General features: G+C 64.4%; 50 protein-coding genes, 1 tRNA gene and 2 riboswitches (2 of these 53 cut by a window edge). Of the genes, 33 read left to right on the top strand and 18 right to left on the bottom strand.

What is annotated here, in order from left to right:
- A protein-coding gene (locus tag PCA31118_RS18020; protein WP_150626478.1) for a branched-chain amino acid ABC transporter substrate-binding protein crosses the window boundary here: on the top strand, positions 1–645 show its 3' portion. 498 nt of this gene lie to the left of the window's left edge; the window shows 645 of its 1,143 coding nt (coding positions 499–1,143); its start codon lies off the left edge, out of view; it ends in the stop codon at positions 643–645.
- Positions 646–842: 197 nt separating this feature from the next.
- On the opposite strand, the gene PCA31118_RS18015 is transcribed toward PCA31118_RS18020, so the two are convergent.
- From PCA31118_RS18015 to PCA31118_RS17985, 7 genes are all read right to left on the bottom strand, one after another.
- Entirely contained in the window at positions 843–2,258 is a 1,416-nt protein-coding gene (locus PCA31118_RS18015; RefSeq protein ID WP_150626477.1) for an alanine/glycine:cation symporter family protein, read from the bottom strand.
- A 355-nt stretch (positions 2,259–2,613) separates the two neighbouring features.
- The gene (locus tag PCA31118_RS18010; RefSeq protein ID WP_150626476.1) at positions 2,614–4,665 is read right to left on the bottom strand and encodes a hypothetical protein; all 2,052 of its coding nucleotides are present in this window, start codon (positions 4,663–4,665) and stop codon (positions 2,614–2,616) included.
- Between the two features lie 254 nt (positions 4,666–4,919).
- The gene (locus tag PCA31118_RS18005; protein ID WP_150626475.1) at positions 4,920–6,323 is read right to left on the bottom strand and encodes an L-serine ammonia-lyase; all 1,404 of its coding nucleotides are present in this window, start codon (positions 6,321–6,323) and stop codon (positions 4,920–4,922) included.
- Positions 6,324–6,464: 141 nt separating this feature from the next.
- Complete coding sequence (gene gcvP, locus PCA31118_RS18000) at positions 6,465–9,392, bottom strand: aminomethyl-transferring glycine dehydrogenase (protein ID WP_150626474.1); 2,928 nt, start codon at positions 9,390–9,392, stop codon at positions 6,465–6,467.
- 129 nt (positions 9,393–9,521) lie between these two features.
- Entirely contained in the window at positions 9,522–9,905 is a 384-nt protein-coding gene (gene gcvH / locus PCA31118_RS17995; RefSeq protein ID WP_150626473.1) for a glycine cleavage system protein GcvH, read from the bottom strand.
- A gap of 74 nt (positions 9,906–9,979) precedes the next feature.
- On the bottom strand, positions 9,980–11,086 hold the full coding sequence (gene gcvT, locus PCA31118_RS17990; protein ID WP_150626472.1) for a glycine cleavage system aminomethyltransferase GcvT: 1,107 nt from the start codon (positions 11,084–11,086) through the stop codon (positions 9,980–9,982).
- Positions 11,087–11,248: 162 nt separating this feature from the next.
- A riboswitch (glycine riboswitch) is annotated at positions 11,249–11,362 on the bottom strand.
- Between the two features lie 8 nt (positions 11,363–11,370).
- A riboswitch (glycine riboswitch) is annotated at positions 11,371–11,467 on the bottom strand.
- Between the two features lie 128 nt (positions 11,468–11,595).
- Positions 11,596–12,510: a hypothetical protein gene (locus PCA31118_RS17985; protein WP_150626471.1), complete on the bottom strand. Its 915-nt coding sequence runs from the start codon at positions 12,508–12,510 to the stop codon at positions 11,596–11,598.
- A 429-nt stretch (positions 12,511–12,939) separates the two neighbouring features.
- Here PCA31118_RS17985 and PCA31118_RS17980 point away from each other — a divergent pair, with 429 nt between their 5' ends.
- Entirely contained in the window at positions 12,940–15,048 is a 2,109-nt protein-coding gene (locus PCA31118_RS17980) for a UvrD-helicase domain-containing protein (protein ID WP_150626470.1), read from the top strand.
- Between the two features lie 508 nt (positions 15,049–15,556).
- On the top strand, positions 15,557–16,333 hold the full coding sequence (locus tag PCA31118_RS17975; protein WP_150626469.1) for a metallophosphoesterase: 777 nt from the start codon (positions 15,557–15,559) through the stop codon (positions 16,331–16,333).
- A 129-nt stretch (positions 16,334–16,462) separates the two neighbouring features.
- On the opposite strand, the gene PCA31118_RS17970 is transcribed toward PCA31118_RS17975, so the two are convergent.
- Positions 16,463–17,356 (bottom strand): c-type cytochrome, encoded by an 894-nt coding sequence (locus PCA31118_RS17970; protein ID WP_150626468.1) that lies wholly within the window; start codon positions 17,354–17,356, stop codon positions 16,463–16,465.
- Positions 17,357–17,747: 391 nt separating this feature from the next.
- Here PCA31118_RS17970 and PCA31118_RS17965 point away from each other — a divergent pair.
- Both PCA31118_RS17965 and PCA31118_RS17960 read left to right on the top strand, forming a co-directional pair.
- Positions 17,748–17,823: transfer RNA gene (locus PCA31118_RS17965), tRNA-Arg, on the top strand.
- A 295-nt stretch (positions 17,824–18,118) separates the two neighbouring features.
- Complete coding sequence (locus tag PCA31118_RS17960; RefSeq protein WP_150626467.1) at positions 18,119–19,237, top strand: hypothetical protein; 1,119 nt, start codon at positions 18,119–18,121, stop codon at positions 19,235–19,237.
- Here PCA31118_RS17960 and PCA31118_RS17955 read toward each other — a convergent pair.
- Together PCA31118_RS17955 and PCA31118_RS17950 are read right to left on the bottom strand one after the other, a co-directional pair.
- A complete protein-coding gene (locus PCA31118_RS17955) occupies positions 19,137–19,670 on the bottom strand; it encodes a hypothetical protein (RefSeq protein WP_150626466.1) in 534 nt (177 codons plus the stop codon). The genes PCA31118_RS17960 and PCA31118_RS17955 overlap by 101 nt on opposite strands.
- Positions 19,670–20,383, bottom strand: coding sequence for a flagellar basal body L-ring protein FlgH (locus tag PCA31118_RS17950; protein ID WP_174990517.1), 714 nt, complete (start codon positions 20,381–20,383; stop codon positions 19,670–19,672). Before PCA31118_RS17950 ends, PCA31118_RS17955 begins: the two co-directional genes overlap by 1 nt.
- Before the next feature lie 342 nt (positions 20,384–20,725).
- On the opposite strand from PCA31118_RS17950, the gene PCA31118_RS17945 reads away from it, so the two are divergent.
- The 4 genes from PCA31118_RS17945 (at position 20,726) to PCA31118_RS17930 (ending at position 24,201) form a co-directional block, all read left to right on the top strand.
- Positions 20,726–21,829, top strand: a complete 1,104-nt coding sequence (locus tag PCA31118_RS17945; protein WP_150626464.1) for an ATP-binding protein — start codon at positions 20,726–20,728, stop codon at positions 21,827–21,829.
- Positions 21,830–21,840: 11 nt separating this feature from the next.
- On the top strand, positions 21,841–22,722 hold the full coding sequence (locus PCA31118_RS17940) for a response regulator (protein WP_150626463.1): 882 nt from the start codon (positions 21,841–21,843) through the stop codon (positions 22,720–22,722).
- Positions 22,723–22,763: 41 nt separating this feature from the next.
- A complete protein-coding gene (locus tag PCA31118_RS17935) occupies positions 22,764–23,267 on the top strand; it encodes a hypothetical protein (protein ID WP_150626462.1) in 504 nt (167 codons plus the stop codon).
- 331 nt (positions 23,268–23,598) lie between these two features.
- Positions 23,599–24,201 (top strand): BPSL1445 family SYLF domain-containing lipoprotein, encoded by a 603-nt coding sequence (locus PCA31118_RS17930; protein WP_150626461.1) that lies wholly within the window; start codon positions 23,599–23,601, stop codon positions 24,199–24,201.
- 113 nt (positions 24,202–24,314) lie between these two features.
- Here PCA31118_RS17930 and PCA31118_RS17925 read toward each other — a convergent pair whose 3' ends face one another.
- From PCA31118_RS17925 to PCA31118_RS17915, 3 genes are all read right to left on the bottom strand, one after another.
- Positions 24,315–25,160: an ABC transporter permease gene (locus PCA31118_RS17925; RefSeq protein WP_150626582.1), complete on the bottom strand. Its 846-nt coding sequence runs from the start codon at positions 25,158–25,160 to the stop codon at positions 24,315–24,317.
- A 53-nt stretch (positions 25,161–25,213) separates the two neighbouring features.
- Positions 25,214–26,047 carry an ABC transporter ATP-binding protein gene (locus tag PCA31118_RS17920; protein WP_044457447.1) on the bottom strand — a complete coding sequence of 278 codons (834 nt, stop codon included), beginning with the start codon at positions 26,045–26,047 and terminating at the stop codon, positions 25,214–25,216.
- A gap of 165 nt (positions 26,048–26,212) precedes the next feature.
- Complete coding sequence (locus PCA31118_RS17915) at positions 26,213–27,253, bottom strand: ABC transporter substrate-binding protein (protein ID WP_150626460.1); 1,041 nt, start codon at positions 27,251–27,253, stop codon at positions 26,213–26,215.
- Positions 27,254–27,527: 274 nt separating this feature from the next.
- On the opposite strand from PCA31118_RS17915, the gene PCA31118_RS17910 reads away from it, so the two are divergent.
- The 11 genes from PCA31118_RS17910 to PCA31118_RS17860 all read left to right on the top strand — a co-directional run bounded on the left by PCA31118_RS17910 (position 27,528) and on the right by PCA31118_RS17860 (position 39,823).
- On the top strand, positions 27,528–28,199 hold the full coding sequence (locus PCA31118_RS17910) for a response regulator transcription factor (RefSeq protein WP_150626459.1): 672 nt from the start codon (positions 27,528–27,530) through the stop codon (positions 28,197–28,199).
- On the top strand, positions 28,192–29,586 hold the full coding sequence (locus PCA31118_RS17905; protein ID WP_246190297.1) for a sensor histidine kinase: 1,395 nt from the start codon (positions 28,192–28,194) through the stop codon (positions 29,584–29,586). The genes PCA31118_RS17910 and PCA31118_RS17905 overlap by 8 nt, the downstream gene beginning before the upstream one ends.
- Positions 29,587–29,967: 381 nt before the next feature.
- Complete coding sequence (locus PCA31118_RS17900) at positions 29,968–30,876, top strand: sensor histidine kinase (protein ID WP_150626458.1); 909 nt, start codon at positions 29,968–29,970, stop codon at positions 30,874–30,876.
- Positions 30,873–31,532: a response regulator gene (locus PCA31118_RS17895; RefSeq protein ID WP_010807699.1), complete on the top strand. Its 660-nt coding sequence runs from the start codon at positions 30,873–30,875 to the stop codon at positions 31,530–31,532. Before PCA31118_RS17900 ends, PCA31118_RS17895 begins: the two co-directional genes overlap by 4 nt.
- Positions 31,533–32,039: 507 nt before the next feature.
- Entirely contained in the window at positions 32,040–33,461 is a 1,422-nt protein-coding gene (locus PCA31118_RS17890; protein ID WP_150626457.1) for a flagellin N-terminal helical domain-containing protein, read from the top strand.
- Between the two features lie 157 nt (positions 33,462–33,618).
- A complete protein-coding gene (gene fliD / locus PCA31118_RS17885) occupies positions 33,619–35,667 on the top strand; it encodes a flagellar filament capping protein FliD (protein WP_174990516.1) in 2,049 nt (682 codons plus the stop codon).
- 48 nt (positions 35,668–35,715) lie between these two features.
- Positions 35,716–36,150, top strand: coding sequence for a flagellar export chaperone FliS (fliS, locus tag PCA31118_RS17880; protein ID WP_044457451.1), 435 nt, complete (start codon positions 35,716–35,718; stop codon positions 36,148–36,150).
- Positions 36,143–36,481 carry a flagellar protein FliT gene (locus tag PCA31118_RS17875; protein WP_044457452.1) on the top strand — a complete coding sequence of 113 codons (339 nt, stop codon included), beginning with the start codon at positions 36,143–36,145 and terminating at the stop codon, positions 36,479–36,481. Before fliS ends, PCA31118_RS17875 begins: the two co-directional genes overlap by 8 nt.
- A 41-nt stretch (positions 36,482–36,522) precedes the next feature.
- Positions 36,523–38,004, top strand: coding sequence for a flagellar hook-length control protein FliK (gene fliK, locus PCA31118_RS17870; RefSeq protein ID WP_150626455.1), 1,482 nt, complete (start codon positions 36,523–36,525; stop codon positions 38,002–38,004).
- A complete protein-coding gene (locus tag PCA31118_RS17865; protein ID WP_150626454.1) occupies positions 38,001–38,369 on the top strand; it encodes an EscU/YscU/HrcU family type III secretion system export apparatus switch protein in 369 nt (122 codons plus the stop codon). Before fliK ends, PCA31118_RS17865 begins: the two co-directional genes overlap by 4 nt.
- A 170-nt stretch (positions 38,370–38,539) precedes the next feature.
- Positions 38,540–39,823, top strand: a complete 1,284-nt coding sequence (locus tag PCA31118_RS17860; RefSeq protein WP_343043296.1) for an AAA family ATPase — start codon at positions 38,540–38,542, stop codon at positions 39,821–39,823.
- Between the two features lie 188 nt (positions 39,824–40,011).
- On the opposite strand, the gene fliE is transcribed toward PCA31118_RS17860, so the two are convergent.
- Complete coding sequence (fliE, locus tag PCA31118_RS17855) at positions 40,012–40,347, bottom strand: flagellar hook-basal body complex protein FliE (RefSeq protein WP_150626453.1); 336 nt, start codon at positions 40,345–40,347, stop codon at positions 40,012–40,014.
- Positions 40,348–40,710: 363 nt separating this feature from the next.
- On the opposite strand from fliE, the gene fliF reads away from it, so the two are divergent.
- The 13 genes from fliF to fliR all read left to right on the top strand — a co-directional run bounded on the left by fliF (position 40,711) and on the right by fliR (position 52,426).
- Positions 40,711–42,405 (top strand): flagellar basal-body MS-ring/collar protein FliF, encoded by a 1,695-nt coding sequence (gene fliF, locus PCA31118_RS17850; protein WP_150626452.1) that lies wholly within the window; start codon positions 40,711–40,713, stop codon positions 42,403–42,405.
- The gene (gene fliG, locus PCA31118_RS17845) at positions 42,392–43,390 is read left to right on the top strand and encodes a flagellar motor switch protein FliG (protein WP_072617532.1); all 999 of its coding nucleotides are present in this window, start codon (positions 42,392–42,394) and stop codon (positions 43,388–43,390) included. Before fliF ends, fliG begins: the two co-directional genes overlap by 14 nt.
- Before the next feature lie 19 nt (positions 43,391–43,409).
- The gene (gene fliH, locus PCA31118_RS17840; protein ID WP_150626451.1) at positions 43,410–44,069 is read left to right on the top strand and encodes a flagellar assembly protein FliH; all 660 of its coding nucleotides are present in this window, start codon (positions 43,410–43,412) and stop codon (positions 44,067–44,069) included.
- 371 nt (positions 44,070–44,440) lie between these two features.
- Entirely contained in the window at positions 44,441–45,817 is a 1,377-nt protein-coding gene (gene fliI, locus PCA31118_RS17835; RefSeq protein ID WP_281356278.1) for a flagellar protein export ATPase FliI, read from the top strand.
- A gap of 12 nt (positions 45,818–45,829) precedes the next feature.
- Positions 45,830–46,282, top strand: coding sequence for a flagellar export protein FliJ (fliJ, locus tag PCA31118_RS17830; RefSeq protein WP_150626450.1), 453 nt, complete (start codon positions 45,830–45,832; stop codon positions 46,280–46,282).
- Positions 46,283–46,301: 19 nt separating this feature from the next.
- Positions 46,302–47,780, top strand: coding sequence for a flagellar hook-length control protein FliK (locus PCA31118_RS17825; RefSeq protein ID WP_150626449.1), 1,479 nt, complete (start codon positions 46,302–46,304; stop codon positions 47,778–47,780).
- A 192-nt stretch (positions 47,781–47,972) separates the two neighbouring features.
- Positions 47,973–48,455 carry a flagellar basal body-associated protein FliL gene (fliL, locus tag PCA31118_RS17820; RefSeq protein WP_150626448.1) on the top strand — a complete coding sequence of 161 codons (483 nt, stop codon included), beginning with the start codon at positions 47,973–47,975 and terminating at the stop codon, positions 48,453–48,455.
- A gap of 7 nt (positions 48,456–48,462) precedes the next feature.
- Positions 48,463–49,461 (top strand): flagellar motor switch protein FliM, encoded by a 999-nt coding sequence (gene fliM / locus PCA31118_RS17815; protein WP_044457461.1) that lies wholly within the window; start codon positions 48,463–48,465, stop codon positions 49,459–49,461.
- Positions 49,461–49,916: a flagellar motor switch protein FliN gene (fliN, locus tag PCA31118_RS17810; protein WP_150626447.1), complete on the top strand. Its 456-nt coding sequence runs from the start codon at positions 49,461–49,463 to the stop codon at positions 49,914–49,916. The genes fliM and fliN overlap by 1 nt, the downstream gene beginning before the upstream one ends.
- 20 nt (positions 49,917–49,936) lie before the next feature.
- Positions 49,937–50,530 (top strand): flagellar biosynthetic protein FliO, encoded by a 594-nt coding sequence (gene fliO, locus PCA31118_RS17805; protein WP_246190296.1) that lies wholly within the window; start codon positions 49,937–49,939, stop codon positions 50,528–50,530.
- Positions 50,530–51,336, top strand: a complete 807-nt coding sequence (fliP, locus tag PCA31118_RS17800; protein WP_150626446.1) for a flagellar type III secretion system pore protein FliP — start codon at positions 50,530–50,532, stop codon at positions 51,334–51,336. The genes fliO and fliP overlap by 1 nt, the downstream gene beginning before the upstream one ends.
- 16 nt (positions 51,337–51,352) lie before the next feature.
- Positions 51,353–51,622 (top strand): flagellar biosynthesis protein FliQ, encoded by a 270-nt coding sequence (fliQ, locus tag PCA31118_RS17795; RefSeq protein ID WP_039394013.1) that lies wholly within the window; start codon positions 51,353–51,355, stop codon positions 51,620–51,622.
- Between the two features lie 12 nt (positions 51,623–51,634).
- On the top strand, positions 51,635–52,426 hold the full coding sequence (gene fliR / locus PCA31118_RS17790) for a flagellar biosynthetic protein FliR (protein ID WP_150626445.1): 792 nt from the start codon (positions 51,635–51,637) through the stop codon (positions 52,424–52,426).
- A 160-nt stretch (positions 52,427–52,586) separates the two neighbouring features.
- On the opposite strand, the gene flgL is transcribed toward fliR, so the two are convergent.
- The 4 genes from flgL to PCA31118_RS17770 all read right to left on the bottom strand — a co-directional run.
- The gene (gene flgL / locus PCA31118_RS17785; protein ID WP_150626444.1) at positions 52,587–53,822 is read right to left on the bottom strand and encodes a flagellar hook-associated protein FlgL; all 1,236 of its coding nucleotides are present in this window, start codon (positions 53,820–53,822) and stop codon (positions 52,587–52,589) included.
- An 18-nt stretch (positions 53,823–53,840) separates the two neighbouring features.
- Positions 53,841–55,829 (bottom strand): flagellar hook-associated protein FlgK, encoded by a 1,989-nt coding sequence (gene flgK, locus PCA31118_RS17780; RefSeq protein WP_150626443.1) that lies wholly within the window; start codon positions 55,827–55,829, stop codon positions 53,841–53,843.
- Positions 55,830–56,012: 183 nt separating this feature from the next.
- A complete protein-coding gene (gene flgJ, locus PCA31118_RS17775) occupies positions 56,013–56,900 on the bottom strand; it encodes a flagellar assembly peptidoglycan hydrolase FlgJ (RefSeq protein ID WP_150626442.1) in 888 nt (295 codons plus the stop codon).
- A gap of 1 nt (position 56,901) precedes the next feature.
- Positions 56,902–57,671, bottom strand: partial view of a flagellar basal body P-ring protein FlgI gene (locus PCA31118_RS17770; RefSeq protein WP_425495375.1) — the 3' portion only. 412 nt of this gene lie beyond the right edge of the window; 770 of the gene's 1,182 nt are visible here — the last part of the coding sequence; its start codon lies beyond the right edge, outside the window — the gene reads right to left on this strand; its stop codon occupies positions 56,902–56,904.

Genomic DNA, 57,671 nt, shown 5'->3' with positions numbered 1-57,671 from the left:
AAGAACATCGCCATCGTCGACGATCGCACCGCTTACGGTCAGGGTCTGGCAGACGAGTTCGAAAAGGCTGCCAAGGCCGCCGGCGGCAAGATCGTGCGTCGTGAGTTCGCCAACGACAAGGCCGTGGACTTCCGCGCCATTCTGACCAATCTCAAGCGCTCCAACCCGGATGTCGTGTTCTACGGCGGTGCCGACGCACAAGCCGGCCCGCTCGCCAAGCAGATGCGCGAACTGGGCATCAAGGCCACGCTGATGGCCGGCGAAATGGTCAAGTCGGACGCCTTCCTGAAGATCGCCGGCGACGCCGCCAACGGTTCGGTCGTCTCGCTGGCCGGTCTGCCGCTCGACAAGATGCCGGGCGGGGCTGCGTACGAGTCGCGCTACAAGGCCAAGTTCGGTGCCGCGCCGGAGACGTACTCGCCGTACGCCTATGACGGCGCCATGGCCATGATGTCGGCCATGAAGAAGGCCAACTCGACCGATCCGGCAAAGTACCTGCCGGTGCTGGCCAAGACGAGCATGCCGGGCGTCACCACGCGTGAGCTGGCCTACGACGCCGTGGGTGACCTGAAGTACGGCTCGATCACGCTGTACAAGGTGGCCGATGGCAAGTGGACCGTGCTGGAGACCGTCGGCGGCAAGTAAGCCTTCGATACGCTTCCGATAGCACCCCTGCCACAAGCGACAAAGACAGGCGACAAAGGCCGGTGAGGTAACTCACCGGCCTTTGCGCATTGTGCCCCCGCTTTTGAACCCGATCGCGAACCGGCGTTGGCGAGCCGCGCCAGCCTGACAGGAGGGACGCGACTTGCAAGGTCAGCAGGGACCGCAGTGCCGCCGCATCACCAGACGTCCTTGGGCAGCCGCTCGCGCAGTTCGGGCGGCATCACGTCCCGCGTAAAGACAGGTTCGGCCACCCCGGCCTTGCGCTGACGCTGATAGTCACGCCACGCGATCAGCGCATATTTCATCAGCAAGGCAATGGCAATCAGGTTGATGAACGCCATCAGCGCTGTGCCGACATCCGCCAGACTCCACACCAGCGGCAAGCTCGCCACCGCGCCGAGCATGACGGCCAGCAGCACGAGCGCACGAAAGATGTGAAGCAACCACGGGCGTTTCGTCATGTAGTCCATGTTCACCTCGGCGTAAGCGTAGTTGCCAAGCACACTGGAATACGCGAGAACGAACACGGTAATGCCGGTGAAAATGATGGCCCACTCGCCGAAATGCATGGCGAGCGCCCGCTGCGTGAGCACCGCGCCCTCGGGCGTCGCGCCGGGGGTCATCTGCCCCGAGAGCAGAATCATGAACGCCGTGGCCGAGCAAACGACGACCGTGTCGAAAAACACCCCGAGCATCTGCATCAGGCCTTGCTGCACCGGATGCTTCGTCGTCGCCACCGCCGCTGCATTCGGTGCGCTGCCCATGCCCGCTTCGTTCGAGAACAGGCCGCGCTTCACGCCCATGAGCACGGCCTGACTCACGGCATACCCGGCGATCCCGCCTGCCGCCGGCTCCAGCCCGAAAGCGTGACGCCAGATCATCGAGATCATGCCGGGAATCTGATCCATGTGAGCGATGCAAACGAATGCAGCGAGACTGAGATAAGCCAGCGCCATGACCGGTACGATCCATTGCGCGACCCGCGCCACGCGCCGCACACCGCCGTAGATGATCGGCGCGGTGACGATCACCAGCAGGATGCCGATCCATTGTCGATCCCAGCCGAACGATGCTTCGAGCGCCTCCGCAATCGAGTGCGACTGTACCGAGTTTAGGGCGAAGCCGAAGGTGTACAGCAATGCGATGGCAAACACCACACCGAATTTGCGCGACCCGAGGCCGAGCTGAATGTAGTACGCCGGGCCGCCCCGGAACGTGTCGTCCCGATGCGCAATCTTGAAGATCTGTGCGAGCGTCGATTCCACGAACGCGGACGCCATGCCGAGCAACGCCGTCATCCACATCCAGAAAATCGCCCCCGGCCCGCCGATGGTGAGCGCCATGGCGACACCGGCGATGTTGCCGGTCCCGATGCGGCTCGCCAATCCTGTCGCAAACGCCTGAAACGGCGAAATGCCGGACGCGGCGCCGGACGTGCGCAACAACGCAACGCTGTGTGCGAATGCACGACACTGAATGCCGCCGAATCGAAGGGTGAAATACAACCCTGCGCCGAGCAGGGCAATCACGAGGGGATAACCGCCCAGCACCCCGCCAATGGCGTCGACCGCCGATTTGAGCCAACTCTCCATGGATAGCGTCTCCTGTCGCAATCATCGAAACACTGACTGCCCCTCGGGAATGAGCGGCAAGGGACGGAGAATCGCAAGGATTCGGCGGATTCGACAGAAAGGCGCAGCGTTTTGCGTTTATTCCTATGCGCGTGTGACGCAAAAGAGACCGGCAAATAAAAAAGCCGCTCGGCATTCGCCGGGCGGCCCAAAGACAAGGCAAGGAGACATCGGGACGTAGATTAACCGGGGAATGTGACTGTCATATGACGCGGCGCGTTGCTGCGGGTGACGCAGTGGATGTGGCGGACGAGGCGGACTGAGCGGACTTAATGAGTTTCGATGTCGCACGGCGGGAGGGGACCTGACTTGACGATCATTTGAACGGGCAGTCCTTGAGGCATATCCTGAAACCGTGTGCCGTCAGGTCGCCCCGAACGCTGAACGAACACTGCACGGTGTAGGTCGAATTGCCTCCCGGCAAGTACCATCGAACATTGTCGGCGGCGTATCCGATGCTGGCGCGAAAGATATTCGAGGTGAACTTGCATGAAATGAGGCTCTTGGGGCGGTAGGCGATTCCCCATGCCATGCCCATCGTGTTACGGCTTCCGGAGAATGTCGCCATGAGCACGCTGTGATTCAGATTGGGGCCGTGACGCGTCATGCCGAACGTGAGAAACAGGCGTTGAAGTTCGTTGTTGAACCTCGCCTGCGTGTCGTCGGTGACGCGAATCGGATTTCGCACCGCGTGATGGATGTCCGGCATCGTATTGTCGTCCGTATCGTTTTGGTACCAGATGTCGTCCCAGCCCGATTTCGCTGTCGGGCGCCGGTAGCCGCCGTGCTCGTCGAAGGTGGGCCAGCCCCACCAATACCAGGCGTTTTCGGTGACCGTCGGACTCCCGCTTCCCTTGGACAAACACATCAATTCCTCGCTGCCGTCTGCCGACTGCGTGACGATGTAGTCCCCCTGCCTGTTGGCGGCCCGCATCTCCGCACCGGACGATCTCGTATTCGTGATCGTGCACGCAAGGACTTTGGCGTCGCGATGTGACGCCACGTAGAAATACAACGCGGACCCATGCGACGCCCCGCTCGGCGTGGGTAGCAAAGAGAACGTCGACACCTTCCACTGCTCACCGATCTTGATTTCCCTGACGATCTCCTTGACGATTTCGACGGGCACTTCCTTCACGCTGCCGGGTGTGCTGGCGAGCTTCCATATCCAGTTGTTGCTGCCGGGTTTTTCTCGCTGACACGACAGCAAGCGGCCGTCGCTGTCCCGGGCCACGCCCCAGACATCACATGTTCGGCCTCGCACGGTCCCTTCCTTCAACTCGACGATGCCCTCCTCGGCCGTCAACGTCTTTCCCTTCACGCGGCCGGCATTCTCGATGTCCTTCTCGTTCATATCGAGCGTGCCACGGAGCCTTGTGCTGCCGGTCACATCCAATTGGCCCACCTTGGCTTTGCTCGCGATGTCTATTTTCGGCATACGCAGTTCCCCGGTGCCTTCGATGTCCCTTGCGCCGACAAGGTCCGAACGCAGCTCAAGCTTGCCGGTAATGGTCGCGTCGCCTGCCTTCAGGCCATTGTCGGCCACGACGCTATTGGCCTTGAGTTCGCCGTTGACGGTGACGCCGCTCGCCACGACGGAATCCGCCCCAACGTTGCTCGCATCGAGCGTCCCCACCCCCACAATGTTGTGACGCGTCTCGCCGCGGCCATCCGTCTGTTTGAAGTTAAGCGGCCCGGTCATGCCAAGCGAGCCGTCGCGCCGGACGTACACGTCCATGGCGCTGGTCGCATATCCTCCCCGCACGGCGACCAGTCCGGCAATGGAATCCGGATTCGGCACCGTGGCGGCACTTCCCGTCGCATCGATAAACCGAAACGGATGACCGCTGTCGGTCGTCGACACGCCACCGAGCACGCCAATCCGGCGCGCCGCGATCGCCGCGGCGTCCATGTCGGGGTCGGTGGAATAGCGCCGGGGCATCGGCTTGTCGATATACGTCAGCGTTTCGACGTTGCATAGGGATGGACTGCCGCCGCACTCGTGATACACGCGAATGACGTAGTTCCCAACGTTGCCGGGCGGGCGCTCGCCGATCCCGGTGGCACGAGTCGCCTTGATCAACGTACTCGCCGACAGATTCGTCAGATAGGGCTTGCCGCCGCCGTCCGTCGCAGCGCCGAAGCGGAGACCTTGCACGTCGAACGTTTTCGTCGAATCTCGTAGCACCGCATCGATCTTGTCGTGATGTTCCACGACGAAGCTCTGGACCCGGTCGCCCATCACCTTCAGTGCTTCACCGACGCGCTCCGCCTTCTCGACGCGCAGTTGTCTCGAATAATTGAGCCCCCAAAACGAAATCAACAGACTCACGACCGCTACCGCGACCGCCGCCGAGATCAGGAACATCCCAGATTGCGCCTTCCGCATCGTCGCCCCCTTTTCCTCTTCTCGCCTCACCGCCCTGCGCCGCATCGCGCGTGGCAGTAAAAGCATCAAAACTCGCCATTCTCGGCGGTTGCGTCAGCGAAGAGGTTGGGATTCGCCCGAGTTTGTGCGGGGGTGTTTGCGGAACCAGAAAAGGCGTCGCAGAAAGCAAAAAATCCACACGGCGCGAACCGTGTGGATTCAGGGAAAGACGCGACGATCAAGCAATCAATGCATCAGCACTCGACGATATTCACCGCCAATCCGCCGCGTGCCGTTTCCTTGTACTTCGTCTTCATGTCGGCGCCGGTTTCGCGCATCGTCTTGATGACGGAGTCGAGCGACACGTAGTGGGCGCCGTCGCCGCGCAGCGCCATGCGTGCGGCGTTCACCGCCTTGACCGACGCCATGGCGTTGCGCTCGATGCACGGAATCTGCACGAGGCCGCCGACCGGATCGCATGTCAGACCAAGGTTGTGTTCCATGCCGATCTCGGCAGCGTTTTCCACCTGCTCGACCGTGCCGCCCAGCACCGCCGCGAGCGCACCTGCCGCCATCGAGCAAGCCACACCCACTTCGCCCTGGCAACCCACTTCCGCCCCGGAAATCGACGCGTTGAGCTTGTAGAGAATGCCGATGGCGCCCGCGGTGAGCAGGAAGTCGATCACGCCCTGCTCGTTCGCACCGTGCACGAAGCGGTCGTAATAATGCAGCACGGAGGGGATGATGCCCGCCGCGCCGTTCGTCGGTGCCGTCACGACGCGTCCGCCCGCTGCGTTCTCTTCGTTGACGGCGATCGCGTAGAGGTTCACCCAGTCCATCACCGACAGCGGATCGGACAGCGTACGCTCTGCACGTTGCGTCAGTTGACGGTACAGTTCCGGCGCACGGCGGCGCACGTGCAGCGGGCCAGGCAGTTCGCCGTCGGCTTCGTCGTTACCGATGCCGCAACCGCGCGTCACGCACGACTGCATCACGCTCCAGATGTTGAGCAGGCCGCGGCGAATGTCTTCTTCCGCATGCTCGCCGTGATGCCACACCCGCTCGTTCTCCCACATCAACTGCGCAATCGTCTTGCCGCTCGCGCGGCACATCTCCAGCAGTTCCTTCCCGGTGCGGAACGGATACGGCAACTGGTCGTGTGCGGAGAGCACCTGGGCATTCGACGCCCCGGCCGTGACCACGAAGCCGCCGCCGACCGACAGGTAACGCCCTTCGCGAAGCTTGTTGCCCGTCGCATCGAACGCGTGGAATTTCATGCCGTTCGGATGCTCGGCCATCGCCTCGCGACGGTAGAACACCATGTGCTCCTTCTCGATGAAGGGCACCTCGTGCCTGCCGAGCACCGACAGCACCTTGTCTTTGCGCATCGTCGCGAGACGTGCGCCGATCGTCGACGGATCGACGGTATCCGGCGCCTCGCCCATGAAACCGAGCAGCACGCCCTTGTCGGTGCCGTGCCCCTTGCCCGTGGCGCCCAGCGAGCCATACAACTCGGCGCGCAGCGTCGCCACCTGGGGCAGCAGCCCGTCGCGATCCAATCCCTGCACGAACATCAGCGCTGCGCGCATTGGCCCCACGGTATGCGAACTCGACGGTCCGATACCGATCTTGAACAAATCGAAAACTGAAACGGCCATGGCACTTTCCTGAAGTTCTGAAACGTATTTGTGACGTATCGAATGCGACCGATCCGGCGCATTCGCGTGACATCCATAGAGACAAAAAGGGGCCAGCAATGTTTCTGCCGGCCCCCGTTTGCCAAGACTTCGCGACGCTGGTTATTCGTAGTCGCTCATCGGCACACAGGCGCAGAACAGGTTCCGGTCGCCGTAGACGTTATCGGCACGTCCGACCGGCGGCCAGTACTTGCGCTCGCGCAGGGCCTTGACGGGATAGGCCGCCTGGCTGCGCGCGTAGGCGTGCGTCCATTCGTCGGCCGTCACGACATCGGCCGTGTGCGGCGCGTGCTTGAGCGGGTTGTCTTCGCGATCGGCACGGCCTTCCTCGACCGCGCGGATTTCTTCGCGAATCGTGACCATGGCTTCGATGAAGCGGTCCAGCTCATGCTTCGATTCCGACTCGGTCGGCTCGACCATCAGCGTGCCCGGCACCGGGAAGCTCATCGTCGGTGCGTGGAAGCCGAAGTCCATCAGGCGCTTGGCGACGTCGTCGACCGTAATGCCGCTGGTGTCCTTGAGCGGACGCAGGTCCAGAATGCACTCGTGCGCGACCAGCCCGCCCGGGCCCGTGTAGAGCACCGGATAATGCGGCGCGAGCTTCTTGGCGAGGTAATTGGCATTCAGGATCGCGGTCTCGGTCGCAGCCGTCAGACCCTGCGCGCCCATCATGGCGACGTACATCCAAGAGATCGGCAAAATCGACGCCGAACCGTACGGTGCGGCCGAGACGGCGCCAATGCCGCTAGCGTCGCGTGAATAACCGGTGGAGCGCTGGTTCGGCAGGAATTGCGCGAGGTGCGCGCCCACCGCCACCGGACCGACGCCCGGGCCGCCACCGCCGTGCGGAATGCAGAACGTCTTGTGCAAATTCAGGTGCGAGACGTCGCCGCCGAACTCGCCCGGTGCGCACAGGCCGACCATGGCATTCATGTTCGCGCCATCGACATACACCTGACCGCCGTTCGCATGCACGATCTCGCAGATCTGACGCGCCCCCGCTTCGAACACGCCGTGCGTGGACGGGTAGGTCATCATGATGGCAGCGAGACGGTCGCGATGCTGTTCGGCCTTCGCTTGCAGATCGGCCAGATCGACGTTGCCGTTGGCGTCGCAAGCGACGACGACGACCTGCATGCCGGCCATCTGCGCCGACGCCGGGTTCGTGCCGTGCGCCGATGCCGGGATCAGGCAGATGTCACGGTGCGCTTCGCCGCGCGAGGCGTGATACGCCTGAATGATCAGCAGACCGGCGTACTCGCCCTGCGAACCGGCGTTCGGTTGCAGCGACACGGCGGCGTAACCCGTGGCCGCCACGAGCATCTGCTCCAGTTGGTCGATCATCGTGCGATAGCCAACGGTCTGCTCCGTCGGCGCGAACGGGTGAATCTGACCGAATTCGGGCCACGTCACCGGCAGCATCTCCGACGTGGCATTGAGCTTCATCGTGCACGAGCCCAGCGGGATCATCGTGCGATCGAGCGCCAGATCCTTGTCGGACAGGCTGCGCAGATAGCGCAGCATTTCGTGCTCGGAATGGTAGCGATTGAACACCGGGTGCGTGAGATACGCGCTCTGGCGCGCGAGCGCCGCCGGGAAACCGTTCGAGACGGTGGCTTCGATGGCGTCGAAGTCGAGCGATACGGCGCTCTTGCCAAGCCCCTCGGCGACGACTTCCCACAGCGCGATCACATCGTCGCGCGTGCTGGTCTCGTCGAGCGAGATCCCAACGGTGTCGGCGTCTTCACGACGCAGGTTGAAGCGGCGGGCGGCAGCCACGGTGTGTACCGCATCGGCACGACCGGCCACGGGTACCGTCAGCGTATCGAAGAAGGTGGCGTTGCGCGGTGCGGCGCCCAGTGCGGCAAGACCGGCGGCCAGCACGGCCGTGAGACGGTGCACTCGCTCGGCGATGACACGCAGCCCCTGCGGGCCGTGATACGCGGCGTACATGCTGGCCATGATGGCGAGCAGCGCCTGCGCGGTACAGATGTTCGAGGTCGCCTTCTCGCGACGGATGTGCTGTTCGCGCGTTTGCAGCGCCAGACGCAGCGCGGGCTTGCCCTGCGAATCGACCGACACGCCGACCAGACGGCCCGGCATCGAACGCTTGAGTTCGTCACGCGTGGCCAGATAAGCCGCGTGCGGACCGCCGAAGCCCATCGGCACGCCGAAACGCTGGCTGTTGCCCACGGCCACGTCGGCGCCCCACTCGCCCGGGGGCGTGAGCAGCGTGAGCGAGAGCAGATCGGCGGCGGCAATCAGCATGCCGCCCTTGGCGTGGATCGCGTCGGCCAGTGCACGGTAGTCGCGCACATCGCCGCCCACGCCCGGGTACTGCACCAGCGCGCCGAACGCATCGACTTCGGCGGCAGCGGCCACCGGGCCGACCTGCACTTCGATGCCCAGCGGTTTGGCACGCGTTTGCACCACTTCGATGGTCTGCGGCAGCACGTCGTCAGCCACGAAGAACGTGTTCGACTTCGACTTGCCGGTGCGCTTGACCAGCGTCATCGCTTCGGCAGCGGCGGTCGCTTCGTCGAGCATCGACGCGTTGGCGATCGCCAGGCCCGTCATGTCGATGATCATCTGCTGGTAGTTGAGCAGCGCTTCGAGACGGCCTTGCGAGATTTCCGGCTGATATGGCGTGTAGGCCGTGTACCAGGCGGGGTTCTCGAGCACGTTGCGCAAAATCACGCCAGGCGTGAACGTGTTGAAGTAGCCCTGACCGATGAACGACTTGAATACCTGATTCTGGTCGGCGAGCGCGCGCAGTTGCGCCAGCGCCTGCGATTCGGTCTTCGCTGCGGCGAACTGGCCGAGCGACGCGGCAAACTGCTCGCCGTTACGGCGGATCGAGGCGGGCACGACGGCGTCGATCAGCGCAGCGCGCGAGGCGTAGCCAAGCTCGGAGAGCATGGCCTGTTGTTCGGGGGTGTCCGGCCCGATGTGGCGCGCGGAGAAGTTCTCGCGCTGCTCCAGCTCGGCGAGCGAGCGGCGCGGGGCTTGCAGGTCAGTCAAGGCATTCATGGGTCAGATCTCTCGTTCGTTCACGGCAAGTGACGGCGGGGGAGGTACGGCTCCCCGGCGCGCACAAGGTCGCCCCGGGGGCACACGACGCCGTGAGGACCGAAGCCCTCGCGACGTCGCACATCGGCGTCAGGCGCCGATTTTCGCCGCGTATCCTGCGGCGTCGAGCAGGTTGTCAAGCTCAGCCGTGTTCGACGGCTTCACGCGGAACAGCCAGTTGCCGTACGCATCGCCGTTGATCAGGTCCGGCGAGCCCGGCACTTCCTCGTTGACTTCGATGATTTCGCCGCTCACCGGCGAGTGCACGTCAGCCGCCGCCTTGACCGACTCGATCACGGTCGACGCTTCGTCGGCGGCCACCGTGCGGCCGACGTCCGGCAGCTCCACGAACACGATGTCGCCCAGGGATTCCTGTGCGAAGTCGGTAATGCCGACCGTCACGGTGCCATCGGCTTCGAGGCGGGCCCATTCGTCGGACTGGGTGTACTTCAGGTTATCGGGGATGTTCGCCATGTTGACGCTCCGGGATTCAGTGTTTGGGGTATTCGGTTTTCGGGGGTTCGTGTCGCCGCACCGTGGCGCCGATCTCAGGCCACCACGGCCTTGCCGTGACGCACGAACGGTAATTTGACCACACGTGCGGGCAATTGCTTGTCACGAATTTGCACATGGACGATGGCGCCGTCCGGCACGCCCTTGGGCAGGCGGGCGAAAGCGATGGATTGCTGGAGGCTCGGGCTGAACGTTCCGCTGGTGATTTCGCCGTCGCCCGCGTCCGTCACCACGACCTGATGGGCGCGCAGCACGCCGCCCTTGCCGTCGAGCACGAGACCGGCGAAGCGCCACGTCTGGCCGCGCGAGAGCAGCGAATCCTTGCCGACGAACGTGCGATCGCTTTCCTTCTCGACGGTCCAGCCCAGACCGGCGTCGAGCGGCGAGACGTCGTCGTCCATGTCCTGCCCGTAGAGATTCATGCCCGCTTCGAGACGCAGCGTGTCACGCGCGCCCAGCCCGGCCGGACGCACGCCGCGCGCGACCAGTGCATTCCAGAGCGCCACCACGTGATCGGCGTTCACGATGACTTCGAAGCCGTCTTCGCCCGTGTAACCGGTGCGCGCAATCATCAGCTCGCCGAAAGGGGTGTCCTTGGCGAACGCGGCATTGAACGGCTTGAGGGCCTCGCTTGCCGCCTGCGCACCCGGCACTGCCTCCCACACCTTGGCGCGCGCGTTCGGACCCTGCACGGCGACGATCGACAGATCGCGACGGGGGGTGATCGTCAGGCTGTAGTCGCCGTGCGCGTTGAGCTGACCGATCCACGCCAGATCCTTGTCGGCGGTACCGGCGTTCACGACGATGCGGAACCAGTCTTCGGCAATGAAATAGATGATGAGGTCGTCGATCACACCGCCGCTCGGGTTGAGCATGCAGGTGTAGAGCGCCTTGCCCGGGGTTTGAAGCTTGTCGACGTTGTTGGCGACCGCGAAGCGCAGGAATTCGCGGCAGCTCGGGCCGTGCAGGTCGACCACACACATGTGCGAGACGTCGAACATGCCGGCGTCGGTGCGAACGGCGTTGTGCTCTTCGATCTGGGAGCCGTAGTTCACGGGCATGTCCCAGCCGCCGAAATCGACCATGCGAGCGCCGGCGGCGCGGTGCGTTTCGTTGAGCGGAGTGCGTTTGAGTTCGGTCATCGGGGCATCTGGCCGTCAGGCGTCAAGGTTCGTGAATTCCGGACGACGTCGCCGCTGCGCGTGCGTGACGTCCGGAAATGCAAAAGGGGTCATCTCGACGACCGGCACTTGGCGCATGCGGCACGTGCTGATGCACTTGCCCGGCGCAATGCCAGTTGGCGAGATGACCCCTCTGTCCTTGGTACCTGAGAGATTGCCCGGTACGTGGTGACCGGCCCCTTCGGTGGGCTGCCCGCGCGCCTTTGCACGCTGCAACCGCTCTCCAGAGATCGAAGGCAATGCCTTCGGCGCGGACGGTCCTTGATGCCTGAGAGTTTGTGGGTATTACCCCTTCGGCGGCGCCGGCATGTGCTTCCCGGTGCGCTCTCCCGACCACGCTCGCGCACTTTACGGGGAAAGCCAGGGACTGTCAATTTGACGTAAATCCGGCCCGATTTCCGATAACTGCCGCACGCCCCTTCTTCCCTTCTTGCCTTCGTCCCTTCCTCGCTCCGTCGTTTCCTGATCCTTTAGCGCGACTCCCCCGGATTCGTGCCTGCCGGACACCCATCCCGGCCCCACCTGCCGTTGCAGACGGCCCAGATACAGCGTTGCTTCGGTATCACTTCGAACCAGCGATAGCGTTCGCACTGGGCGAGCGCCGCCGCGATCGTGGTGGCCGCAGACGGTGACGACGCCGCCGGCGCGGACACGGGGTGCTGCGGCGCCTGCGCAGCGGCAAGCGGGCCGATGTCGTCGCCATCGTAATGCGCAGGCAGATCGGCGTTGGCGCTCGGGCGCGTTGCCCCGCCGTTGGCCGTCGCGCCGCCTTGTCGACTGAGCAGTTGCATCATCTCGTCCGGCGCGGATTTGGTCGTCGCCTGCGTGCTCGGGGCCGGGGCAGACAAGGTGGACGAGGTGGACGAAGCAGAGGGCAGCGTCGTCGCGGCAGCGGTCAGTGCCGCCGTGGCGGCAGACGCGCTCAGCGGCGCGGGGGAACCCGGATTCGTGGTAGCAGCAATCTCGGCGGCTGAACCAGACGCCGCAGCGTCCACCGCCGCGAGCGCCTGTGCGCGTGCCAGCGCCGCCGACGCCTCATTCGTGGGATTGGCCGACGTACCCGACGCCACCGCCGATGCCGTCGTTGCCGCCGGAAGACCGTTGCCGGAATTAAACGGCGTGACGGCCAGGCCGCCAGGCGGCTTGGGCACCGGATCGACGTACGGCGCACGCAGATTCCACCAGATGCCGAGCAGGGCGATGGCGGCAAACAGTGCCGTGCCGATCACCAGCGCACTGTTGAGCCACCCGGGCTCGCCCCTGCGCTCACGTCCTGCGCGCTTTCCCGACGTCGTCCTATTCGGTGAAGGTGCCTGCGCCGCACCCGCCGCGCCGACGACATCGGCCGCGCCGGGGTCGGAGGCGGCTGCAGGGGCCGCAGCCACAGCAGCCGTGGCGGCCGAAGCAGCCAGAGCGTCATCCCGGAAACCCGGTTCGGCATCCGCGAGGGGCGCCCCGCACTTCACACAGCGCAGAGCACGCGTCGCATTGTTCGTCCCACAGGTTGGACATTGCACGGCGACCTCACCACGATGGCAATGTTTTTCATTATAGGCACCCGCTCGGCGTCGACGCCAGCGTGTCCGGCCCCATGCGCGACAACGCGTCGCGTCGGCCCCACAGTGGGCGCCGAGGGCGTTGTCAACGCCCTCGGGGTGTCACGGTCCGGGGTGTCGTGCGTGATAGACTTGCCCACCACCCGACGCATGCGCCCTCGCGCTCAACGCATCGACCGGGCGAATGGCAACCCCTTCCGACATGCGGCACGCGGCCATTGCTTTCGTCTTCACCCTTGACCCCCATCGCTTCACACCATGTCGTCCTTCCCGCTCAATCCTGCCCAGAACGAAGCCACGCATTATTTCGATGGCCCCTGTCTCGTGCTGGCCGGTGCAGGCAGCGGCAAGACGCGCGTGATTACGCAGAAGATCGCATGGCTGATCGAGGCGAAGGGTTTCGAGCCGAAACATATCGCGGCAGTCACCTTCACCAACAAGGCTGCCGCCGAAATGCGCGAGCGGGTGGCCAAGCAACTTGAAGGCAAAACGCTGACCACGCCCGGCAAGGAAGGCCGCAAGGTCCCCGTCAATCAGCTCACGATCTGTACGTTCCACTCGCTGGGCGTGCAGATTCTTCGACGCGAAGCCGAAAACGTCGGGCTCAAGCCGCAGTTCTCGATTCTCGATGCCGACGATTGCTTCGGGCTGATTCAGGAACAGCTCGGCACGACCGACAAGGCGATGATTCGCGGCGTGCAGACCGCCATCTCGCTGTGGAAAAACGGTCTGGTCACGCCTGAAGTGGCGCTCGCCGCCGCCGAAACGGCCGACGAGCATCAGGCCGCCGTCGTCTATCGCAATTACATGGCGACATTGCAGGCCTATCAGGCGGTCGACTTCGACGATCTGATCCGCCTGCCGGCCGAACTCTTCGCGCGCGACGAGGAAGTGCGCGATCGCTGGCAGAACAAATTGCGCTATCTGCTCATCGACGAGTACCAGGACACCAACACCTGCCAGTACCTCCTGCTCAAGCTGCTTGCGGGCCCGCGCGCCGCCTTCACGGCGGTGGGCGACGACGACCAGGCGATCTACGGATGGCGTGGCGCAACGCTCGAAAACCTCAAGCAACTCCAGGTCGACTTCCCGACGCTCAAGGTCATCAAGCTCGAACAGAACTACCGTTCGACGTCGCGCATTCTGACGGCGGCGAACAACGTCATCGCGAAGAATCCGAAAATCTTCGAAAAGAAGCTGTGGAGCGAACACGGTCTCGGCGATCCTATCACCGTGACTGCCATGAACGACGAAGAGCACGAGGCCGAGTCCGTCGTCTTCCGTCTGTCGGCTCACAAGTTCGAGCGCCGCGCGGAATTCCGCGACTACGCGATCCTGTATCGCGGCAACCATCAGGCGCGCATCTTCGAACAGGTGCTGCGTCGGGAGCGCATTCCTTACGTGCTCTCCGGCGGCCAGTCGTTTTTCGACAAGGCGGAAATCAAGGACCTTTGCGCTTATCTGCGTCTGCTCGCCAACCCCGACGACGATCCCGCCTTCATTCGCGCGGTCACTACGCCGCGACGCGGAGTGGGCAGCACCACGCTCGAAGTGCTTGGCAGCTTTGCCGGACAGGCCAAGGTGTCGCTCTTCGAGGCGGTCTACATGGGCGCGGTCGAAGCCCGCTTGCAGCCGCGTCAGCTGGACCCGCTGCGCGCGTTCTGCGACTTCATCCAGCGCATTGCGGCGCGCGCGGCGCGCGACCCGGCCAACGAGGTCATCGACGATCTCATGGAAGGCATTCATTACGAAGCCTATCTGTACGACACGTTCGACGAGCGGCAGGCGCAGTCGCGCTGGACCACCGTACTCGAATTCCTCGAATGGATGAAACGCAAGGGCACGCGCAGTGAAGTGTCCGCCACGGCCGAGGGCCTCGATACGCTCGACGCGCAGGACGACGATGCCAAGAGTCTGATGGAACTGACGCAGACCATTGCACTGATGTCGATGCTCGAAGGTCGGGACGGCGACGATCCCGATGCCGTGCGGCTGTCCACGCTGCACGCGTCCAAGGGACTGGAATATCCGCACGTGTTTCTCGTGGGCGTGGAAGAAGGCATCCTGCCGCACATCCGCGAGGACGAGGAAGTCACCGCCGAGAAGATCGAGGAAGAGCGTCGCCTGATGTATGTGGGCATCACGCGCGCGCAGCGTACGTTGCAACTATCGTGGTGCAAGAAGCGTAAGCGCGCACGGGAAACCTACTCGTGCGAAGTGTCGCGTTTCGTGCCGGAGATGCAACTCGACGAGGCCCCGCCGCCACCGCCCGAAGACGCCCCCATGTCGCCCAAGGACCGGCTCGCCAGCCTCAAGGCCATGCTTGCCGGCGGCGCGAACAAGACACCGAGCGCTTCTGGCGCCTGAATATCGGGCAGCTGAAATCTGGCGCCTCAAACGAAGAGCCCCCGCATGCGGGGGCTGGTCTGAGGAACGGCGACGTCCTTACCGGGGCTGTCGGCGGCGGCAGGCGCGCCGGGAAGCCAATGCTGGCTTGCTGCTCGAACTGCTACTTGCCACTACCCGAAGACGTCTGGTCACATGCGGTGGCCGGGCTCGACGCCACGACGACTCCCGCCAGACCGGTCAAACAAAGCAGGACTGCAACCATCAATTTCCGCATAGGCTAGCCTCCTCTCGTCAGGTGGAATGAAGTGACGTTTCACTATAGGACCCCATCCTTTCGAAGACAAAGATATCTTGACCATCGCGGCTGCGCGGGCGATAGTCGGTAAAAAACGGGCGAAACAATACGTGAATTGCGTTGATTTCGGTCCAATGCCGACACCCTCCTGCAACGTCAGGCGTCATCTCCGACGCACATCGCAGCGACGCGTGTGCGGCACCGATCTCAAGCCTTTGTGGAGCGTGGTGCGTGAGACTGCATATCCTGTCTGACCTGCATTTGTCCGTGGCCCCGCTGGCCATTCCGGACGTGGACGCCGACGTCACGATTCTTGCCGGCGACATTGGCCGTCCGGCTCAGGCCATCGAATGGGCGAAGCAATTGCCGCGCCCGGTCATTTATGTCCCCGGCAACCACGAGTTTTACGGCGCGACGCTTGCCGGCACGCTGGCCGAATTGCGACGCCTCACCGCCGGCAGCAACGTCCATCTGCTCGAACGCGGCGCCGCAGTGATCGACGGCGTGCGTTTCGTCGGCACCACGTTGTGGAGCGACTTTGCGCTTTACGACGCCGAAGGCAAGCACGACGCAGTGATCGAAGAGTCGCAGAAATTCGTTCGGGACTTCACGCGCATACGCGTCGGGGACCCCGCCGCCCCCTGGTCGGATTTGCCGTTCTTCACGCCGGACGACAGTGCTGCGCTGTGTCGCGAGAACGTGGCCTGGCTGGCGCGCGCGTTCGCCACCCCGCACGACGGCCCGACGGTCGTGGTCACCCATCATGCGCCGACACCGCAGAGCATTCATCCGCGCTTTTCGGGTTCGCTCGTCAATCCGGCGTTCATTTCGGATTTGACCTCGCTCATCGAGTCATCGGACGCCGCATTGTGGGTGCACGGTCATACGCACGATTCGTTCGACTATCGCGTCGGCCACACGCGTGTGCTGTGCAATCCGCGCGGCTACTGCTTTGAAGGGCGGATCGAGAACCCGGCGTTCGATCCGCAGAAGGTCGTGAAGGTCTGATCCCTGGCCGCCGGGAAACGGCCGAGTGCAGGTGCCAACTGCGGAGCCAACCGCACCGGCTGGAGCAGAAAAGCAAAATCCCCGCCGAAGCGGGGATTTTTCATGGGAGTGTTCGAGCGCGCGAGGCCCTTACTTGGCCGCGCTCACCATATAGTCGACGGCGGCCTTGACGTCGTCGTCCGACGCATTGGCGGCCCCGCCCTTCGGCGGCATGGCGTTCAGCCCCTTGATGGCGGCGTTGTGCAGCGTGTCGATGCCCGTGGCGATACGCGGCGCCCATGCCGCCTTGTCGCCAAACTTGGGCGCGTTCATCACGCCGCTGGCGTGGCAAGCCATGCAGACGGTGTCGTAGAGCTTCTTGCCTGCGTCCAGGTTACCGCCGGCGCTGGCGGCAGCCGGTGCGGCGGTCTTGAGCGAGGCCATGGCCGCAGCCGCTGCGGCAGCGCTTCCGGCGTCAGCGCCGGAAGCGGCAGCCGGCGCAGATGTCGCAGCGGCGGCACCCGAGGCCGGCTTCGCCGGTTCGGCAGGCTCTTGCAGCTTGCCGCCCGAGGCGTTGGCCATGTAGACAATGGCACGACCGATTTCGTAATCCGTCACATCGTCGGGGCTGGTGCCGCCGCGTGCGGGCATGGCGCCCTTGCCGGCCAGCGCAATCTTGAGCATTTCGTCGTAACCGGGCTTGATGCGCGGCGCCCAGTCCTCGGTGGAACCGAGCTTCGGCGCACCTGCGGCACCGGACGCATGGCAAGCCGCGCAAACGGCCTTGTAGAGTTGTTCGCCGGTCTGGTAGACACGCGGCGCGTTGGCGTCCTTCACCTCGACGTGCGCCACGGGCGCAATGCGCTCGGCGATGGCTTTTTCGGTCATGGCGGAACTGCCCGCGCCGGTCAGGGCATTGTTGCCCACATAGTTGACCAGCAAGACGATGATGACGATGGGAACGAGGAAGCCGGCAATGACGGCGGCGATGAGCTGCTTGGGTGTTTTGATCAGGGACTCGTGCTCGTTATGTGCTTCACTCATGCGGATCTCTCAATAGTTTTTGTGGAAACCGAGTGCATCACACCGGATAGCCCGCACCAGAAGCTGGCATCATCCAGTCAAAATAACGAACCATTGTAGCAACAAACCCTCAGGCGATGACACGCCAAGGCGGTGCGCAGACGCCGCAAAAAGTCCCGTATTTTCCCTAACTTACGCGAAAGGCAAAGCGGTGTTCCGCGTGCTTCGTGCGCAAAGTGCGGACGCACTGCATGCACGTCAATTCCGCGCGGGACGGGCGTCTGGCAGCGAATTGCCGCATTGTGGGGCGCGCGAATGCACTGGGCATGGACGTGACGCGGCAAAACCGCTATGCTTCTACCCTTTGCCTGCCGGTCGCGCGCTCGCGCATTCTTCACCGGTGGTCAGCACAGCGCCCGTAGCTCAGGGGATAGAGTATCGGCCTCCGAAGCCGAGGGTCACTGGTTCGATTCCAGTCGGGCGCGCCAATTGCGATCAGCACCACCGTCACCGCGCGTCGCTCAATCGTTTGCACATTGGCCGTCTGGTTTCGGACCTCCGTTTCCCTTCAGTCCCTTATGCTTTTCCCGCTTTTCCCGCTTTTCCCGCTTTTCCCCTTTTTCCCTTTCTTCCGCCACGTTCGCGCCATTGGGCGAATCTCGAAGGTCGGCACGCCCCTTGGGTGCCACGATTGGCGGACAGGTCGGTGGTCCGGCGATTCGATTCGTTGGTGACGAAACTGAGGAGATGCGGCGCGCCATCCGCTGTGTCGGAGCGTGAAACATGTGTATCGACGGACACTCCCTCGGCTTGGATGCGTCGCGCCGCGGGATACAGCATCCGCCCCAGCCTGAGCTTCGGCCTGCGTCTGCGGCGGCGCCCCCAGACAACCGCTTTGCCGCGCAGGAGATGGCGCTGGACCTGAGCGTCGCCCGTCAGGCACCTGCCCCGGACTTCACGCTTGCGCAAACGTCGGCGCCCCCACGCTCGTACTGGCAGACCGGTGAGCCAATGGCGCACTTGCCGTCCCCAAACGTGTCGACGTTGCGCGCACAAGAGTTGTCAGCCAGGGTCGCGACGCAAAGCATGCTGAGTCAAAACATCCAACGTCCGAACGCGGGACATTTCAAGATCCGCATCGCCAGACAACTTCGCCAGCAGCATCCGCTGTACGACGAAGCGATGATCGCGCACGTGTCGGGGGCCTCGCTCTCGCAGATCAAACACGACCGGATCGGGCCGATTCCGCAGGCGATCGCCTGCATCGTCCACGACATGCCGCGAACAAAAGGCGAGTTCATCGCCGATTACCGACGCCGAATCCTTCAGACATATCCGTCGCTATCCGCGCAGGAACGCACGTATGTCCAGCATTCGAGCCTGCGATGCAAAATTTCACGTGTGCAAAGCGATAACCAATATGGCCCGTTGCTCGATATCGCGCGACGCACGCCCGCGCACCGGCGGGAAAGCACCATGGCCTACGCACGCCGGCTTCACGCGTTGTACCCCGCACTGTCGACGAACGCCATCGCCAGACTATCGGGCGCCAGGCTGGACATTCTGCGCGCCGATACGGACTTCGTCGAGTTGCCCTCGAAGCTGAAAGACATTCTCGCGCTCGCCCCTGCCGACCGGTTCGCGACCAAGACCCAACACGCCATTTACCTGTTGCGATGGCCCGAGCTCACGGCACGGGACATCGCCCTGCTGTCCCACATGAAGCCGTCGAACGTGAACACCTATGTCATGCCGCATCGACGCCGGCTTCACGCCACCTTGGAATCCCCATCGCCAGACGTCAAAAAACCACCAGCCGATCCACCAGTTGCGCCATGCGCGAATTCGACGCCGCCCAGGACTCCACCGTTGACGACCGCCCGTCGAAATACACCGTATTGATGACAGCCCCGTTCTGACTGAGCGTGAGCGTGGCGTACGCCAGATACTCGCTTGGCGAGTTTCCCCACAGCGAGTTGCGCCACGCGCGCCGCACCGTGTAATTGAGGACGACACAGCCCGTCGGCCAGGTGCCGGGGCTGTAGATCGTGCTGACGATGCCATACGCCCGCAGACGACCCTGAATCGCGGGCAATAGATCGGAAATGCCGTCCGGCGAGAGTTCGATGCACATGCCGCGCGAGAGCAGTTCAGGCGCGGCCGGCTCCGTCGGCGGCGCCACCGACGGCAACTGGTCGGAGAGCACCACGCCGGTGGACACCATCGTGGCCGCCACCTGCGCCGCGATCACGGGCGCAGGCGTTGCAAAGAGACAACCGCCCAGACTCGTGCTGGCCGCCGCTGCCAGCGCCAGCACCATCGCGAGGCGCTTCATCAGAAAGGCGATACGTCGAGCAGGATCGACTGCAACCAACCGCCGCTGGTACCGCTGGCGACCTGGCCGTCGTCCACGCGTGCGACCCTGGCTTGACCGACCTTGCTCGACGCCACCACGTTGGCCGGAGAAATATCGAATTTATTCACCACGCCGGTGAACCGGAACGTCTCCATGTTGCGCCCCTGCATGACCTGCTTTTCGCCGCCCACGACATAAGCGCCGTTGGGTAACACCTCCACGATCGCCACAGCGATGGTGCCGGTCAGCGCCGAACTCGACGTATTGCTGCCATTGCCCTTGAAGCTGCTCGCCTGCTGACCGATGTTGAACCACCGCTCCAGCACCGAATCGGCCCCGTCGGCCTTGGCGCTCTTGGCCGTCGCGCTCGCGTTGCGCGTGGTGTCGCTCTGCGATTTGCTCGCGCCGGTCGAGTTCTCGGACACGGCGATCGTCAGCAGGTCGCCGACACGGTGCGCGACCGGCGTCTCAAACCAGTTCGTCGCCGTCGTCGGCTGATAGATGGATCCCGCGGTCTGCACGTTCGCCACGCGCGGCATCGGCATCACGGCCATGGGCGTGGTCGTCACCTGCGGACTGGAACACCCGCCCAGCGCGGCGCCCGTGACGGTGAGCGCAAACATTGCCGCCCGCGCGGGTGCGCGCAGCAGGACACGCGCAGCCATGTGCGCCAGCATCGAGAGTTTCGACATGGTGAGGCGCCCCCGCGCCGTTCCCGGATGCCGCATCCGGATGTCTTTCGAGAATGAGATAAACGATGGAACCGATGGGTCCTCGGTAGCAGACCCGAACACAGGAAGACGACGGTGCGGCAACCGGCTTCGAGAGGCATAGTAAGAAGCGCCGGTGGAGTCACTGCGCACAAATAGAGGAAAATTTGTGGAGGCCCGACGCGCCGCCGGCCGAAGCTGAGAGAATGGCGCGCCGACCCGGGCCAGGCGACATTCGCCCGACCGGGTCGAGTGATTCCGCTCGTGAGGCTTTGTCCCCGTCGAGCCGGTTCTCCAACCCATTGAGTCGAACGCACCCAACGCATGAACTCAGGCATCGCCCGCAAGCTTTTCCTCGCGATCTTCGCGACGGGTCTGGTCACGATGGCGGCCACGACGGTCGTCGTGCGGGCGGCCGTGAGCGGGCATGACTGGCTGCGTGGCGACAATCTGATGTACCTGACGATTCTCGGCGTGGCGCTGCTGGGCGCCATCGCGCTGCGCGTTGCACAACGGCTGCTCGTGCCCGTCACCCCCCTGCTCGAAGCCACGCACCGCATGGCGACGGGCGACTACAGCGTACGCGTGCCCACTGCCGGTGGCGACGAGCTCGCGCGGCTGGCCATCGACCTGAACCGTCTGGCTGACACGCTCGCGCAGAACGACCGCTTGCGTCGCAACTTGCTCGCCGACATCTCGCATGAGCTGCGCACCCCGCTCTCGATACTTCGCGGTGAAATCGAAGCGATGGAAGACGGCGTGCGCCCGCTCACGCAGGACGCCCTCGCCTCGCTGCGCGTGGAAATCTCGCAGTTGTCGAAGTTGATCGACGATCTGTACGAGTTGTCGCTCTCGGATGTGGGTGCGCTCACCTACGAATTTGCGCCCGTCGACATGACCGAACACGTGGCGACCTCGGTGAACGCGTTTCGCGACTGGTTCGAGGCGAAGGGCATTTCGCTGAACGTCCATCTGCCCGACGAGACCCTCATGATCGACGGCGACCTGCACCGTCTCACCCAGCTGATCGGCAATTTGTTCGAGAATTCGTTGCGCTACACCGACGGCGGTGGCGCGGTCGGCGTGTATCTGTCGGCAACCGACGCGCATTTGCGTCTCGATATCGAAGACTCCGAGCCCGGCGTGCCTAACGACGCGCTGCCCCGACTGTTCGAGCGGCTCTTCCGTGTGGAGGCCTCGCGCAGTCGACGCAGCGGTGGCGCCGGCCTCGGCCTGGCGTTGTGCAAACACATCGTGGAAGCGCACGGTGGCCAGATCGTCGCGCGGCATTCGCCGCTGGGCGGGCTGGCGCTGTCGATCACGCTGCCGCGTCAGAATGCGGCCGCCCTCACCTCCCCTTCATCGGCCTGTGCGCTGAGCGCGGCCACCACTTGCTTCGGCACCCAAACCCTGACGACCCTGAGTTGAGCCCGCCCGCCATGCACACGCACTCGTCGACATCCTCGCAGAGCATTTCGCCCGCACTTGCGCTTCCGTCTTCTGCCGCGAGCGGCGCATCGCCCCCCGTTGCGGCAACGCTCCCCGACAGCGCGCCGATCCTGATCGTCGAGGACGAACCGAAGCTCGCCGCATTGCTCGCCGAGTATCTGCGCGTGGCCGGCATGCCCTGCCGGATTCTGACGGACGGACGTGACGTGCTGCCCGCCGTGCGCGTCACCGAGCCGCGACTGGTGCTGCTCGATCTGATGTTGCCCGGCATGGACGGCCTGGAGGTGTGCCGCGCGGTGCGCGAGGTCTCCGAAGTGCCCATCGTGATGCTCACTGCCCGCGCGGCCGAGACCGACCGTCTGCTGGGCCTCGAACTGGGCGCCGACGACTATATCTGCAAGCCCTTCAGTCCGCGGGAAGTCGTGGCGCGAGTCAAGGCCATTTTGCGTCGGGTGCGGGGCAACGCGGCGGTGGCCGGCGCTGCGGCGAGCAGCACCGCGCCGCCAACGCCGGCGCTTGTGATCGACGCCGTGCGCCATCATGCCCGACTCGATGGGCACGAGCTACCGCTCACCCCGGTCGAACTGCGCCTGCTCGCCACGCTGGCGAGCCATCCCGACAAGACCTTTCCACGCGCTCATCTGCTCGATCGCATGTACGACGACCATCGGGTGGTCGCGGACCGCACGGTCGACAGCCACATCAAGAATCTTCGACGCAAATTGCAGGCGATCCGGCCGGACGAAGAAATCGTGCGTTCGATCTATGGCGTGGGGTACCGGCTCGAATTGCGAACGGACCGTCCGGGCGCGCTCGCAGCGCGACGTGACGTCGCGGCTATCGACAACCCGGCAGCGGCGATGCCAGAATAGGCGCACCCGCGCCAAAGCGGGATCCATTGAGGAGAATGTCGATGCCACGCCGCACCGCCACGCTGTCCCCGATGTTCCTGAGTTCCGAGCCATCGAAACCTGCCGGCGCCGTATCCGGCGCCACGCCCGCATTCCCGTCCACATTACTTGGCAGTCCCGAGTTTGACGGCGCACCTACGCCTCGTCGGTCCACGCACGCGCTGTGGAAAGTCGTTGCCGCCACAGCCTTGCTCGGCGCCAGCGGTTTTGCGTTCGCACAAACGCCCGTGTGCTTCGACAGCGTCGGTCGCCCACTCCCCGCCGACCAGTGCTCTCAGGCCGCACGCGATCAGGCCGCCGCACAGTCGGCAACCGCCGCGAGTGCCGAGCCGAACCGACGCGAACACTGCCGCGCCCTCGCCGACAAGATCGCCAACACGCCGGACAAGCCGGTGTACACCCGCGATCAGCGTGTGGACTCACCCGCAGGCAATCGCGTCGACATTCCTACACGCACAAACCCGCGCAAAGCGCTCAAAGAGCAATACATGCGCGAGTGCACGTAGGCGCACACCTACAAGTTAGCGAAAGTTAGCATCACGTTAGCGGAACTTATCGCGCGATTTTCTTGACAATACCGGCAGAGGCCGCATAATCGACGTCACGCCGATGCATTGCCATCCATGCTCGAAAAAGGGCTCGATCATGAAAGCGGATGGCACGCTACGCTCTCTGGCCGGTCCCCGGCATCCGTCGGATGCCAAAACGATCGTCCTCTTCATCCGCTTCATTGCCGTTGGGCTTGGCTCCGTCAGGAGCCTTCTCATCGGCCTGACGTTTTATCCGCATCCACGCCGTCACGCTTTGCGCGCGGCACACGCTTTCCGGAGGGAGAAAATGCAAAAACGCGAATTCCTGATGAAATCTTCCGCAGCCGTTGCCGCCGCCGCATTCGCGCTGGCTGGTTGCACGACCACCACGCCGTCGCAAGCCGACAAGAGCGACAGTTCTGCCGGCGCCAACACCAACAAGCGTCGTGAAATCGATTCCGCCGTGAGCGGTGCGCTCGACAAGATGTACGCGTCCGTGAAGGGGTCGCGCGAACTGGTCAACAAGGCGCATGGCGTATTGGTGTTCCCGTCCGTGCTGCAAGCCGGTTTCGTCGTGGGTGGCGAATACGGCGAAGGGGCATTGCGTGTCGGTGGCGCCACCAAGGGCTATTACAACACCGTGACCGCCTCGTTCGGTCTGCAAATCGGTGCCCAGTCGAAGGCCGTCATCTTCCTGTTCATGACGCAGGACGCGCTCGACAAATTCCAGCGCACGGATGGCTGGACGGCAGGGGCCGACGCGTCGGTGGCCGTGGTCAAGATCGGGGCGAACGGTGCGGTCGATCTGAACACCGCCACCTCGCCGGTGGAAGTGATTGTGATGACCAACGCTGGTCTCATGGCCAACCTGAACATCGAAGGCACGAAGGTCACGAAGCTCAAGATCTGACGCACCGACGATCGACGACTGACGACCCGGGTCGTCTCCAAAGGACAAAGCGGCGCCTCCCTTCACGGGGGGCGCCGCTTTGTCGATGGCAGCAGCAAAACGCTCCGGCGGACTTACTCGTTCGAGAATGCGGCCGGACGCCACTTCAGCAGACGTTTCTCAAGCGAAGTGAGCAGCCAGTCCGCGCCAAGCGCCACGACCGCCAGCACGATCATGGCCGCGAACACGCCGCTCGCGTTAAAGGCCCCCTGCGCCGTCGAGATCAGCAGCCCGATGCCCTGCTTCGAGCCGAGGAATTCGCCGACGACCGCGCCCACGAGCGCGAAGCCGAAGCTCACGTGCAGGCTCGCGAGAATCCACGACAGCGCCGACGGAATCACGACCGACATCGTCACCTGGCGGCGCGACGCCCCCAGAATCTGTGCATTCGCGATCATGTAGCGGTCGGCTTCCCGTACGCCCTGAAACGCATTGGCGAACACCACGAAGAACACCATCACGACGGCCAGTGCGACTTTCGACGCCATGCCCAGACCGAACGCGATCACGAAGATCGAGCCGAGCACCACGCGCGGAATCGAGTTGGCGATCTGAATGTAGAGACTGAAAACATCGGAAAGCAACTTGTTGCGCCCGAGCACGATGCCGCAGATCACGCCGGCCACACCACCGATCAGGAAGCCCAGCACGGTCTCTTCGAGCGTGACGAGCACCTGCGTCCACAGCGGTCCCTGCGACGTGCCTTCGACACACCAGTCGTAAATCTGCTGCACGATCAGCGTCGGCTGCGAGAAGAAGAAGGGATCGATCCAGCCCAGTCGCGCGGCCAGTTCCCAGCCGCCCAGCCCGACCACCAGAATCGCCACGCGCAGGAACACGACCAGCGCACGACGTTGTTTGATACGGCGTTGCGCCGCCGCTTCCTCGCGGGCGAGATCGGCGTCGCCGATGCCCGTCATTGCTGCCACCACGGCTTGTTCGCTCATGTCCATGACTCCTTGTTCGTCCTTGCTCAGCCGATCTTCACTTCTTCACGCAGGTCCGCCCAGATTTCGCGGGAGATGTCGATGAAGCGCTGTTCGTAGCGAATCTCGGACATCACGCGCGGACGCGGCAGATCGATCGTGTACGTGTTCTTCAACGTGGCCGGGCGCGCAGTGAGCACGAACACCCGGTCGGCCAGCGCGATGGCTTCTTCCAGATCGTGGGTAACGAACACCACCGAGCCGGAGGTCGACGACCACAGTTGCAGCAGTTCGTCCTGCATCAGCGTGCGTGTTTGCATGTCGAGCGCGGAGAACGGTTCGTCCATCAACAGGATTTCGGGGTTGTTGATGAATGTCTGCGCCAGCGCCACGCGTTTGCGCATGCCGCCGGAGAGTTGATGCGGATAGTGGCTGCCGAACTTATCGAGCCCCACGCGGCGAATCCACTCGTCCGCCAGTGCATAGGCGGCGTCTTTCGACTGCCCGCGAAACAGTGGCCCGGCGGCCACGTTCTCGCGCACGCTGCGCCACGGGAAGACGGCGTCGTTCTGAAAGACGAAGCCGATGCGCGGGTCGATGCCGTTCACGGGCTGGCCCATCACCCGCACGCTGCCGGCGGTCGGGCGCAGCAGGCCGGTGATCATCGAGAGCGTGGTCGACTTGCCGCAGCCGGTCGGCCCGACGATGGCGACGAACTCGCCGCGCGCCACCGACATGCTGAAGTTGCGCAGCGCGACGGTGGCCTTGCCGTCCGGCGAGATGAAGCGGCACGACACATTGTCGAACTCGATGGCGGGCGTATCGCGCGACACGGCGCTTGCTGCGCGTGCCGGTGCCGTGGGGGTAAGGGTCTGGGTCATGCCCGGCTCCTGATAACGTCGGAACGGTTGTTACGGTTTCTTGGGGTTGAGCGCCCCCGCACACCGGACTTTCGTCAGGTGCGGGCGCTCGGCATTGCATCGCAGAACGGGAAACGGAAAACGGGAAAGGGCTGCGCGTCGTCGGCCGCGCGCACCCGACCCGGCTTACTTCACCTGATCGACGAACTCGTTGGTGTACGTCTTCGACAGATCGATGTGCTTGCCCTTGACGTTCGGATTGAACGCGGAGAGGACCTTGAGCACCGTCTCCGGCCCGCCCTTGGGCATGCGGCCGTCCGGCGAGTACATCGGCAGCGAGTTCTGCAGGGCCTGTACGTACAGCGCCTTGTTGTTGCCGTAGTAGTCCTTCGGCATCTTCTCGGTAATCTCGGCCGCCGAGTGCGTGTTGATGTACTTGAGCGTCTTCACGAAAGCACGGGCCAGCTTGGCGGCTTCAGGCTTGTGCTTGTCCAGCCACGCGCGCTGCACGTACAGGCTCGATGCGGGATAAGCGCCGCCGAGCGCGGCGACCGTGCCTTCCATCGTGCGCATGTCCACGAGCACGGCGGCGTCGCCCGTCTTGATGAGCTGTGAGGCGGTCGGCTCGGTGGTCATGCCGGCATCGATACGGTTTTGCTTGATGGCGGCGATGAAGGTATTGTCGGCGCCGACCGGCAGCACCGAGTAGTCGGACGACTTCAGGCCGTGCTTGGCCGCAAGGTACTGCGTGAGAAAGTTCGTGGACGAGCCGAGACCGGTCACGCCAAGGGTCTTGCCCTTCACGTCGGCCATGCTCTTGATGGTGTCCTTGCTCTTGGCATTGACCAGTTCGACTTCACCCGGCACCTGACCGAAGATGACGATCGCCTGAATTTCCTTGCCCTTGCTCTGCAAGTCGATGGAGTGGTCGTAGAAACCGACCACGGCCTGCACGGCACCGGCGAGCAATTCGTTTTCGGCGTCGACGCCAGCGGGCTGCGACAGCAACTCGACGTTAAGCCCCTCTTCCTTGAAGTAGCCGAGCTGCTCGGCCAGCTTGGCCGGCAGATAGATCATCTTGGTGATGCCGCCCACCATGATCGTGACCTTGCCGCTGTCGGCGGCGAACCCGGGGGCTGCGGCCAACGCCAGCGACGCGCCGACGACGGCCGCCAGAAAGGGTTTCACGAAGGCTTTCGGCGCACGCACGCCAAGGCTTGCTCGCATTGTGGTGTCTCCATCGTTTTTAGGGATAATGGCCCGGGCCGCCCGAATCGTCGGTCGGCGCCAGCCGGCCTGGCGTGGACTCGATGCGTCTCACGCGGCCACGGCAGCGGTCCTGAAATGCGTTCGCCCTGCCTTGCCGCAAATTGTAGAAAACCGAAGCTTTCATCAAGCTTTCGCCACCTGCAGGTTTTCGGCGGCGCCCCATGGGTGTTTACCCGCTGTTGGCTCGCCGTCGTTCCCCGGGCACACTCGCGTCGCATTCTGCTTTCCTGTCATGAAACTGCTGCTCATCGAAGACAACGAGACGCTGGCCCACTGGCTCGCCCGCATGCTGCGCGACGACAACTTCACCGTCGATGCCGCGCGCGACGGCGACGCCGCCGACCGTCTGCTGCAAACGGAAACGTACGACGTGGTGCTGCTCGACCTGATGCTGCCCAAGCTCGGCGGCAAGCATGTGCTGCGACGGCTGCGCGAGCGGCGCAACAACGTGCCCGTCATCATTCTCACGGCCAGTGGCTCGGTCGACGAGAAGGTCGATTGCCTTGGGGCCGGCGCCGACGATTACCTGGTGAAACCCTTCGAAGTGCGCGAGCTGATCGCCCGCGTGAAAGCCCTTGCGCGTCGCCATGCGCCGGAGCAAAGCGCAGACCTCACGTGCGCCGATCTGACGTACCACACGGGCACCCGTCAGTTCACCATTGGGGGCGCGCCGCTCGCATTGCCCTCGCGCGAGCATGCCGTGCTCGAAATTCTCATGCGCAAGCAAGGCAAGACCGTCGCCAAGAGCGCGCTCGTCGATGGCGTCTTCGGGCTTGACGACGAGCCCAGTGCAGACGCCATCGAGATCTACATCCATCGTCTTCGTAAAAAACTCGAAACCAGCCGTGCGGCGATCATGACCTTGCGCGGGCTCGGCTATTTGCTGCGCGAAAAAGATGCTTAGTCTGCGCGTGCGGCTGCTGATGTGGCTGATGTTGCCGCTCTCGCTGTACATCGGCGCGAGCGGCTGGCTGTCCTACCGAAGCGCGCATGACACGGCAGAACTCGTGCAGGACCGTGCGCTGCTCACGTCCGCCCAGGTGATTGCGGGCGAACTGGCCTGGGTCGACGGCGCGCTGCGCGCGAGTGTGCCGCCGTCGGCGCTGGAGCTGTTTGCCTCCCCCGCGCGCGACCGGGTGTTCTATCAGGTGATTACGGAAGACGGCCGTCTGCTCGCCGGGCCACCCGACTTTCCGCATCCGCCGTTATTTCCTCAGACGGTGCCCACGTATTCGAACGTCACCGTGAATGGCGAGCCGCTGCGCGCCATCAGCTTCGTGCGCACGATGTACGACTCCGGCGTACCGCACCGCGTGGCGGTCGTGGTGGCCGAGACGATGCATGCGCGCGACGACATGCTGGCGAAGTTGTGGGAGCCGTCGCTGCACCGCCAGATCGCAATGGCCGCGTTGGCCGCCGTGCTGGTGCTCATCGGCCTGACGGTGGAGCTGCACCCGCTCATCCGGCTCAAGGACGAAGTCGCAGGGCGCGCGCCGCAGGAACTGGTGCCGATTCGTGCCGGGCAGTTGCAAACGGAACTGCGCCCCATCGTCGATGCGATCAATCTGTGCATTCAGCGACTCTCGGCGCAAGCGCAGCAACAGCGCCGCTTCGTGGCCGACGCCGCACATCAGCTACGCACGCCGCTCACACTGCTCGATACGCAGTTGCAGTTCGCCGCCCAGCTCGACGACCGTGCCGCCCTCGCCGATGTACTCGCTGCAATGCAGACCAGCAGTCGTGGGCTCGCGGACCTGACCAACAAGTTGTTGCTCCTGTCGCAGGCAGAGGCCGCGGACACCCCGGCCTTCTCGCGAACGCGTGTGGATCTGGTAAGCGTGGCAGCCGGGGTCCTGGAAGAACTCGTGGCGCTGGCACAGCGACGCGACATCGATCTGGGGCTGGAGACCGACGAGGCGCATGTGTGGGTGGCGGGCAACGGCGAACTGTTTCATGCGATGGTCATGAATCTTGTCGACAATGCGATCCGCTACATCCACGAGGGTGGACGCGTGACGGTCGCCATCGACCGTTCCGAGGGCACTGCCCGCCTGCGCGTCATCGACGACGGGCCCGGCATCCAGGCCGAGGCGCGTCAGCGCGTGTTCGAGCGCTTCTATCGCAATGCGCCACCGGGGCAGCCCGGCACCGGTCTGGGTCTGGCCATCGTCAGAGAGATCGCGACGGCCAGCCACGGGTCGGTGACGCTCGCGCCCGGCGAGGACGGCCGTGGCCTGATCGTCACCGTCACGCTCCCCATCGATTTGGAGACCGAAAGCAACGCCCTATGAGGCGCGTCAAGCGGTGCGCGACACCGATAGACCGCCGGTCGGCGCGTGGTATACCCGTGTCGTCGCCCGAAAGAAAATCACAACCGTATGAAATAACGCCCTGAATCTAGGCGTTATGCTTGTCTTGGGTCAAGAATGTCGTTTGAAACATACGCTCGACTGGATGCGCTAGGACAAACCCTGATATATTCGGGGTCTTCGCAGAAATCCCCTCAAGCAGGCGAAAACTTCTTGATCCAAATCAAATAGTTACGCATCGCTGTCAACCACGCGAGTGCCCGCCGCGTGTAATTGTGACGAAATGTAAAGTTTGTTAAATTGAATGTGGGTCTCGCCGCGTGGGTTGCGGCACGGGACTTTTTCTCTCAGGGATTTGCCTCCATGCCGTTTCTCGTCGATCCTGCCGCACAGGCTGCGAGACGTCGCGCGTCCATTGACGACGCGTTGCACGCACGCGCCACGACGCCACAGACTTCGGACATGGTTCAGCCCGCCGCCTGCGAGAATGTGCCGCCGGTGGAGCCGGCCTCACGTCCCGCACGGGCGGCCGCCACGGCGTCGGCACGATCGATCGCGCAGTCCGTCGCTCGCAAGATCGACGCCGCCCGCGAAGCCGAGCGCACCCGACTCGCGCAGGAAATGCACGACGGGCTTGGCGCACATCTCACGGCATTGCAACTGGCGGTGGCGCGTCTGGCCGATCGCGCGCCGACAAACGCCGCCGAATGGCAATCCTTCTGCACCCAGATTCAGAACGTAGCGAACGCTGCACAAGACGCTGCCGACCAGATCGTCGGCCGCAACCGCCCGCCCGCGCTCGACGCGGGCCTTGCCGTTTCGCTGCGCGCATGGGTACGCGGCTTCGGCGAGCAAAGCGGGCTCACGTGCATCTGGCGCTGTGACGACGTGACGCGCGAGCGCGTCGCAAACCTGACACCCGAGGCCGTGCTGGCCTTGTACCGCATTGCGCAGGAAGCCCTCACCAACGTTGCCCGTCACGCTCGCGCCACGCGCGTGGTCGTGGCGCTCGATGGCGGCCATCGTTCACTCAAACTCACGATTTCCGACGACGGTTGCGGGCTGACCCGCGGCGCACGTCGCAAGCAGGGACATTTCGGATTGGTTGGCATGCGCGAGCGCTGCACGGCGCTCGGCGGCACACTACGAATCGGCAGTGTTCAGGGATCGGGAACGCTCGTGAGTGCACGGCTTCCCTGGCATCAGATCCTTACTGCCCCGACCGGCCAGCATGGCCCGGAATCGCTTGCTCTTCACGGATACGCATCATGACGCTTAGAGTGCTCATCGTCGACGACCACGCCATCGTGCGCCAGGGCGTCCGGCAATTGCTCTCCGATAGCGGGAGTATTGCCGTCATTGGCGAAGCCGACTGCGGCGCGGAAGCGCTGGAGATGACCGACGCCGCGCAATGGGACATCGTTCTGCTCGACATCTCGCTGCCCGACACGAACGGCCTGGAAATTCTCAAGACGTTGCGGCGCAAGCATCCGCGTCTGCCGATCATGATCTTCAGCATGTATGGCGAAGGTCAGTTCGCGCTGCGCGCCCTCAAGGCCGGCGCTGCCGGTTATCTGAGCAAACGCTCGAACGCCCAGCAACTGGTCTCGGCCGTACGACAAGTGGCCGCAGGCCGCAAGTACGTGAGTCCGATGGTCGCCGAAACGCTCGCCGACTATCTCGGCCCGGACGCCGACCAGCCGCCGCACGAGCGCCTGTCGGACCGCGAATACCAAACGCTGTGCATGATCGGCTCGGGCAAACGCCTGACGGACATTGCCAACGCGCTGTCCCTCTCAGTGAAGACCGTGAGCGTGTACCGCACCCGCTTGCTGGAAAAGATGCGACTGAACAATAACGCCGAGCTGACGTATTACGTGATGCAGCACGGACTGGTCAGCGCCGAGATGGGGCCGGTCTGCGCCTGAGCGCGTTCGGTACGGATACCGTCACCACATTTCCTGCAAGATTCCTCGGGAATCACCAGAACTAAGTACTCACTTCGTGGCCCGCCAATGCGGGCCACGCGCGTTTTCGACGTCGACCGACGCCATTGAGAAGAATTTTCACAGCGCCGAAAAAATTTTTTCGACGCTCGGCCCGCGCCCCCACGACTTGAGAATTGCGGTCCGGCACGCAACAGATCATCCCCACCCCGGCGCCTCTCCGAGCCTTACAGGACAAGAATAGGCGGCACATTGCCCCTTTCCTTGACCGATCAACCGTGGAGGAAATTTGTAGACTGGCTTTCTAGCGTTTTTCCGACATCGACCCGCCAAGTCGACGGAAGTGGCGAAAGCATTTTGCAAAGCCACCCTAAATTTTCCCAAAGCGCGTCCGATATCCCCTACAACGGCGGCTTTCGGCGATTGGCTGGTGAGCCAAAGTTACGGCGCTTAAGCCGGAGCCAAATAATTTGGGAAAGGAGTTGCTAAATGGCATCTGTCATCAATACCAATATCTTCTCGCTGGTTGCTCAACGTAACCTGAGCTCGTCGCAAGGCGCGCTGCAAACCTCGATCACGCGTCTGTCGTCGGGTCTGCGCATCAACAGCGCTGCTGACGATGCTGCCGGTCTGGCCATTACCGACCGTATGTCGGCACAGGTCAACGGTCTGACGCAAGCCCAGCGCAACGCCAACGACGGTATCTCGCTGGTGCAAACCGCTGCGGGCGCCCTGTCGTCGATCACCGACAACCTGCAACGCATCCGCACGCTGGCCGTTCAGGCAACCAACGCCACGAACTCGGATTCGGACCGTGCCGCTCTGGACCAGGAAGTCCAACAGCGTCTGGCTGAAATCAACCGTACGGCTTCGCAAACCCAGTTCAACGGTCTGTCGGTGCTCAACGGCACGATGGGCGTGGCGAACTTCCAGGTTGGCGCCAACGCCGGCCAGACCATCTCGGTCGACCTGTCGCAAAGCATGACCACGCAAAGCATCGGCGCCGTGGCTCAAGCCAACTCGACGACCAACCCGCTGTCGTTCACGATCGCTGCTGGCGATCTGACGATCACCGACGGTACGGGCACGGCACAGAACGTTGCCGCCGGCACGTACAACAACGCCAACGACCTGGCTGCCGCCATCAACACGGCCGGCGCCAAGGCAGGCTTCACGGCGAACATCGCTTCGGTGAACTCGTCGGGTCAGCTGGTCATCGCCAACACGGATCCGGCCGCTGCGCTGACCGTCGGCGGTACGGCGCAAACGACGCTGGGTCTGCCGGCTTCGATCGCCGCAGGCGGTGCAGCGGTCACGTCGACCGGTGTGGCTTCGCAATTCCAGACCACGCTGTCGACCGGCGACCTGACCTTCACGGTCAACGGCGTTGCCCACGACATCACCGGCACGTTCAAGAACTCGTCGGACCTGGCCACCGCGATCAACTCGGCGAACATCGGCATCAACGCGTTCATCGATTCGACCGGCGCAATGCACATCAGCTCGGGTCAGTCGTTCAATATCTCGTCGACCAACGCCGGCACGCCGAGCACCCTGACGCAACTCGGCCTGACCGCCGGCACGTACACGACGTCGGGCAGCCTGGCGACCGCAGACGTGAAGTCGGTCAACAGCGCCACGCTGATGCTGTCGCAGATCGACGCGGCCATCAACACGGTCGACTCGTTCAACGCAACGCTGGGTGCTACGCAAAACCGCTTCCAGTCGACGATCTCGAGCCTGTCGACCACGACGCAAAACCTGACGCAAGCGCGTTCGGGCGTGCAAGATACGGACTACGCAGCGGAAACGGCTAACCTGACCCGCTCGCAGATCCTGCAACAAGCCGGTATCTCGATGCTGTCGCAAGCCAACCAGCTGCCGCAGCAAGTGCTCAAGCTCCTCCAGTAATTCCGGAGCTGCACTGAAGTCAAACCGCACGCGCGAGCGTGCGGTCCGCCGGCGGCGTCACTGCATCAAGCGGTGCCGCCGCCTTAAGCTTTACAGACCGACCTGTTGCGGCATGTCGGCAAGGAAGCCCGAGTTCAACAAAGCGAGAGCAGAAAACATGGCAACTTCAACGTCTTCGACTGGCAGCATTTCCTCTCCCGGCATCGGCTCGGGGCTGGACGTCAATGCGCTTGTCACGAGCCTGATGCAGCCAGCGAACAACAAGCTCACGCTGCTGAAGAACCAGGAAACGAGCTACCAGACCAAGCTCTCCGCACTCGGTCAGCTGCAATCTTCGCTCTCCGCGTTCCAGGCGTCGCTGCTGACCCTGTCGAGCGCGTCGCAATATCTGCAAATGTCGGCCAACGTCGGCGACAACACGATTCTCACCGCATCGAGCGGCACGGGCGCAGCCGCCGGCTCGTACAGCGTCAACGTTTCGCAACTGGCGCAGGCACAGAGCCTGACGACAAGCGGCGTGACCAATCAGACGAGCGCCATCGGCTCCGGCACGGCGACCAAGCTGACCTTCTCGTTCGGTACCATCACCGGCGGCACGCTCACCGACGGTGTCTACTCCGGCGCAGGCTTCACGGCCAACGCCTCGCAGCAACCGGTGACGATCACCATCGACAGCACCAACAACTCGCTGCAAGGCATTCGCGACGCGATCAACGCATCCGGCGCTCCGGTCAATGCCACGATCGTCAACGACGGCAGTAACACGCCGTACCGCCTCGTGCTCACGTCGAAGACGACGGGCGAGGCGATGAGCATGAACATCAGCGCGGCCGCCGGTGGCGACGCAACGATTGCCAACATGCTGACCTACGACGCGACCGGCACGCAGAACCTGACGCAAACGGCGGCGGGACAAAATGCCAAGCTCACCGTCAACGGTCTTGCCATCACCAGCGCCACGAACACCGTCCAGAATGCCGTGCAGGGCCTGACGCTGTCGCTCGCCAAGGCAGGCACGACGACCGTCACCCTGAGCAACAACACCAGCGCGGTCACCTCGGCGGTACAAAGCTTTGCCACGGCGTACAACACGCTGCAAAGCACGATGAGCTCGCTCACCAAGTACGATCCGACGGGGCAGGCCACGGGCGCCCTGATCGGCGACTCGACGGTGAATCTGGTGCAAACGCAGCTGCAAACCATTCTGAACGGCCGTCTGCCGGGCGTGCAGGGCAACGGCCTGACGTCGCTCGCCCAGATCGGCGTGAACTTCCAGAACGACGGCACGCTGACGGTCGACACCACCGCGCTGAACAAGGCGATGACGAGCGGCAACGGCTTCCAGCAACTCGCCTCGCTGCTCGCGACCAACGGCATCAGCAGCGACAGTCTGGTGACGTACAACAGCTCGTCGAGCAAGACGCAGCCGGGCAACTACGCCGTGAACATCACGCAGGCGGCCACGCAGGGCACCGCGACCGGCTCCGCCACGTTGCCTGCGAGCACCACGATCACGGCCGGGAACAATCAACTGAACATCACGCTCGACGGCAACAATGCCAGCGTGGTGATCCCTGCCGGCACTTACACGGCGGACCAGCTCGCCACGGCCATTCAGTCGGCGATCAACGGCAACAGCGTGTTCTCGGCCGCAGGCTCGGCCGTGGGCGTGGCCCAGAAGGGCGGTATTCTGACCATCACGTCCAACCGCTACGGGTCGGCCTCGCGCGTTCAGGTCACCGGCGGCTCCGCTTTCGATGCGGTGTTCGGCACCAACACGCTCAAGACGGGCGTCGATGTACAAGGTACGATCGGCGGCATGCTGGCCGTCGGCTCCGGTCAAACGCTCACGGGCGGCGCCGGGACGGCCGTCGACGGCCTGAAGCTCACGATCGGCGGCACGGCCACGGGCAGTCGCGGCACGGTGGCGTTCTCGCAGGGCTATGCGTCGCTGCTCAATAACCAGGTGACGGATTTCCTGGGCGCCACGGGCGCCATTTCGAGCGCGAAGACGAGCCTGAACACCACGATCAAGCAGATCCAGCAGCAGGAGAGCGACTGGCAGGACCAGATGACGCAGATGCAGAGCCGCTATCTCGCGCAGTTCACGGCACTCGACGCGACCATGGCCAAGCTGCAGAACACGAGCGACTACCTCAAGCAGGTGCTGGGCGGATCGTCTTCGTCGTCTTCGTCGTCGAAGTAATCGCAGCAGGCACGCAACGCACATCGGCCACGCGCTTCGGAGAAAGTCATGTACGGTCAAAACGCCGCCAACGCGTATCGCAAGGTCGGTCTCGAAACGGGCGTGATCGCCGCCAGTCCGCATCAGCTCATCGTGATGCTCTTCGACGGCGCGAAGGCCGCGCTCACCAAGGCGCGCGTGCATTTCGAAGACGGTCGCATCGCCGAGCGCGGTCAGGCCATCTCGAAGGCCATCGAGATCATCGGCGGGCTGCGCGATGGACTGAATATGGAAGTCGGTGGGGAACTGTCACGCAACTTGCGTGATCTCTACGACTACATGGGGCGACGTCTGCTCGAAGCGAATCTCGAGAACGACGTGGCCAAGGTACAAGAAGTCGACACCCTGCTCGACACCATTGCATCGGCCTGGCGAGCGATCGCGCCGAGCACCGGCACGGGTGCCCCCGCCGTTCAGGCGGGCACCGGAGTGCGCTATGAATGAAGCGACGACCTTGCTGAACTGTTACGAAAGTATTGCCGGCCTCACGGAACGCATGCTCGGCGTGGCGCGTGATGGCGACTGGGATGCCCTCATCGACCTTGAGTCGCAGTATCGTGCGCAGGTCGACGCGATCAAGCAACTCGACGCCGATCTGCCGCTCTCGGAGGACGAGCGCTCGCGCAAGCACGCCATCATTCGCCGCATTCTGGCCGACGATGCCGCCATTCGCGATCTCGCGGTTCCTCATCTGGCGCACCTCGACGCCATGATCAACAGCACGCGCCGTCAACGTGCCCTGCACGAAGTCTACGGCCTGAACCTGGGCGCCTGACGCGCGCTGCGCGTCACATCGTCCGCATCTCGGAGTCAAGCATGGCCGGTCTCGACTCGGTTCTGGCCACCACGCTCGCCCGGCGGCTCGACTCGCTGCTCGGCATCGGGCAAGGCGCCTCGTCGACGACGGCGCCCACTGCGATTGCCGGTACACAACCCGCCGGCGATGCGACCTCCGCGTTGGGCGACCTGGCGACCAGAACGTCGCCGACGGCCGTGGCGCTTGGCAACGCGACACCGCAAAGCGCCGCCCGCACCCCCACCCCGGTTCAGCAGGCAACGCTTTCCGCTGCCGCGCGCACCATCGACACCATCCTGCGTATCGCGCCCGAATCGCCCGGCCCCGTGCAGGCGAGCGCCCCGGTGTGGCCCGCAGCGCCCGGCACCGGTGCGCCGGCGCTGGCGCCCCTCGTCGCTGCCGCGCTCAAGGAAGCCCTGTCCACGAGCGGGCTCTTCTACGAATCGCACTTGTCGCAATGGGCCTCGGGCAGTCGTTCGTTCGAGCAATTGCAAGCCGAGCCCCAGTTGCGCTGGCCGGCGTCCGCCAACCTCGCCGCGCAACTGCGCGCGGCCGGGGCCGATGCCACGCTGCCCGGGCCCGGCCCCCTCGCGCGTTTGCTTGGCCCGGCCGGGGGCGAAGCTGCACTGGCGACGGGCTGGCCGACCCTGGGTCCTTCGACACTGAGCGCTTCGACGTTGCCGACGGCGGCACCGAATCCTTCTCCCGCGTCGCCGCCAGGCACCCTCCCGTCCGGTACACCGGCGCAGCCGGGTGTCTCCGACGGTGCCGATGGCGGGCTTCGCGCAAGCGCGAACCTTCCGAATACCGCCAATGCACTGGCGCACGCGGCAAGCGTGGCGCATACGACAAGCAGCGTGCTGCCGTCCGGTCATGACGGCGGCGACGCCGCGCTGGCGGCAGGCGGCACAGCAACGGCAGCGCCGCCGCATGGCGCCGCCGCAGCGATGGCGGCCGTGGCGAACACCCCGGCGGAGAGCGTGACGCTGGTGCGTCAGCAGCTCGACATGCTCGTCAATCCCCAGTTTCAGTGGAACGGCATGGCGTGGCCGGGTGCCCCCATGGAGTGGCAGGTCGAGGAGCGCCCTGGACAGCCCGCCCCGGGGGAGGCCGCAGCGCCGTCGACGTGGCATACGCATTTGCGTTTGACACTGCCGTCGCTCGGCACCATCGACGTCACGCTCGGCTTGTCGGGACAGCAGTTGCAGGCGCGCTTGCTGGCCGACTCGACCGACGCCACGGATGCGCTGTCCAACGAGGGCGAGGATTTGCGTCAGCGGCTGGCCGCAGTCGGCCTGATTGCGAGCCAGTTGTCGTTCGGTGCGATGGGTTCGCTTGACGAGCGGGATGAAGGAAAGGAAGGGGAGGACACCGCAGGGCCCGCCCCGATGTCGCAGGTCGGGAGCGAAGGGGCGGTGAATTCACCGTCGTCCGACACCTCGACGGCCGAACTGCCCGTACCTGTGAATGCACCCACGCCAAAAACCGGAGGTGAAGCATGACGTTGCCACCGGAGCGCCGCACGGCGGTCGCATTGGCCTATGGCGCGAAGGATACGGCGCCGCGCGTGGTAGCCAAGGGTTACGGCCTGCTCGCCGAGACCATCGTGCGCACTGCGCGCGAGCATGGCCTGTACGTGCACGAGTCGCCGGAACTGGTGAGCCTGCTGATGCAGGTCGATCTCGACCAGCGCATTCCGGCGCAACTGTATCAGGCGGTCGCCGAACTGCTGGCCTGGCTTTACAAGCTCGAAGCGGGTCGCGGCGGCAACCCACCCCCGCTGCCGCCGGGCGTCGTTGCGGCAGATGTGCAGCCGGATGCGTCTGGCCCCGCCCCCACCCCGCCCTCCCCGACGCCGTCCGCCTGACACCGTAGACGCTAGGTCATGCAATGCACGCGAGACGCGTGTATCGCGTGAACCGTCCGATTTCCGTGATTGGTCGTTTGCTCGCCCGATTCGTCTGAAGCCCACCGTTGAAGGCTGTTGCGGCGGTTCTCGCAGCGACGGACCCGCTCGCCGCGCGCACGAAGCAAGGGATGCCAATAGCATTTTTCTTCCGTGACGTGTTGCGGCGTACGTCCGCACACACGTCCCTTGCTCACCCTTTCGATCTCATCAGAAAAATGGACGGCAAACTCAGCCCATTCAATCCTGGCGCAGGCGCCGTGCCTCCGGTCCTGTCCGGGCGCCATGACACACGAGAGGAAGTGCGAATCTGCATTGATCGCCTTCTAAGCGGACGTCACGCTAACGGGCAACTGCTCGTTGGCCTCCGAGGCGTGGGCAAGACAGTACTTCTCGAGCGGTTGCTATATGACGCTGAGCAACAAGGCGCAATTACGGTACATCTCGAAGCCCCGGAGGTGAAGTCACTGCCAGCCTCCATCGCACCGGCCATACGAGTCGCGCTACTACGTATGAACCAGGTTCAAATGGCGAAGGACGCGGTAATTCGTGGACTACGCGCACTTTCCGGCTTCGTCGCCGGACTGAGAGTCAAATATGGCGACATTGAGGTGGGTCTGGATTACCCGCCGGAGCCCGGGCTGGCAGATTGTGGCGATCTTGAGCTTGACCTGTGCACCCTCCTTGTAGAGGCCGGACGTGCGGCACGTTTGGCCCGCACCGCCCTCGTCATCTTCATCGACGAGTTTCAGGGGATGCCCCAGCAGCAACTGTCGTCACTGCTTTACGCGCTTCATCGTTGTACTCAGCACCAATTGCCCATCATGCTTGTCGCGGCAGGTTTGCCGCCGTTGATCAAGAAAGTCGGCGACGCCAAATCCTACGCGGAACGCATGTTTGAGATTCACGACATTGGCCCGCTCGCCGACATCGATGCGCGCAACGCCATCGCGATCCCCGCCGAGCGAGAAGGCGTCCTGATTTCACCTGACGCGTTGGACGAAATCGTGGCGCAGACCGGTGCGTACCCGTACTTCCTTCAGCAATGGGGAAAGCTTGCGTGGAGGGCCGCCAACGAAAGCCCGATTACGTACGAGCATGTCAGACAGATCTCGACTTCCGCAATTGAGGCGCTGGACAAGAACTTCTACCGACTTCGCTTCCAACGTCTGACGTTTTTGGAGCGGCGCTACCTACGCGTTATGGCGGAAATGGGGGCAGGCCCACACGACGCGAGAGCCATTGCAATGCATTTCGGTGAGCCCGCGCAGGCCCTGGAGCCCGTCCAGGAGGCGCTGGTGGCCAAGGGCATGCTCCACGAAACGCTGATTGGAGAAACGGAATTCAGCGTGCCGCGCTTTCATGAATTTCTGAAGCGAATCATGCCTGAGCTGACGCCCGCGGACGCGGCTTAGGGGTTCCGCGAAACTGCGTCGAAGTTGGGCGCGGTGTGCAACATCGCCCCGCACGTCCTCCCGATCGACTGCACCAGGCCGTTGAAAACGACGCGCCGCGAAGCCCACCAAACGCAGCGGGCACAAAAAAGCCCCGTCGTCGGACGGGGCTGCCTTCAGAACCGATGCGGTCGACGAACGACGCGGCATCAGACCTGCATATTCATCACAGTGGTGTAGGCCGACACGAGCTTGTTACGGACTTGCACGCTCATCTGGAAGCCGATGTTGGCTTTCTGCAGGTCGACCATGACATCGTTGAGCGCCACCCCCGGCTCGCCCATTTCGAACGCGCGGGCCTGCGCTTCCGCACCGTTTTGCGACGCCGACACGCGCTTGAGCGACGCTTCGAGCTCGGCAGCAAATCCTCCCGTCTTCGACGTGGCGCCTGCGCCGGCACTGGTCGTGCCCATGATCGAGCCCGCCGCCTGCGACGCGACGCCGCCCAGCTTTTGCAGTACCGATTCGATTCCCGGAATGGCCATGGTGCTTGTCCTTGCGCTTGTCCTTGCTCGTGTCGATGACGCCACCGGCCTCCCGCGCATTCGCGCGACCCACGCCGGTTTGCCTTTTATCAGTCACGTCGGAGCTTACCACCGCCTGGCAAGCCCTCAATAGCCTAATTAACGGTAAAAGACCCGCCTAATCCTCGAAACGATTCCACATTCACCAACGAATAATCAGGACCATCGGCGTCGTGCGCACCATGACCGAGCGTCTTACCAATCCTTAACTCCCCCCAAGGATGCGCGCACGTCGCCAAGCGTATCCGGAGAATTCTGTCGCATGTTAGTGAGCACTTCCACCGCGATGACCGTCATATCAATGCCTCTGGCGTGGAGCCGCGCATGAATGCCGCCACCCAGACGGCTGACGTCGCCGCCAAGCCGCCCCTGCTCGCGCAGCTGCGCTCCCGCGAGCGCCTGCCGTTGCTCATTGGCGGCGCGGCCATCGTCGCATTGCTGATCGCCGTCTTCCTGTGGAGCCGCGCCCCCGATTACAAGGTGCTGTACAGCAACCTGAGCGATCGCGACGGCGGCGCCATCATCACCTCGCTCCAGCAGATGAACGTGCCGTACAAGTTCGCCGAGGGCGGCGGCGCCATTCTGGTGCCCGCCGAGCAGGTGCACGACGTACGTCTGCGTCTGGCGTCCCAAGGTCTGCCCAAGGGCGGGCTGGTGGGCTTCGAACTGATGGACAACCAGAAGTTCGGCATCAGCCAGTTCGCCGAACAGGTCAACTACCAGCGCGCCCTCGAAGGGGAACTCGCGCGCTCGGTCGAATCCCTCTCCGCCGTGCAGGCCGCGCGCGTGCATCTGGCCATTCCGAAACCCTCCGTGTTCGTGCGCGAGCAGCAAAAGCCGAGCGCCTCGGTGCTTGTCACGCTCTATCCGGGCCGGGTACTCGATGACGCACAGGTGAGCGCCATCGTGCACATGGTCGCGTCGAGCGTGCCGGAACTGCCGGTCAAGAACGTGACCGTGCTCGATCAGAACGGCAATCTGCTCTCCGCCCAAAGCGGCAACGCTCTGGGACTGGACGCCAGCCAGCTCAAGTACGTTCGCGAGCTCGAACAGTCGTACGCACGCCGTATCGAAGCGATCCTGAATCCGATCGTCGGCCCCGGTAACGTGCACGCGCAAGTGACTGCCGACGTCGACTTCAACCAGGTCGAGCAGACCTCGGAGAACTACAAGCCGAACGCAGGCGAGCAGGCGGTGCGCAGCCAGCAAAGCAGCGAATCGTCGCAGATCGGTGCGAACGCCGCGGGCGGCGTGCCGGGCGCGCTGTCGAACCAGCCGCCGGGACAGGCCACCGCGCCGATCACGCAGCAACAGCAGCAGTTCGCCCAGCAAGGCGCCGCGACGCCAGGGGCGGCAAGCGCGCCGCAAGGTCCGCGCAGCGATCGCAAGGACGCTACGGTCAACTACGAAGTCGACCGCACGATTCGCCACGTTCAGCAGGCCACGGGGGGTCTGAAGCGCCTGTCGGCGGCAATTGTCGTGAACTATCGTCCGGGCACCGATGCGAAGGGCAAGCCCGCCATGGTGGCGCTCACGCAGGCCCAACTCGACCAGATTCAGAACCTGTCCAAGGAAGCCATCGGGTTCTCCGGCCAGCGCGGCGACACGATCAACATCGTCAACAGCGCGTTCACGGTCGAAACCGATCCGGAAGCCAACCTGCCGTGGTGGCGTCAGCGCCAGAACATCGAACTGGCCAAGCAAGTCGGCAAGTGGGTGCTCATCGGCCTGATCGGTCTGTATCTGTGGTTCGGCGTGATTCGTCCGGCCATTCGCAAGCACCTGACACCGCCACCGCCGGCCGAGCCGTCGCTGGCCGGTGTCGGGGGTGCCGCCGGCGGCGCCGCAGGCGCCGAGGGGGCAGAAGGCGAAGACGCCGACGGCGAAGCCGGCAAGCGAGGCGAACTCAGCGCCTACGAACGTAATTTGCAGTACGCACGCCAAGTGGCGCGACAGGATCCGAAGATCGTGGCAACGGTAGTCAAAGCATGGGTGGGTGGTGGCGATGAGCGCGGCTGAGGGACTCCAACGCAGCGCCATCCTCCTGATGTCGCTGGGCGAAGATGAAGCGGCCGAGGTCTTCAAGTACCTCGCGCCACGCGAAGTGCAGAAGCTCGGCGCGGCGATGGCCTCGCTGCGGCAGGTCACGCGCGACCAGATCGCCGACGTGCTGCAGGACTTCGTGCTCGAAGCCGAACAGCACTCGGCGCTCTCGCTCGATTCGTCCGAATACATCCGCTCGGTGCTCAACAAGGCGCTGGGCAACGACAAGGCCGCCGGCCTGATCGAGCGCATTCTGCAGGGCGGCGACACCAGCGGCATCGAAGGCCTGAAGTGGATGGACTCCACGGCGGTCGCCGAACTGATTCGTCACGAACACCCGCAGATCATTGCGACGATCCTCGTGCACCTCGACCGCGATCAGGCGTCGGAAGTGCTCGCGCTCTTCACCGAGCGTCTGCGTAACGACGTGGTGCTGCGTATCGCCACGCTCGACGGCATTCAGCCGGCCGCGCTTCGCGAACTGAACGACGTCCTCACCAAGCTCCTTTCGGGCAGCGAGAACATCAAGCGCAGCCCGATGGGCGGCGTGCGCACTGCGGCGGAAATCCTCAACTATCTGGGCGGCGTGCACGAAGAATCGGTCATCGAAGCCGTGCGCAACTACGACTCGGACCTCGCGGCGAAGATCGTCGAAGAAATGTTCGTGTTCGAGAACCTGCTCGACGTGGAAGACCGCAGCATCCAGGTGCTGCTCAAGGAAATCGAATCCGAGTCGCTCATCATCGCGCTCAAGGGTGCGCCGTCCGAACTGCGCGAGAAGTTCTTCAAGAACATGTCGGCCCGTGCGGCCGAGCTGTTGCGCGAAGACCTGGAGTCGCGCGGCCCGGTACGGGTCTCGGAAGTGGAAGCCGAACAGAAGAAGGTGCTGCAAGTGGTACGGCGCCTGGCCGATCAGGGCGCCATCATGATCGGCGGCCGCGGCGACGACGCGTACGTGTAACGAAACGGGGCCCGCGCGCATGTCGACCATCATTCCGAAAGAACGCCTCTCCGCCTGGCAACGCTGGGAGATGGCGTCGTTCGACCCGCCGCCGCCCCCGCCACCGCCGCAACCGGCTCCGCCCAACCCGCTCGACGATCCCGCGCTGGTGCAGCAGATTGCCGCCTGGCGCGAAGAAGCGCGCGCCGAGGGTCACGCACAAGGCTACGCGGCCGGGCATGCCGAAGGTTATGCCGCAGGACAGGCCGCCGGAAAACATGAAGTCGATGCGCGCGCTGCACAACTCGCCGACATCGCACATGGGTTCGGCGACGCCGTGAACGCCATCGACCGCGAAGTCGCCGAACCGCTGCTCGGCCTCGCGCTCGACATCGCGCGTCAGGCCTTGCATCAGACGCTCTCGATCCACCCGGAAACGCTGCTGCCGATCGTGCGCGACCTGCTGACCAACGATCCGCTCACGGGCGCCCCGCGTCTGCTCCTCAATCCGGAAGACGTCGAACTCGTCGAGTCCCACGTCGGCGCGGAGTTGCGCGCTGCCGGCTGGACCGTGCGAGCCGATCCCTCGATCGGACGCGGCGGCTGCAAGGCCGAAGCCGCCAGCGGCGAAGTCGACGCTACCGTCGCCACCCGCTGGCAGCGCGTGATGGCCGCCCTCGGCAAGGATCTGCCGTGGTGAACGCCGAACTCACCCCCCTCACCGCCCATGCACCGGTGCTGCCCAGCACCGAGAACACGCATGCGCCGGCGCCCGCCAACGACGGCACCACGCCTTCGGTGCGGTTGTGGGATGAGATCGATACGAACGCACATACGGCGCAAGCCGGGGCGTTGCAGCCCGACGATCATGACGATCACGTCGATCAGGACGAAGCGCCGGTTGCCTCCGGCGACGACGACGACGCGGCTCGTCAAAAGCAGCATGCCGGCGGAAGCAACGAGGACAACGGGGGCAACGGGGGCCACGAAAGCGCCGCCGCTGCGCCAAGGGCCGCCAGCCATGCCGCGCACAATGCGCTGAACGCGCGCGAGATTTCCCGCGACGCGCATCTGCGCCGCTGGCAGAACACGCTGCGCGAGCGCATTGCGCACGTGCATGCGGTCGAACCGACGCGCCGCTGCGGTCGTCTCACGCGCGCAGCCGGTCTGGTGCTCGAAGCCGTGGGCCTGCGTTTGCCGGTCGGCGCGGGTTGCCTGATCGAACTGCCCGTGCACGACGCGTCGCGCGAACCCGCCACCGCTGAGGCCGAAGTCGTCGGCTTCGGGGGCGACCGCCTGTTCCTCATGCCGCAGACCGAAGTGGCGGGCCTGCTGCCCGGCGCACGCGTGTTTCCGATGGAGCCCGCTGCCGACGGCCCGCTGCCGCAGCAGCGCCACAACGGCAAGCGCCTGCCCGTGGGCGAAGCGCTGCTCGGCCGTGTGGTCGATGCCGCCGGCCGTCCGCTGGACGACTTCGGCCCGCTCGGCATGACCGACAGCGCCTCGCTCGCCTCGGTGCCGATCAACCCGCTCGGCCGCGCGCCCATCGAATCCGTACTCGACGTCGGCGTGCGCGCCATCAACTCGCTGCTCACCGTGGGGCGCGGCCAGCGCATGGGCCTGTTCGCCGGTTCGGGCGTAGGCAAGAGCGTGCTGCTCGGCATGATGGCCCGCTTCACGCAAGCCGAAGTCATCGTCGTGGGGCTGATCGGCGAGCGTGGCCGCGAAGTGAAAGACTTCATCGAGAACATTCTCGGGCCGGACGGTCTGGCGCGCTCCGTCGTCGTGGCGGCGCCGGCCGACGTCTCGCCGCTGTTGCGTCTGCAAGGCGCGGCCTACGCCACCACACTCGCCGAGTACTTTCGCGACCAGGGCAAGGACGTGCTGCTGATCATGGATTCGCTCACGCGCTACGCCATGGCACAACGCGAAATCGCGCTGGCCATCGGCGAGCCGCCCGCCACGAAGGGCTATCCGCCCTCGGTGTTTGCCAAGCTCCCGGCGCTGGTGGAGCGCGCCGGCAACGGCCCGGACGGCGGCGGCTCGATCACTGCGTTCTACACCGTGCTCACGGAAGGCGACGACCAGCAGGACCCCATCGCCGACTCGGCACGGGCCATTCTCGACGGCCACATCGTGCTCTCGCGTCAGCTCGCCGAGTCGGGTCACTACCCCGCCATCGACATCGAACAATCGATCAGCCGGGCGATGGCCGCACTCATCGACGATGGCCAGTTCGATACGGTGCGCCGCTTCAAGCAAATGCTCTCCCGCTACCAGCGCAACCGCGACCTCATCAATGTGGGCGCGTACGCACCGGGCAGCGACCCGATGCTCGATCAGGCGATCGAGCTCTATCCCCGTCTCGAAGCGTTCCTGCAGCAAGGCATGCGCGAGCGGGCCAGTTATCCGGACGCCGTGCAGCAGTTGCGCGGGCTGTTCCACTAACCGGAGGCGGCCATGAATTCCACCCTGCCCCTCAAGTTGCTCATCGAACTCGCCCAGAAGGACGTGGACGAAGCCGCGCGCCTGCTTGGCGAGCGTCAGACGCAACGCGCCGAAGTCGAGCGTCAGCTCGAAGCGCTGCGCCAGTACCGTCACGAGTACCGCACGCGCATGCAGACGGCGACGGTTCAGGGCATGGCAGGGTGCGACTGGCGCAACTTCCAGCAATTCATCGATACGCTCGACACCGCCATCGGACAGCAGGCCATGCTGCTCCAGCAGGCGGAGGAGCGTCTGACGGCCGCGCGCCGCGAATGGCAGGCCCAGCAGCGCCGCCTGAACTCCTTCGGCACGCTCGCCTCGCGCGAAGCCGCTCGCACTGCCGTGCGTGTCGCGCGTCGCGAGCAGAAGGAAAACGACGAGTACGCCGCGCGCAGTCTGCGCCGCCGTGCCGAGTCCTCGATTTAAAGGAATAGGTGAGCCCACTATGTCGATTCTGAGCTTCCTGACCGATGCCACCGGTGCTGGCAACCAGGCCATGAGCGGCAACAATCGCGCCGGTTCGTCGAACAGCGACGACAGCAGCGCACTGCCCTTCGCCGCCGTGCTCTCGCAGCAAACGCGCCAGAGCGCGCAGCCCGCAGCCGCCACGGACAACAACGCCGCGCAGGGCACCCAGACGAGTTCGTCCGACGCGTCGAACAGCACCAAATCGACCAAATCAACCGACAACGCGTCGACGAGCCAGACGACGCAGGCGGGCCAAAGTGGCCAAAGTGGCCAAAGCAGCCAAACCGGCCAGACCAACCAAACGAACGCTTCGAAAACCCCCTCGAAGTCGAACGCCGACGACGGCAAGGACGACGAGGAGGAAACGCAGGCAACTGCCGCCCCGGGCGATCCGGCCGCAGCGCTTGCCGTCGCGCTCGCCGCCATGAACAACGCACCGCTACAGGTCACGGCACCCGCCCCGGCCACGGCGAACGCGGACGCGACCGTCACCGACGGCAAGCCCGGCACCGGTGCCGCCATCACGGCCGCCGTAACGGGAGCCATGCAGGCCGCAGGCGCAGCACAACTGACGGGGCAGCCGCCGGTCGGCACTGGCGCCGCCGAAGCCGACGCCAAGGGAACGACCACCGCCGCAGCGGGTACGCCGGTCAAGGGCACGGTCACGCCGGCCGCATCGACGACCCCCCTGACGGGTGGCGTCTCGCTCGACACGCTGGCCAGAAATGCCGCCGCGGCCACTTCGCCCACAACACAACCCGTGGCGACGGACGCAAAGTCCACCCCGCCGGTCGCGGCCACCGACGCGCAAAACGCACAACGCATGGCCGACGCGCTCGCACAGGCGCAAGGCCAGCGCGACGCGGTGTCGCAAGCCGCTGCCACAGCCACACAGGCGGCTCAGGCCGCTGCACAGGTCGCGCAAACGTCAACGCCTGCCGTAGACGCCTCGCCGCAGTTGCAGGCACAGGCCAATCTGCCCGCCACGCTCGCCCTGAATGCACGCGTGGGTACGCAGGACTGGAACCATCAGCTCTCGCAACAGGTGGTGTGGCTGTCCGGCGCCCACGCACAAACGGCACAGCTGAGCCTGAACCCGCCGGATCTCGGCCCGCTGCACGTGGTGCTGAACGTGGCGAACGATTCGGCGCAGGCGATGTTCGTCTCGCAACACGCCGCCGTGCGCGACGCGGTGCAGGCCGCGCTGCCGCAGTTGCGCGAAAGCCTGGCCAACAATGGCATCGCGCTGGGCAACACGACAGTGAGCAGCGACAGCTCGCAGCAGCAAGCCTTTGCCCAACAAGGCGCGAACGGCAACGGCGCCGGGAACGGTAACGGCAATGGCAACGCGCGCGGCACGCCAGGCTTCGGCCAGAGCACCGACGACGGCGCCATCGCCACCACCGTGACCGTGCCTGTGCGCGCGAGCAACGGCTTCGTGGACACCTTTGCGTAAGTCAGCCTGAGATGCCTGAAGTCGCGACACCCGTCGCGGCACCGGTCGCAGCACCCGTCTCAGCACCCTAAAGCAAGCGGGTTTTTCTGCCGTTAAGACAAAGACGCGAGTTAGACGCGATTGTCCCTTCTTTTCGGTCGATCACCCCTTGGCGGGTTGGCCGACAATCATTACCCAATAGCAGGCGAATACATGGCAAATCCCGCACCGACGCAAGCCGCGGCTCCCCCCGGAGGGGGCATGCGCAAATGGATTCTGTTGATCGTGGCGGTTGCGCTCATGGCAGCGGCCGGCGCCGCAACGGCCGTGTATTTGCTGACCGGACGTCACGAAACGGCAAAAGCACCGCCGCCGCCCCCGCCGCCCGTGTTCGTGAGCATGGACGCGTTCACGGTGAACCTTTCGGGCGAAGATGGCGAGCGCTACCTGCACATCGGCCTCTCGCTCAAGGTGGCGGATGCCGAAACGCAGGCCCGCATTACGCAGCACATGCCCGAGGTGCGTAGTCGAGTGTTGTTGTTGCTGTCGTCGAAGCAGCCGCAGGACCTGGCCACCATCGATGGCAAGCGCCGTCTGGCAAGCGAGATCCGTTCGTTGGTCGCGCAGCCGTTCGCCGCCAACATGCCGCAGCAAGCCGTGGGCGACGTCCTGTTCACCGCGTTTGTAATTCAGTGAGTGATTCATGGCGCATGAGGAGTTCCTGTCGCAGGAAGAAGTCGATGCCCTTCTGAAGGGTGTCACCGGCGAACAGGATGACCGGTCCGATTCGGAAGATCATTCCGGCATCCGGCCATACAACATCGCGACGCAAGAGCGCATCGTGCGTGGGCGCATGCCCACGCTCGAAATCATCAACGACCGCTTCTCGCGACTGTTCCGCATTGCGCTGTTCAACTTCATGCGCCGCAGCGCCGAAATTTCGGTGAGCCCGGTACGCGTGCAGAAGTACAGCGAGTTCATTCGCAACCTGCCCGTCCCGACCAACCTCAACCTGGTCCACATCAAACCGCTGCGCGGCACGGCGCTGTTCGTGTTCGATCCGAATCTCGTGTTTCTCGTGGTGGACAACCTGTTCGGCGGCGACGGCCGGTTCCATACCCGCGTCGAAGGACGCGACTTCACGCAGACCGAACAGCGCATCATCGCGCGCCTGCTCGATCTGGTGTTCGAGAACTACGGCGCATCGTGGAAACCGGTGTATCCGGTCGAGTTCGAATACGTGCGCGCCGAAATGCACACGCAGTTCGCGAACGTTGCCACGCCCAATGAGGTGGTGGTCACGACCACGTTCGACATCGAGTTCGGCTCGGTCGGCGGCGAATTCCACATCTGCATGCCGTACTCGATGATCGAGCCCATGCGCGACCAGCTCTCGAGCCCGTTGCAAGGCGAGACGCTCGAAGTCGACAAGCGCTGGGTGCGGCTGCTCTCGCAGCAGGTGCAGGCCGCCGACGTGGAGATCGTGACGAACCTCGCGCAGGTCGACATGACGCTCTCGCAGTTGCTCAACATGCGCGTGGGCGACGTCATTCCGCTCGACGTGCCCGAGGTGCTCGAAGCCAAGGTCGACGGCGTGCCCGTGATGCACTGCAATTACGGCGTCTTCAACGGTCAATACGCGCTGCGCGTGAACCAGATGATCAACCATTCGCACAGCGATTACACGAAGGACAACGAGTGATGAGCGATACCCCTCAAACGCCCGGTGACGACGCCCAGGCCATGGCGGACGAGTGGGCCAGTGCCATGGCAGAGCAGACCGCTGCCGAGCCGGCGGCGGCCGCACCGCAACCCGCTTTCGCCCAGAGCGCGCCGGCCGCCCCTGTGTTCCAGCCGCTTGCGGCCACGGCGGGCAATCCGGCAACGGCCACGCACAACGACATCGATCTGATTCTCGACATCCCGGTCCAGATGACCGTGGAGCTGGGCCGCACCAAGATCGCCATCAAGAACCTGCTGCAACTCGCGCAAGGCTCCGTGGTGGAACTCGACGGCATGGCCGGCGAGCCGATGGACGTGCTGGTCAACGGTTGTCTCATTGCGCAGGGTGAAGTCGTGGTTGTGAACGACAAGTTCGGCATCCGCCTGACTGATATCATCACGCCATCCGAACGCATCCGTAAGCTCAACCGATGATTGCAACGAAAGTCCGCGGCATGCCCGTGCGGCGTGCTGCGGCAAGCGCCGCCACGGCGCCCGCCTCCGCTCGCGCCATGCACCGCGTGGCGCATCGTCTGTCCCGTTTGCTGACATCCCCGATCTCCGCACTGATTCGCCCGACCGCCCTGACCACCCTGACCGGCCCGACCGGCGTGGCGCTTGGCTGGCTTTGCACGTCCACCGCCTACGCACAAGGCGCGGCCTCGCAGGCTGCGGCGGTGCCGAGCCTTGGCGGCGCAGGCATCGTCCAGACGGGCTTCGGCCTGGTACTGGTGCTCGCGCTGCTGTTCGGGCTGGCCTGGCTTGCGAAGCGCTTCGGCCTGCAACGCCCGCTCGGCGGGGGCAACGTGCGCATCGTGGGAAGCGCGGCCGTCGGCCAGCGCGAACGTGTGGTGGTGGTGGAGGTCGCGGGCGACTGGGTGGTGCTCGGCGTCGCGCCCGGCCAGGTGCGCAGCCTGCATGTCATCGACGCGGACCGCGTCGCCGACCTGCCTGCCGCGCCCGCCGTCGCCCATCCGGGGGCGCAGGCCAATCGCGCCGCGCAAGCTTTTGCGCAAAAGTTGCGCGAGTCCATGAAGAAGGATTCCTGATGTCGTCCGGCGGTGTGTCGTCTGCCCGCTTTGCTGCACGCAAGGCCGGTCTGTCCCTTGGCCTGACCCTCGGTCTGGCGCTCGCATGCCTCGTCTGTCTGGCATTGCCGGGCATCGCCCTGGCGCAGGCGACTCTGCCCGCCTTCACCACGACACCGGCGCCCGGCGGCGGACAGACCTATTCGCTGTCCGTGCAGACGATGCTGCTGCTCACGTCGCTGGGCTTCCTGCCCGCGATGTTGCTCATGATGACCGCCTTCACGCGCATCATCATCGTGCTCTCGCTGCTGCGCCATGCCATCGGCGTGACGACCTCGCCGCCGAACCAGATCCTGATCGGTCTGGCGCTGTTCCTGACGTTCTTCGTCATGTCGCCCGTGTTCGATCAGGTCTACACCAACGCCTATCAGCCGTTCGCCGCGAACAAGATCAGTTTTGAGCAGGCAGTCGACACCGGCGCCAAGCCGTTCCACGCGTTCATGCTCAAGCAGACGCGCGAGGCGGACCTCGCGCTCTTCGCCAAGCTCGCCAAGACCCCGCCGATGAACGGCCCCGAAGATGTGCCGATGCGCATTCTCGTGCCCGCCTTCGCGACGAGCGAGCTCAAGACCGCGTTCCAGATCGGCTTCACGATCTTCATTCCGTTCCTCATCATCGATCTGGTGGTCGCCAGCGTGCTGATGGCCATGGGGATGATGATGGTGTCGCCGTCCACTGTCTCGCTGCCTTTCAAGCTCATGCTGTTCGTGGTGGTCGACGGCTGGCAATTGCTGCTGGGCTCGCTCGCCCAGAGCTTCACGATGTAGCGCGGGGGCGACTGAGATGACTCCGGAAACCGTCATGGCGCTGGCGCATCAGGCAATGCAGGTCTGCCTGCTGCTCGCCGCACCGCTGTTGATCGTCGCGCTCGTGTCCGGCCTGCTGGTGAGCCTGTTTCAGGCCGCCACGCAAATCAACGAAATGACGCTGTCGTTCATCCCCAAACTGCTCGCCGTGTTCATCACGCTGGTGGTCGCCGGTCCGTGGATGCTCAATCTCATGGTCGACTACATGCGTCAGTTGCTCACCGGCATTCCCGGCCTCGTCGGGTAAGCCGCCTCGACCTTGATCAGCTTCACCTACGATCAGCTCTCCGGCGTCATTGCGACGTTCCTCTATCCGTTCGTGCGTCTGCTCGCGCTGTCGATGACGGCCCCGCTTTTCGGCGACTCGCGTGTACCCGGCACCGTGAAGATCGGGCTCGCGGGCATCGTCGCGCTCACGCTCGCGCCGGTGATCGCTCCGGCGCCCGCCGTCTCCCCGTTCTCGTGGGAAGGCCTGTGGATCCTCGCTCAGCAGATGATGATCGGTGCGGCGCTCGGCTGGTGCATGCAGGTCGTGTTCTCTGCGGTGAGCATGGCGGGCGATTTCGTCGGTCTGCAAATGGGGCTGTCCTTCGCCACGCTGCTCAACCCCAACGCCGACGGCAGCACCGCCGTGCTCGGCATGCTGCTCAACGTGGTCATCATGCTCGTGTTCCTCGCGACCAACGGGCATCTGGTCATGTACGCCACGCTGGTCCAGAGCTTCGCCGTGTTGCCGATATCGAGCACGCCGTTGTCCGTGGGGGGGTGGCATTACCTGGCCATGCTGGGCGGTCAGTTGTTCACGCTGGCGCTCATGTTGTCGTTGCCGCTCGTCGCCGCCCTGCTGATCTGCAATCTGGCGCTGGGCATTCTGAATCGCGCCGCCCCGCAGCTGAACATCTTCGCGGTGGGTTTTCCGCTCACGCTGGGCGTCGGTCTGGTGGTGCTGGAGCTGATGATGCCGCGTATCGCACCGGTCATGGACCACTTCAATGCCATCGGCATCGACATGATGGTCCGGGCAACGGCGGCTTTCGTGCCAAAGCCCTGAACGGAAGCGCTATCGTCAGCCATTTTGTCGGCCGTCAGCTTTCACGCGGACATTCACGCCGACGTTCACGCCGACATTCTTGCGGGCTTCCCCGCCGGTTCATCCGTCCAAAACGAAACGGGCCACCCAAGGTGGCCCGTCGTCACTGCACCTGCCGATATCAGAGCAGGCTGAACAGCGAAAGCTTCTGCGTCTGGATGAAGGTTTGCTGCGAGGCTTGCAGCGACGCCTGTTGCTGCGCGAACTGGCTCGTGGCCGAAATGATGTCCACGTCCAGCAGGTCCTGCAACTGAGACGAATACGCGAGATCGTTGGCGCTGCCGATGTCCCCGAGCGTCGTCAGTTCGTTCAGGCGCGAGCCGACGGTCGTGCGCACGGTGGTCACGTTGTCGTAAGTGTTGCCGAACATCTGGTTGAACGTGGTGAGCGCATTGCTCAGATTCGCCGTGCCCGACGGTCCCTGCAAGCCCACCGGCGTCTTGAGCGTATTGATCAGCGCTTGCAGGTTGTCGAACACGTTCGTATTCGAATTGCCTGCGGGGGCGACCGTGTAGGCGTCGCCCGTGGCTGGTGTGCCCGTAAACGTCACCGACTTGCCCGCGAACGTAATCGGCTGACCCGACGTGTACACGCCCGTGACGTCGGGCACCGTGGTGTCGGTCAGATCCTTGATCGTGTAGTTCGTGGTCGGCGGCGTGGTCGTGTTGTCGATCGCGAAGCCGATCGAGAACTGGTGATTCGCCCCCGGGTTGGTCACGTCCGTCGTCGAGACCGGCGTGAACGTGGCCGTGCCGGTGTTCGACAGGCTGCCGCTGATCACCGTGCTTGCCGTGGCAGGCTGGATCGCCTGGAAAATGTTCGAGCCGATGTCGTTGATCGCGATCTGACGGCCGGCGGAGACCTGCACGTAGCGAATGCCGGTGTCGCCCGCGTAGCTGGCGCCGGTCGGCGTGGAGACGTACGCGGCCGAGTTGCCCATGAACCCCGAGAACAGGTACTGGCCGTTCGCATCCGTCGTGTTGGCCAGCGAGAGCAGTTGCTGGTAGCTCGATTGCAGATCGGTCGCAATGGCCGAGCGGTCGTTGTCGTTGAGCGAGGCGCTGCCCGCTGCCACCACCTGCGACATGACGTGTTGCAGCGTATTGATGATGCTGCCGAAGGTCTGGTCTTCGAGCTGGAGCGCCGTCGTGGCCGCACCGCGGTTCGTGGCGTACTGCCCGTTCATGTCCTTGGCCTGCGAAATGGCCACGGCCTGGGCCGACGCGAGCGGATCGTCGCTCGGCGTGGTCACGCGCTTGCCCGACGATAGCTGCGCTTGTGTGTTGAGCAGATCGGCGACGTTACGGCTCATGGCCGACGACCCCTGATCGAAAATCATGCTGGTGCTGATGCGCATCGTGTCGTCTCCTCAGCCTTAGTTGACCATCTGCAAGATCGTGTCGAACAACTGCGACGCGGTCTGGATGACCTTCGAGTTGGCCTGATAGAGCTGTTGGAACTTGATCAGGTTGGCGGCCTCTTCGTCGAGGCTCACGCCGGAATTGGACTGCTGGGCGGTCTGCGCCTGCTTGAGCAACGTTTGCTGCGCGGCGCTCGTCGCCTTGTAGGTGTTCGTGGTCGAGCCGACGTACGAGACCAGATTCGCGTAAGCGGAGGCGTACGAATCCTTGCCGCCGACCTTGGTCTTGTCGTTTTGCAGGGCCGAGAGCGCCAGACCGTTGCGGTTATCCGTGGTGGCGCCGGCGCTGTTCGGCGCGATCGTCAGCTTGTCGCCGTCGGCGGGCGTGCCGCTGATGTTGACCGTCATGCCGCCCAGCGTAATCTTTGCGCCGCTCGTGGCATCGTAAGGCACCGTGTCGCCCGCGGCATACGTGGTGGTCGTGCCGTTGACCGTCACCGTCATCGGCGACGGTGCGACCAGGGTGATGGCCCCGGTCGTGGGATCCTTGCTGAACGTGAAGCTGACCGGCGAGGTCAGCACGTTGGTCAGGTAGTTCGCGTCGACCGACCCCTGGTCCGTCTTGAGCGAGCCGGTGTTGGTCGACGGTGTGGAGGCCAGGATCGGGGCGGCCAGCGCAATCTTGCCCGGATCGGTGATCGCCACGCCGATGTTGCCCGCCGCGTTGCGCGTGGGTTCGATCGTAAAGCTGTCGCCCGCGACGTTGGTGCCGACCGTGACGTTGAAACCGTCATCGAATGCAGCACCGGTACTGTCCGTGAACGCGAGCGGCGCGCCGGCGGTGGCAGGCACCGGGGCAGTCCACTTCGCACCGTCCGACGAGCGGGTCATGGTGTAGGTGGTGCCGTCGAACGTCACGTTGTAGTCGCTGGCCGTGACCTTCGAGGCGTCGGTGATCGTCGAATTGAGCACCGCACCGTTGGAGTTCTTCGTATTGGCGACGATGGTCGGCTGCGGAACGGTGAAAATGTTGCCGCCGAGCTGGCCGTACAGGTCCAGGCCCAGTTTGTTCTGCGCGTTGAAGGTGCCCGCGAGCGACAGGCCGATCTGGCCCAGCGCGTTCTGCGCCTGCGTGAGTGCACCGCTGCGGAACGACAGCAGGCCGGCGAGCGAGCCGCCGGTGATCGACGATTCCGGCACCGGCACCTTGGTGCCATTGGGCGTCACATAGGCGATGGTCAGTTCCGAGGGGTCGTTGGTCGACGCCACGGTCGTGAGCTGATACGCCGAGTTGCCCGTCACGAGCGACTGGCCGTTGCCGACGAAAACGCTGTACGAGCCGTCCGACGCCTTGACCACGTTCGTCTGAATGATGGCGTTGAGCTGCGAGACGGCGAGGTCGCGCTGGTCGAGCAGGTCGTTCGGGGTCGCACCGCCGCCATTGGCCTGCGCCTGCACGATGGCGTCGTTCAGTTCCGCAATCTGCTTGGCGTAGACGTTGATCTGGTCGGTCGACTGCGAAATGCTGGCGTTCGTGCTGCTGCGCAGCGTGGACAGCGTGCCCGAGAGCGACTGAAACATGCTCGCGAGCGTTTGCGCCGAGGACACGACCGTGGCGCGCGTGGCCGAGTTGGCCGGGGCCGAGACGATATTCTGCAAGTTCGTGAAGAACTGGCTCATCGTGGCCGACAGGCCGGTCGTGGAGCTGCCCAGCGCGTTATTGATCTGCGAGATCTGCTGGTAGTACGTATCGAGCTGGCTGAACTGGGTCTGCGCCTGATTCGTCTGGTTCGACAGGAACTGGCTGTACACGCGCGAGACGTCGTTGACCAGCACGCCCGTGCCCAGATAGCCTACACCGGCGTACTGGCTGGCGGCCTGGGCGTAATCGACGATCTGACGGTTGTAACCGGCCGTGCCCGAGTTGGCGACGTTATTGCCGGTGGTGCTGAGGGCGAACTGGGCGGCGTTCAGCCCGCTCATGCCAATATTGATTAGGCTCATGATCTCGCGGCTTATGTTGGAGGCGCGCCCCGCGGCGAAAACCCGCTCGCGCACCGTTACCGATGTGTTTACGGCAGTCCGGCGACAAAATTGAGGCCGTCGCTGCGCTTGTTTTCGTCCCGCACCCCGCCGTCGCGCCCAGGGCACCGCCCTGGCAACCCAATCGCGGCGAGCCTTCCCCCGTCAGGTGAAGTGCTTCATGACCTTCATGAGCTTGCTGGCGTACTGCGGGTCCGTCGCGTAGCCTGCGCGTTGCAGATTGTTGGCAAAGCTGGCGGCGTCGTTGGCGCTGGCCACGACCGACGAATAGCGCGGGTTGTTCGAAATCAGTTTGGCGTAGTCGGCGAATGCCTCGTCATACGAGCCGTAGGCGCGGAACTTCGCCATCACCTTGCGCGGCTGACCGTTGACGTACTCGGTGGTCGCCACTTCCACGGTCGGGCCATTCCAGTTCTTGCCCGCCTTGATACCGAAGACGTTGTGGCTGGTGCTGCCATCCGCGCGACGGATCTCGCGCTTGCCCCAGCCCGATTCCAGCGCCGCCTGACTCAGCATGAAGCGCGCCGGAATGCCGCTGTTCGCGCTGGCGCTCTGCGCCGCGCTGGCCATGCGCTCGACGAATTCGCCGGCTGCCGCCGGCGCCCCGTCCGCCACACCGATGCCGTCCGCCGCGTTGTACGCACGACCGGCGAGCGGCTGCTGGCGTCCCATGGCCGCCGGCGGCAAGGTCGTCCCGGTTTTGGCGAGTTGCTTGAGCATCAGGTCCGCCAGACCAATGCCCTTGTTCGAGGCCATTTGCTGGGCTAGCTGGTCGTCGAGCATGCCGTTGAACATCTTTTCCTGATCGCTGCCGAGCAGGCCGCCGGACATCGTGGCCTCGCGCATGCTCTTGAGCATCATCTGCGTGAAGACGGCCTCGAACTGCTTGGCCGCCTGCTGCGTGGCCTGCGGCGTTTGCTGGTGGGCGGCCGCGCGCAGGGCCGTGAGCCCTTGCGTGTCGTAGGCAGCGCGTTGCGTCAGATCGGGCAGGTGGTTGCCCGCCGCACCGGTCAGGCGGTTGCCGTCGGCCATATCAGATGATCTCCAGATCGGCGCGCAAGGCGCCCGAGGCCTTCATGGCCTGCAGAATCGACATCAGGTCCGCCGGACTCGCACCCAGCGAGTTCAGCGCCTTGACGACGTCGGCGAGGTTGGCGCCCGCTTTGACCATCTTGAGCGCGTTGTTCTCCTGTTGAACGGAGATCTGCGAATTCGGCGCCACGACCGTCTGACCGCCCGAGAACGGCGCCGGCTGGCTGACATTGTTCTGCGTATCGATGACGACCGACAGGTTGCCGTGCGCCACGGCGCACTGCTGGATCGTCACGTTCTGGTTCATCACCACGGAACCCGTGCGGGCGTTGATGATGACGCGTGCGGCCGTGTTGTCCGGGCGCACTTCCAGACTTTCGAGCTGCGCGAGAAACTGCACGCGCGAAGCCGGATCGGTCGGCGTGCGCAGCAGGATCACACGGCCATCGAGCGCCTGTGCCGTGCCGAAGCCGAAGCGGCGATTCACCGCGTCGACCACGCGCTGTGCGGTCGAGAAGTCAGTGGCGTTCAGTTCCATCTGCACGGTGCCCGGCTGACCGCCCATGGCCGTCGGCACCGCGCGCTCGACGATCGCCCCGCTCGGAATCCGGCCCGACGCCAGCTGGTTGATGGTCACGCTCGAGCCGTTGGCCGAAGCCCCTGCGCCACCGATCAGCAGGTTGCCCTGCGCCAGCGCGTAAACCTGTCCGTCCGGCCCCTTGAGCGGCGTCATCAGCAGCGTGCCGCCGCGCAGGCTCTTGGCGTTACCCA

This window comes from Pandoraea captiosa (assembly GCF_902459775.1).
Taxonomy (GTDB): Bacteria; Pseudomonadota; Gammaproteobacteria; order Burkholderiales; family Burkholderiaceae; genus Pandoraea; species Pandoraea captiosa.
The sequence above is the reverse complement of the archived record's forward strand: the minus strand, read 5'-3'. Positions and strand labels throughout refer to the sequence as shown.

What these genes read in the sequence shown, in the direction of transcription:
- PCA31118_RS18015 (WP_150626477.1), bottom strand. Translation starts at nt 2,258, where the DNA reads ATGGAGAGTTGGCTCAAATCGGCGGTCGACGCCATTGGCGGGGTGCTG.
- PCA31118_RS18010 (WP_150626476.1), bottom strand. Translation starts at nt 4,665, where the DNA reads ATGTTCCTGATCTCGGCGGCGGTCGCGGTAGCGGTCGTGAGTCTGTTG.
- PCA31118_RS18005 (WP_150626475.1), bottom strand. Translation starts at nt 6,323, where the DNA reads ATGGCCGTTTCAGTTTTCGATTTGTTCAAGATCGGTATCGGACCGTCG.
- gcvP (WP_150626474.1), bottom strand. Translation starts at nt 9,392, where the DNA reads ATGAATGCCTTGACTGACCTGCAAGCCCCGCGCCGCTCGCTCGCCGAG.
- gcvH (WP_150626473.1), bottom strand. Translation starts at nt 9,905, where the DNA reads ATGGCGAACATCCCCGATAACCTGAAGTACACCCAGTCCGACGAATGG.
- gcvT (WP_150626472.1), bottom strand. Translation starts at nt 11,086, where the DNA reads ATGACCGAACTCAAACGCACTCCGCTCAACGAAACGCACCGCGCCGCC.
- PCA31118_RS17980 (WP_150626470.1), top strand. Translation starts at nt 12,940, where the DNA reads ATGTCGTCCTTCCCGCTCAATCCTGCCCAGAACGAAGCCACGCATTAT.
- PCA31118_RS17970 (WP_150626468.1), bottom strand. Translation starts at nt 17,356, where the DNA reads ATGAGTGAAGCACATAACGAGCACGAGTCCCTGATCAAAACACCCAAG.
- PCA31118_RS17960 (WP_150626467.1), top strand. Translation starts at nt 18,119, where the DNA reads ATGTGTATCGACGGACACTCCCTCGGCTTGGATGCGTCGCGCCGCGGG.
- PCA31118_RS17955 (WP_150626466.1), bottom strand. Translation starts at nt 19,670, where the DNA reads ATGAAGCGCCTCGCGATGGTGCTGGCGCTGGCAGCGGCGGCCAGCACG.
- PCA31118_RS17950 (WP_174990517.1), bottom strand. Translation starts at nt 20,383, where the DNA reads ATGTCGAAACTCTCGATGCTGGCGCACATGGCTGCGCGTGTCCTGCTG.
- PCA31118_RS17945 (WP_150626464.1), top strand. Translation starts at nt 20,726, where the DNA reads ATGAACTCAGGCATCGCCCGCAAGCTTTTCCTCGCGATCTTCGCGACG.
- PCA31118_RS17940 (WP_150626463.1), top strand. Translation starts at nt 21,841, where the DNA reads ATGCACACGCACTCGTCGACATCCTCGCAGAGCATTTCGCCCGCACTT.
- PCA31118_RS17935 (WP_150626462.1), top strand. Translation starts at nt 22,764, where the DNA reads ATGCCACGCCGCACCGCCACGCTGTCCCCGATGTTCCTGAGTTCCGAG.
- PCA31118_RS17930 (WP_150626461.1), top strand. Translation starts at nt 23,599, where the DNA reads ATGCAAAAACGCGAATTCCTGATGAAATCTTCCGCAGCCGTTGCCGCC.
- PCA31118_RS17925 (WP_150626582.1), bottom strand. Translation starts at nt 25,160, where the DNA reads ATGACGGGCATCGGCGACGCCGATCTCGCCCGCGAGGAAGCGGCGGCG.
- PCA31118_RS17920 (WP_044457447.1), bottom strand. Translation starts at nt 26,047, where the DNA reads ATGACCCAGACCCTTACCCCCACGGCACCGGCACGCGCAGCAAGCGCC.
- PCA31118_RS17915 (WP_150626460.1), bottom strand. Translation starts at nt 27,253, where the DNA reads ATGCGAGCAAGCCTTGGCGTGCGTGCGCCGAAAGCCTTCGTGAAACCC.
- PCA31118_RS17910 (WP_150626459.1), top strand. Translation starts at nt 27,528, where the DNA reads ATGAAACTGCTGCTCATCGAAGACAACGAGACGCTGGCCCACTGGCTC.
- PCA31118_RS17905 (WP_246190297.1), top strand. Translation starts at nt 28,192, where the DNA reads ATGCTTAGTCTGCGCGTGCGGCTGCTGATGTGGCTGATGTTGCCGCTC.
- PCA31118_RS17900 (WP_150626458.1), top strand. Translation starts at nt 29,968, where the DNA reads ATGCCGTTTCTCGTCGATCCTGCCGCACAGGCTGCGAGACGTCGCGCG.
- PCA31118_RS17895 (WP_010807699.1), top strand. Translation starts at nt 30,873, where the DNA reads ATGACGCTTAGAGTGCTCATCGTCGACGACCACGCCATCGTGCGCCAG.
- PCA31118_RS17890 (WP_150626457.1), top strand. Translation starts at nt 32,040, where the DNA reads ATGGCATCTGTCATCAATACCAATATCTTCTCGCTGGTTGCTCAACGT.
- fliD (WP_174990516.1), top strand. Translation starts at nt 33,619, where the DNA reads ATGGCAACTTCAACGTCTTCGACTGGCAGCATTTCCTCTCCCGGCATC.
- fliS (WP_044457451.1), top strand. Translation starts at nt 35,716, where the DNA reads ATGTACGGTCAAAACGCCGCCAACGCGTATCGCAAGGTCGGTCTCGAA.
- PCA31118_RS17875 (WP_044457452.1), top strand. Translation starts at nt 36,143, where the DNA reads ATGAATGAAGCGACGACCTTGCTGAACTGTTACGAAAGTATTGCCGGC.
- fliK (WP_150626455.1), top strand. Translation starts at nt 36,523, where the DNA reads ATGGCCGGTCTCGACTCGGTTCTGGCCACCACGCTCGCCCGGCGGCTC.
- PCA31118_RS17865 (WP_150626454.1), top strand. Translation starts at nt 38,001, where the DNA reads ATGACGTTGCCACCGGAGCGCCGCACGGCGGTCGCATTGGCCTATGGC.
- PCA31118_RS17860 (WP_343043296.1), top strand. Translation starts at nt 38,540, where the DNA reads ATGCCAATAGCATTTTTCTTCCGTGACGTGTTGCGGCGTACGTCCGCA.
- fliE (WP_150626453.1), bottom strand. Translation starts at nt 40,347, where the DNA reads ATGGCCATTCCGGGAATCGAATCGGTACTGCAAAAGCTGGGCGGCGTC.
- fliF (WP_150626452.1), top strand. Translation starts at nt 40,711, where the DNA reads ATGAATGCCGCCACCCAGACGGCTGACGTCGCCGCCAAGCCGCCCCTG.
- fliG (WP_072617532.1), top strand. Translation starts at nt 42,392, where the DNA reads ATGAGCGCGGCTGAGGGACTCCAACGCAGCGCCATCCTCCTGATGTCG.
- fliH (WP_150626451.1), top strand. Translation starts at nt 43,410, where the DNA reads ATGTCGACCATCATTCCGAAAGAACGCCTCTCCGCCTGGCAACGCTGG.
- fliJ (WP_150626450.1), top strand. Translation starts at nt 45,830, where the DNA reads ATGAATTCCACCCTGCCCCTCAAGTTGCTCATCGAACTCGCCCAGAAG.
- PCA31118_RS17825 (WP_150626449.1), top strand. Translation starts at nt 46,302, where the DNA reads ATGTCGATTCTGAGCTTCCTGACCGATGCCACCGGTGCTGGCAACCAG.
- fliL (WP_150626448.1), top strand. Translation starts at nt 47,973, where the DNA reads ATGGCAAATCCCGCACCGACGCAAGCCGCGGCTCCCCCCGGAGGGGGC.
- fliM (WP_044457461.1), top strand. Translation starts at nt 48,463, where the DNA reads ATGGCGCATGAGGAGTTCCTGTCGCAGGAAGAAGTCGATGCCCTTCTG.
- fliN (WP_150626447.1), top strand. Translation starts at nt 49,461, where the DNA reads ATGAGCGATACCCCTCAAACGCCCGGTGACGACGCCCAGGCCATGGCG.
- fliO (WP_246190296.1), top strand. Translation starts at nt 49,937, where the DNA reads ATGCCCGTGCGGCGTGCTGCGGCAAGCGCCGCCACGGCGCCCGCCTCC.
- fliP (WP_150626446.1), top strand. Translation starts at nt 50,530, where the DNA reads ATGTCGTCCGGCGGTGTGTCGTCTGCCCGCTTTGCTGCACGCAAGGCC.
- fliQ (WP_039394013.1), top strand. Translation starts at nt 51,353, where the DNA reads ATGACTCCGGAAACCGTCATGGCGCTGGCGCATCAGGCAATGCAGGTC.
- flgL (WP_150626444.1), bottom strand. Translation starts at nt 53,822, where the DNA reads ATGCGCATCAGCACCAGCATGATTTTCGATCAGGGGTCGTCGGCCATG.
- flgK (WP_150626443.1), bottom strand. Translation starts at nt 55,829, where the DNA reads ATGAGCCTAATCAATATTGGCATGAGCGGGCTGAACGCCGCCCAGTTC.
- flgJ (WP_150626442.1), bottom strand. Translation starts at nt 56,900, where the DNA reads ATGGCCGACGGCAACCGCCTGACCGGTGCGGCGGGCAACCACCTGCCC.